At 65.7% G+C, this 43,382-nt stretch carries 36 protein-coding genes; 17 read left to right on the top strand and 19 right to left on the bottom strand.

Annotated elements, in window-relative coordinates:
• Positions 1 to 1,027 precede the first annotated feature (1,027 nt).
• The 4 genes from QZX93_RS23090 to QZX93_RS27505 all read left to right on the top strand — a co-directional run bounded on the left by QZX93_RS23090 (position 1,028) and on the right by QZX93_RS27505 (position 2,655).
• Positions 1,028 to 1,789, top strand: a complete 762-nt coding sequence (locus QZX93_RS23090) for a hypothetical protein (RefSeq protein ID WP_295389900.1) — start codon at positions 1,028 to 1,030, stop codon at positions 1,787 to 1,789.
• On the top strand, positions 1,790 to 1,993 hold the full coding sequence (locus QZX93_RS23085; RefSeq protein ID WP_295389898.1) for a hypothetical protein: 204 nt from the start codon (positions 1,790 to 1,792) through the stop codon (positions 1,991 to 1,993). It abuts the gene before it with no gap.
• Positions 1,994 to 2,375: 382 nt separating this feature from the next.
• Positions 2,376 to 2,603 (top strand): hypothetical protein, encoded by a 228-nt coding sequence (locus QZX93_RS23080; RefSeq protein WP_295389897.1) that lies wholly within the window; start codon positions 2,376 to 2,378, stop codon positions 2,601 to 2,603.
• Complete coding sequence (locus QZX93_RS27505) at positions 2,572 to 2,655, top strand: hypothetical protein (protein WP_366761061.1); 84 nt, start codon at positions 2,572 to 2,574, stop codon at positions 2,653 to 2,655. The genes QZX93_RS23080 and QZX93_RS27505 overlap by 32 nt, the downstream gene beginning before the upstream one ends.
• A 100-nt stretch (positions 2,656 to 2,755) precedes the next feature.
• On the opposite strand, the gene QZX93_RS23075 is transcribed toward QZX93_RS27505, so the two are convergent.
• The 8 genes from QZX93_RS23075 to ychF all read right to left on the bottom strand — a co-directional run bounded on the left by QZX93_RS23075 (position 2,756) and on the right by ychF (position 11,495).
• Positions 2,756 to 3,028 carry a hypothetical protein gene (locus QZX93_RS23075; protein WP_295389895.1) on the bottom strand — a complete coding sequence of 91 codons (273 nt, stop codon included), beginning with the start codon at positions 3,026 to 3,028 and terminating at the stop codon, positions 2,756 to 2,758.
• 120 nt (positions 3,029 to 3,148) lie between these two features.
• The gene (locus QZX93_RS23070) at positions 3,149 to 3,490 is read right to left on the bottom strand and encodes a hypothetical protein (RefSeq protein WP_295389893.1); all 342 of its coding nucleotides are present in this window, start codon (positions 3,488 to 3,490) and stop codon (positions 3,149 to 3,151) included.
• Between the two features lie 310 nt (positions 3,491 to 3,800).
• Positions 3,801 to 4,364: a hypothetical protein gene (locus QZX93_RS23065; RefSeq protein ID WP_295389892.1), complete on the bottom strand. Its 564-nt coding sequence runs from the start codon at positions 4,362 to 4,364 to the stop codon at positions 3,801 to 3,803.
• Positions 4,361 to 7,057 carry a hypothetical protein gene (locus tag QZX93_RS23060; RefSeq protein WP_295389890.1) on the bottom strand — a complete coding sequence of 899 codons (2,697 nt, stop codon included), beginning with the start codon at positions 7,055 to 7,057 and terminating at the stop codon, positions 4,361 to 4,363. The genes QZX93_RS23065 and QZX93_RS23060 overlap by 4 nt, the downstream gene beginning before the upstream one ends.
• A 580-nt stretch (positions 7,058 to 7,637) precedes the next feature.
• Positions 7,638 to 7,952: an AlpA family phage regulatory protein gene (locus QZX93_RS23055; protein WP_295389888.1), complete on the bottom strand. Its 315-nt coding sequence runs from the start codon at positions 7,950 to 7,952 to the stop codon at positions 7,638 to 7,640.
• A gap of 106 nt (positions 7,953 to 8,058) precedes the next feature.
• Positions 8,059 to 8,832, bottom strand: coding sequence for a hypothetical protein (locus tag QZX93_RS23050; protein ID WP_295389886.1), 774 nt, complete (start codon positions 8,830 to 8,832; stop codon positions 8,059 to 8,061).
• Between the two features lie 99 nt (positions 8,833 to 8,931).
• Positions 8,932 to 10,185: a tyrosine-type recombinase/integrase gene (locus tag QZX93_RS23045; RefSeq protein ID WP_295389884.1), complete on the bottom strand. Its 1,254-nt coding sequence runs from the start codon at positions 10,183 to 10,185 to the stop codon at positions 8,932 to 8,934.
• A gap of 218 nt (positions 10,186 to 10,403) precedes the next feature.
• Positions 10,404 to 11,495 carry a redox-regulated ATPase YchF gene (ychF, locus tag QZX93_RS23040; RefSeq protein WP_295389882.1) on the bottom strand — a complete coding sequence of 364 codons (1,092 nt, stop codon included), beginning with the start codon at positions 11,493 to 11,495 and terminating at the stop codon, positions 10,404 to 10,406.
• Positions 11,496 to 11,706: 211 nt separating this feature from the next.
• On the opposite strand from ychF, the gene QZX93_RS23035 reads away from it, so the two are divergent.
• Together QZX93_RS23035 and QZX93_RS23030 are read left to right on the top strand one after the other, a co-directional pair.
• On the top strand, positions 11,707 to 13,176 hold the full coding sequence (locus QZX93_RS23035) for a L,D-transpeptidase family protein (RefSeq protein WP_295389880.1): 1,470 nt from the start codon (positions 11,707 to 11,709) through the stop codon (positions 13,174 to 13,176).
• Between the two features lie 212 nt (positions 13,177 to 13,388).
• Positions 13,389 to 16,247 carry a valine--tRNA ligase gene (locus QZX93_RS23030; protein WP_366761053.1) on the top strand — a complete coding sequence of 953 codons (2,859 nt, stop codon included), beginning with the start codon at positions 13,389 to 13,391 and terminating at the stop codon, positions 16,245 to 16,247.
• Positions 16,248 to 16,471: 224 nt separating this feature from the next.
• Here QZX93_RS23030 and QZX93_RS23025 read toward each other — a convergent pair whose 3' ends face one another.
• The 4 genes from QZX93_RS23025 to QZX93_RS23010 form a co-directional block, all read right to left on the bottom strand.
• Positions 16,472 to 16,663 (bottom strand): hypothetical protein, encoded by a 192-nt coding sequence (locus QZX93_RS23025; RefSeq protein WP_295389878.1) that lies wholly within the window; start codon positions 16,661 to 16,663, stop codon positions 16,472 to 16,474.
• Between the two features lie 482 nt (positions 16,664 to 17,145).
• Positions 17,146 to 18,498, bottom strand: coding sequence for an alpha/beta hydrolase (locus QZX93_RS23020; RefSeq protein ID WP_295389876.1), 1,353 nt, complete (start codon positions 18,496 to 18,498; stop codon positions 17,146 to 17,148).
• Positions 18,495 to 19,133 (bottom strand): tetratricopeptide repeat protein, encoded by a 639-nt coding sequence (locus QZX93_RS23015; RefSeq protein WP_295389908.1) that lies wholly within the window; start codon positions 19,131 to 19,133, stop codon positions 18,495 to 18,497. Before QZX93_RS23015 ends, QZX93_RS23020 begins: the two co-directional genes overlap by 4 nt.
• Before the next feature lie 94 nt (positions 19,134 to 19,227).
• A complete protein-coding gene (locus QZX93_RS23010; protein ID WP_295389874.1) occupies positions 19,228 to 22,434 on the bottom strand; it encodes a CHAT domain-containing protein in 3,207 nt (1,068 codons plus the stop codon).
• A 320-nt stretch (positions 22,435 to 22,754) separates the two neighbouring features.
• Here QZX93_RS23010 and QZX93_RS23005 point away from each other — a divergent pair, with 320 nt between their 5' ends.
• The 4 genes from QZX93_RS23005 (at position 22,755) to QZX93_RS22990 (ending at position 25,797) form a co-directional block, all read left to right on the top strand.
• Positions 22,755 to 23,408 carry a CDP-alcohol phosphatidyltransferase family protein gene (locus QZX93_RS23005; RefSeq protein WP_295389872.1) on the top strand — a complete coding sequence of 218 codons (654 nt, stop codon included), beginning with the start codon at positions 22,755 to 22,757 and terminating at the stop codon, positions 23,406 to 23,408.
• A complete protein-coding gene (locus QZX93_RS23000; protein ID WP_295389870.1) occupies positions 23,405 to 24,025 on the top strand; it encodes a lysophospholipid acyltransferase family protein in 621 nt (206 codons plus the stop codon). The genes QZX93_RS23005 and QZX93_RS23000 overlap by 4 nt, the downstream gene beginning before the upstream one ends.
• A 166-nt stretch (positions 24,026 to 24,191) precedes the next feature.
• On the top strand, positions 24,192 to 25,139 hold the full coding sequence (locus QZX93_RS22995) for a phosphatidate cytidylyltransferase (protein ID WP_295389868.1): 948 nt from the start codon (positions 24,192 to 24,194) through the stop codon (positions 25,137 to 25,139).
• 232 nt (positions 25,140 to 25,371) lie between these two features.
• Positions 25,372 to 25,797: a hypothetical protein gene (locus QZX93_RS22990; protein ID WP_295389866.1), complete on the top strand. Its 426-nt coding sequence runs from the start codon at positions 25,372 to 25,374 to the stop codon at positions 25,795 to 25,797.
• 51 nt (positions 25,798 to 25,848) lie between these two features.
• Here QZX93_RS22990 and QZX93_RS22985 read toward each other — a convergent pair whose 3' ends face one another.
• A complete protein-coding gene (locus QZX93_RS22985; protein ID WP_366761049.1) occupies positions 25,849 to 26,328 on the bottom strand; it encodes a universal stress protein in 480 nt (159 codons plus the stop codon).
• Positions 26,329 to 26,515: 187 nt separating this feature from the next.
• On the opposite strand from QZX93_RS22985, the gene QZX93_RS22980 reads away from it, so the two are divergent.
• The 4 genes from QZX93_RS22980 to QZX93_RS22965 all read left to right on the top strand — a co-directional run bounded on the left by QZX93_RS22980 (position 26,516) and on the right by QZX93_RS22965 (position 34,296).
• Positions 26,516 to 27,934, top strand: a complete 1,419-nt coding sequence (locus tag QZX93_RS22980; protein ID WP_295389904.1) for an acetyl-CoA carboxylase biotin carboxylase subunit — start codon at positions 26,516 to 26,518, stop codon at positions 27,932 to 27,934.
• 194 nt (positions 27,935 to 28,128) lie between these two features.
• On the top strand, positions 28,129 to 29,952 hold the full coding sequence (gene oadA / locus QZX93_RS22975; protein WP_295389864.1) for a sodium-extruding oxaloacetate decarboxylase subunit alpha: 1,824 nt from the start codon (positions 28,129 to 28,131) through the stop codon (positions 29,950 to 29,952).
• A 16-nt stretch (positions 29,953 to 29,968) separates the two neighbouring features.
• Positions 29,969 to 33,388, top strand: coding sequence for a glycosyltransferase (locus tag QZX93_RS22970; protein WP_295389862.1), 3,420 nt, complete (start codon positions 29,969 to 29,971; stop codon positions 33,386 to 33,388).
• A complete protein-coding gene (locus QZX93_RS22965; protein ID WP_295389902.1) occupies positions 33,388 to 34,296 on the top strand; it encodes a TauD/TfdA family dioxygenase in 909 nt (302 codons plus the stop codon). Before QZX93_RS22970 ends, QZX93_RS22965 begins: the two co-directional genes overlap by 1 nt.
• A 189-nt stretch (positions 34,297 to 34,485) precedes the next feature.
• Here QZX93_RS22965 and gshA read toward each other — a convergent pair whose 3' ends face one another.
• The 4 genes from gshA to rluD all read right to left on the bottom strand — a co-directional run bounded on the left by gshA (position 34,486) and on the right by rluD (position 40,273).
• Entirely contained in the window at positions 34,486 to 36,090 is a 1,605-nt protein-coding gene (gshA, locus tag QZX93_RS22960; protein ID WP_295389860.1) for a glutamate--cysteine ligase, read from the bottom strand.
• Between the two features lie 154 nt (positions 36,091 to 36,244).
• Positions 36,245 to 38,344, bottom strand: a complete 2,100-nt coding sequence (locus QZX93_RS22955; RefSeq protein WP_295389858.1) for a carboxy terminal-processing peptidase — start codon at positions 38,342 to 38,344, stop codon at positions 36,245 to 36,247.
• Between the two features lie 191 nt (positions 38,345 to 38,535).
• Positions 38,536 to 39,312, bottom strand: coding sequence for a peptidoglycan editing factor PgeF (gene pgeF / locus QZX93_RS22950; RefSeq protein ID WP_295389857.1), 777 nt, complete (start codon positions 39,310 to 39,312; stop codon positions 38,536 to 38,538).
• Entirely contained in the window at positions 39,293 to 40,273 is a 981-nt protein-coding gene (rluD, locus tag QZX93_RS22945) for a 23S rRNA pseudouridine(1911/1915/1917) synthase RluD (protein WP_295389855.1), read from the bottom strand. The genes pgeF and rluD overlap by 20 nt, the downstream gene beginning before the upstream one ends.
• Positions 40,274 to 40,364: 91 nt before the next feature.
• Here rluD and QZX93_RS22940 point away from each other — a divergent pair, with 91 nt between their 5' ends.
• Positions 40,365 to 41,207, top strand: coding sequence for an outer membrane protein assembly factor BamD (locus tag QZX93_RS22940; RefSeq protein WP_295389853.1), 843 nt, complete (start codon positions 40,365 to 40,367; stop codon positions 41,205 to 41,207).
• Here QZX93_RS22940 and QZX93_RS22935 read toward each other — a convergent pair.
• Complete coding sequence (locus QZX93_RS22935) at positions 41,128 to 41,562, bottom strand: hypothetical protein (protein WP_295389851.1); 435 nt, start codon at positions 41,560 to 41,562, stop codon at positions 41,128 to 41,130. The two genes, QZX93_RS22940 and QZX93_RS22935, sit on opposite strands and share 80 nt — an antisense overlap.
• 42 nt (positions 41,563 to 41,604) lie before the next feature.
• Here QZX93_RS22935 and QZX93_RS22930 point away from each other — a divergent pair, with 42 nt between their 5' ends.
• Together QZX93_RS22930 and QZX93_RS22925 are read left to right on the top strand one after the other, a co-directional pair.
• Entirely contained in the window at positions 41,605 to 41,925 is a 321-nt protein-coding gene (locus tag QZX93_RS22930) for a nucleotidyltransferase domain-containing protein (protein WP_295389849.1), read from the top strand.
• Complete coding sequence (locus tag QZX93_RS22925; RefSeq protein WP_295389847.1) at positions 41,912 to 42,265, top strand: HEPN domain-containing protein; 354 nt, start codon at positions 41,912 to 41,914, stop codon at positions 42,263 to 42,265. Before QZX93_RS22930 ends, QZX93_RS22925 begins: the two co-directional genes overlap by 14 nt.
• Before the next feature lie 878 nt (positions 42,266 to 43,143).
• Here the strand turns inward: QZX93_RS22925 and QZX93_RS22920 are convergent.
• On the bottom strand, positions 43,144 to 43,382 hold a 239-nt coding region (locus tag QZX93_RS22920; RefSeq protein WP_295389846.1), incomplete at its 5' end, for a hypothetical protein.

Raw genomic sequence — 43,382 nt, 5'->3', positions numbered from 1 at the left:
GTGCTGGGGTGAATTTTCGCTTCTCGCCCGACGCTATGCGCGTAAGCCCTTGATCGTTTGTTCTGCGCTGGGGTAAACGAAAATGTTCCCTACTCAGGCGGTTTGTTACTTCAGAGACTTACCGACACCGCTACCGGCTCGTCGCCGTCAGCCTAAACATTAAACGCGTAGTCTCGCCTGTAAGCCTTGCCGTTGCTAGCTTCGCGTTTCGTGTGCGGCGTTTTGTGCCCGCTTTTGTACCCGCTTTTAGGATCGCTTGGGGCTTTTCGCACCCTGGGAGGGCTGCCCCCTGCCCCGCTCCCGGACCTCGATCCCGACCGCGCCGCCTGTTCCGCGCGGTGTCGCCCTCGCGCCAGCGACGCAGGCTCTTGCCGAAGTTCTGTCGGCTCGGGGCTTTGCCGCACGCTGCCATGATCGCGGCGCGGACGTCGGCGGGCTTGTCCCCACGGTCGGCCATGCCCAGGGCCATGCGCTGAACCGCAGCCGGGTAGCCTCTGGCTTCGCCCTTATTCGTTTCCGCAACGGTTAAGGGTTCAGGAATTACCGTTTCCGCAACGGACTCTATTTCCGTTGCTGCAACGGATAAGCGCCGAACCAGCTCACCCGCGATCCGCTCAACCTCGAACGGCAGGCGGGCGCGGTAGGCCGTGGCGATCCCTTCCAGCAGGACCGACGCGGCAACCTCACCGAGCGGCGTCGGGCTGCCCTCGAATACCTGGGTTCGCGCCCGTGCTCGCAGGTCTGCGGATCGCTGGGCCGGGGTGCGGGCGCGTCCCGTGGCTGGCCGTCCGCGCTTCGTGGTGGTGGTGTCTGTCATTGTCGTTTCCGCAACGGTTCAAGGTGTCCCGATTATCGTTGCTGAAACGGGAAATGCAAGGGGCCCGGCTCAGTTTTGAGCCGGGGGCGGGTGTGTATTTGGGGGGTGCCCAATTTTGGGCCGTGCGATTTCAGCGGCTTGCGGATGGGGCAACCCAATGTCGTGACAGTAGCCTAGGGGCAACCCTGCCGAAACCCCAGAGCAACCGCCATGACACCCACCCTACTCTCGAAAGCACGCGACCAAGTCCGCAACGCTCAACAAGCCCTCGACACGGCCCTTGCTGAAGGGGCCGATACCATCGCCACCCGTGGCCGCCTGGAGGCAGCCGTAGCCCGCCTGAACGAACTGGAAGCCGCCGCCAGCACGACGCCGGTAGACCTGGCCGCCGAAGCCCGGCTGAATGAACTGACCGCGGTCATGGCCCGCGACGCCGGTGACCGGATCGCGGCGGCCCTGGCAGGCTTCGCCCCCCGCGTACCCGTGGCGACCGCCCCGCCCGTGGGCTTGGCGCGCTCTGCGATCCTGGCCAGTCGAGCAGACGCGGCTACCTGGCAGGACATCGAGGCGCACGACGCCCGCGCCCTGGTCCTGCGTGAGCGCCTGGCAGCCGTTCAGGGCAAGCGTGACGTCCTGCTTGCCCGCAGGCTGGACGGTGGGGGTGGCGATGCCGCAGACGGCCCGGCGCTGGCCTTGCTGGGGGCTGACGAGGCTGGTCTGGCGCGGCTGCTGGCCGACCACGCGGCGGCCCGCCCGGCTGAACCGCATACCGAAGCGGCGGCCCTGGCCAACTGGACCGCCGCGGTTGAGGTGGCCGAGCTTTCAGCCCTGCACGACTTGGGGACGGCCTTGCAAGAGGCCCTGATTACCGTCGGTTTGCACCTGGCAGCCCGCGCCCGTGGTCGCACGCACCTGCGGGTCCGCGTCGATTCGCGGTTGATCCGTGCCGGCCAGGCGGGAGCTGTGATCTAAATGGCGCCCCGTGCCCAGTCCTTCGGTAGCCGCCCGGGTCGGCCCGCGAACCTGCCAGAGCTGGCGAGACGGGTTGTCCGTGCCCACGGTCCCGCGTTGCTTAAGACGCTCGAACAGGCCGCTCTGTTGGGCGACGTTCAGGCGGTGACCGCACTGATCGACCTGGCCAACCAAGGGAAGGCCCCGCCGCCGTCCGCGCAATGAGTTGAACCTCTGTCGGCCGAGACTCCGACCGACGCCGCGCGGGACCGACAACGCGGCACGGCGGGCACGGGGATTCGTCACCCCGGGTCGGCCACCTTTTCCGCTGGTTTACGCCCCACCTGCTTGGTTTACCGCGCACCCGCCCGGCTTACCGATGCCGGTGCCCAGAATGCCGACTGCGAGGCGCCTGGTGCAGATCCCTGGCCAGTCGATGCCTGCGTCTATTGCGGCGGTCAACTGCCAGGTAGGGCGCTGCTTTACAGTGCGCTCTGCGTGTCCTGCTTCAACCGGCTGAACGAGGTCGCCAATGGCAGGGATCGCCGCGGGCGGGTGCCCCGCCTGGCTGATCGGTTGCGCGTCTTTGTGTTGGAGGTGGCCGACGATGCTCATTCGGTTGGTGGCCGTGGACCTGGAGACCGCGCGCCGACTGGCGGCCCGCCTTGAGCCCGACACGGCCCTGACCGTGACCGATCGAGGACCAGCCAGTCAGGCGGACGTGTCGCGCTTCCTGGCCGAGCTGCGACCGAGGCGGCGCTGGGGCAGTCGTCCGCGCCGGATCGCAGAAAGCCCCCTGGCTGGTGCGCGTCACCGACCTGGCCGAGTTCCTTGACCGCGAGCGGGACCGGGCCAAGGCCGACTGGCGCAAGCGGCAAGTCGCCTGAACCCTGACAGATCCCAGGCCCACCGAGCCCGCCTTGTGCGGGCTTTTTGTTGGGCTGCACCTGTCCCCAAAACTGGGGACCGTCAATTCACCCGGCGGGGTTAGCCTCCCAGTCTGCTTGCCAGCAAGTTGAGTGCGACCTCGCGTTTGGCGATTTCGCTACTCGGGATCTTGCCGACCAAGCCGCGCAGCTCTTCGCGGGCCATCTCGACAGTGACTTGCTCGACGCAGCCGCGCGCACGGCCGGGCGGGATCGACTTCATCATCAGGTATTGAGATACCGCGGGCGTCGCCAGGTGGCGGCGGTGCGGCTCAAGGTTCCACAATAACGCCTCGCGGTAGCTGTTCAGGTCGTGACCGCCGGATTGGATCATTTGGGTTCTCTATGGGTGGGTGGTTCGGTTGATGATACCTTCACGCGAGTGTGCTGGGTGCAATTCCTGCACCCCATCGCCGACACGCCTTGTTGGGCCGCGTCCCTGCGGCGGTGGCGGTCAATGCAAGGTCGGTTCTCTCGCCATCGCCAGCCGAACAGACCAGACGGCCTGATCTATCAGGAACAAGACCTGTTCTTCCGTCTCGGGATCGACGTCCGCTGCCAGCCGGACAGACACACCAGCCGGGCCATTGGCGCACAGCTCGTCGACATAGGCCAAGAATCCGGCGTGAAACAGCGCGATATGCACGGAGATAGCGGCGCGGTTGGCGCGAAAGATCGGCTGCCATTCCGCTATCTTGTAGGCGACGCCACAGACTTCGCGCAGTCGGCCGGTGCGGTCGTGGCGCGTGCTGACAGGACACGCGCGCATTATGGTGCGGATGTCGGCGGGGTTCATGCTGCACCCCTTGGGGCCGGTCCTGCCCCATGCGGGCCGCGCGCTTTCGTCGGCTTGGTGGCGCGCTTCGCCTTGGGCCTGAACTTCCCGCAGAGGGGGCGCGGGCGCGGCGTGTCAATGCGTACCGCTTGCCCGCTGAGTACCGCGAACAAGGGGCCGGCGTGCTCGACTATGATGGCCTGCCAATGCGACCAATACCGCTGCTCTTGGCCAGGCGCTACAAATACATTCGCGCACTCGCGCGACTTCAATCGCAGTTCGATGCCTTCGGCTGCAAGGGTGTCGATCAATTCCCACGGGTCATTCAGGATCATTCCGTCACCCCTTGATGCTCACGACAGACGATCTCGCCCCGCGGCCAGCATGAGCCCGGCTTGAAGCTGGCGGGCGCACTGGCCAGGCACCGGCCAAGCCCTGACCCGTCGCCTACCTGATCGCGGCGCCAGTGGCCGCAGGTCCGGCAGGTCACCAGGGCGGGCGTCGGCGTCGGCACCGGCTCGAGGATGGCGGCCGCCTGCTCCAGGTGGTGCGGCGCGACGGGCGCGGGGCTGGGTTCGAGATCGACCAGGGCGCCGGGGTGCAGGGCCTCGACCTCTGCCCGGGTGGCTGGCGGGGTGCTGGACAGGGAGAACCGGCAGCCGTCCGCAGGGGAGATCAGCCAGCGCCAGTTGGTGGCGGGGTCGGCCGGTTCACCGGCGGGGGCCGGGCCGGTGCCGCTGAGAATCGCCAGCAGGGCGGGCTTGTGGGCGCGGACTTCCGGCAGCCAGCGAGCGACGGCGGCGTCAGTGCCACGGACCTTGAGCTTGCCGGCCGGGTCCAGGGCCAGCGTTACCCCATCGGCGCGGGCGCGGGCGAGTGTGGCGGCGGCGGTCATGCCTCCACCTCGATCACATCCGCGGCGGCGGTGGCGGGCAATTCGCCATGTTCCGAAACAAACCCACCTAAACCCACCAAACCCACCATAGGGCCAGACTGAGCGGCGGGCTTGTCGTGTGCCAGCAGCCAGGTTTGCGACCCCGCACTGAGCTTTCCCCGCGTCAGCCGGGCGCCCGCGTGCCGCCGCTCAAGGTGGCTCTCGATCCATCGCCCAAGACTGCGCCGGTTGATGTCCCCGCGCGGATTCCCGGCTATTTCCTCCACCGCGTCACGCAGCGCTTCAACGCGCTGTTCTTCGGCGATCAAAGAGGCGACAACCTCTTCGCGCTGCATGGCCTTTTGCTGCGAAATCTGTTGGCGCACCCGATCCCCGCTCATGGCCAGCGTGATGAGGTGCCCGGTCGTGGTCGCCATGGTGCCGACGGCGTCGCTCCAAGCCGACAGCAGCGCCGACAGCTTCGTTGTTTCGGGGTCGATCTCATAGGCGCGATCAGTGGCCTTGAGCGGATCGGCAAACCGCTGGTCTAGGGTGCCGACCCAGCAGACGGTTTGCCGCACAAGGTTGTCCCAGTCGCCAAAGGACGCGCTGCGCCCTGCCCCGTGGCGCGGGCGCCCGGCGGCGATCCATCCGCGCATGATGGTCAAGGCGGCTGTGACGAACTCCAAACGGCGGGCCAGGACAACCTGCAAAGGATCGAAGTCGAACATCCGCGCGTAAGGGCGCTCTATCCGCGCGTCCAGCCGCACCGGGAACAGGCGCCGGCAGGTGTCGCCCTTCAAGACTAGGTTATTGCCGGTGGCGAGGAACAGCGCCCGATTCGGCAGGGTCGCCGTGGAACTGGTCTGCAGGATGCGCCCGGAGAACGTGGGCGCGGTCAAGAACGCATCCAGCGTGCCGTTACCGAGCGGCTCGCGGATGTTGTCCCATATCAGCACGCGCTGCCCATCACGCAAGGCGGCGAACAGGAGCTTGCGGGTCTCCTCATCGTCCGAACTGATCGGCGAGAACACGGTGGGCGCGTACCCGAGCGACAGGGCGCCGATGACTTCGGCCAGCAGGGTTTTTCCGGTACCCGCCGTGGGCGCGTCCAAGGCGAACCCGGGCGCCGTCGGGATGCTCGCCCGCACAACCGCAGTCAGCAGCGCGGCGAGTATCACCCCGCGGTCAACCGAGTCCACCAAGGGGAACAGCGCGACAGGCGACCACAGCAGTTCCAGGGCGGCGCGGACCTGACTGATCGTCGGTGCGTCCGGGATATGCGGGATGTCCGGGGCATCGGCCAGCAAGAGGAGGCGCGACGCGGAGTCATATCCGGGCTCAGAGAGTACCGAGCCGTCCGCGCGCAAGGTCGGCGCGGAGATTACCGCGTCCAGCTTGGGCAGTCCCCGCTCGCCGTCTTTGGCGATGATTCGCATCGCAGCCCAAGCGGGTGCGTCGTGCGTCACTTGGATGATTTTTGCGGTTTTGTCTTCGTTTTGCCCGTCGACCTTTTCGGAATAGAACTGGGCCGTCCGGTCCAGATGGTCGGTCAGCCACTCGCGCGACGCTGGGAGGGCGCGCGCATCTTCGGTGATCCTGGCCAGAGCGGAGCCTTCGCCGTGATCGTAGAGCTCCGCGCGGGTCCGCAGCAGGTCAAGGAGGTTGTCCAGAACTCGGGCGCGTTCGCCGACAGCAAGACGGATGCGCGCGCTCGGACGCACCAGACGGAACTTTCGGCCGCCGTGGGCGTGACTGTGTAGGTAGGGCCGGCCGCCGCTGCGCAGGTTGGCCCAAGCAATGCGCGGGTCCTGCCCATAGTTGGGCTCCAGCGGATCGGCAAACCGCTTGCCGTGCCATTTCGCCGGGTTGTCTAACAGGTCGCCGACTGTCGTTGTGGTGCCGTCGGGGCACTGTAGGCGGAACTCGCCGGTCAGGTCGTGGACGTCACAGGCGCGGGCCAGCACGGCGCGGGCAACATCAAGGGGAATCCCGTGCTGCACCAGCACTGGGGCCTCAACGTCGATCCAGGCAGCTTGGGCGGCGGCGATTGCCGGGCGTGCTGCGGCTTTCGCGATCTTGCGCGCGGTGGCGGCCTGGGCCTTGATGGTGCCGTCAGCGGCATCGATCAGCCGCCGCAGGTCGCACAGTTCACCCTGCTCACCATCGATAAATGCGGCCTGAGGTTCGCGGCGAAGTCCAGGACCGAGCGACGGCGGCGCGGCGAAGTCCAGGCGCTCGGGCTGCCAGACGGACGCATCCACCAGGGTTCGTTCGAGGGCCTGCCCAGCGGCGCCGATCTCGATCCGACCGTAACCGGCCGCCCACAGGAGCGTGACCAGGGCCTTGCCGGCGTCCGGAATCAGGGCCGCATCAGCGACCGGGATGTAAATCCGCTGCCCTGCAAGCCCGGTCAACGGCTCGCCCGTGGTGGCGTGGACGATGCCCGACGATGCTGACGGGCGCCACAACATCGGCGCATCGGCCAGGCACGGGGCAACTGCTCGCAGGGTGGCGATCAGGTCGGCGGGACTTATCGACTCTGGCCCTATGGTGGGTTTGGTGGGTTTAGGTGGGTTTGTTTCCGAACATTCCGAAATCGGTTTGGGCGGGTCGTAGTCCAGGAACATGATCCCGGGCGCGCGGCGGAACTGAAAAAAGCGGCGCGTCCGGGTGATCGCGGTGCTGTCCTCGGTGTGTTTGGCGCTCGCCACGATGCGCGCGGACGGGTGTCCGGTGGCAATGCCATAGGTCAGGGCCGCGGATGGCGGCAGACTGTCCAGCAGCGCCAGGAACCCGGACAGGTCCGCAACGATGGCCTGGGCGGCGGTGCCCTCGGTCATCTGCGCGATGGATGTTTTCTTGAGCTCGCCAGTGCTGGCGAGCTCGAACCGCTTGGTCAGCAGCGCCGGGCGCGTGGAGCGCAAGACGGTGACGGTCAGGCCGGTGTCGATGGATGCGCCGGCAGGGCGCTTGGTGTTGGTGGCACTCATGATCTGGTCATCTCTCCGGTTGGATGATGACCGCGCGCAGGCGGGCAGCGGTGATGCAGGGCGGCACCCGGGCGGGGTACAATCGCATCCTCCGGTGCTTGAGCCGTTACGGCGGCCTAGGCTTTGCGCGGTGTCCCTTGCTGGGGATGCCGCGACGGTTCAAGGATAATCTCGATAGTGCCCCGCCCCAAGTCCGACCGGCTCGCCCCCGGTCGGGCTTTCTCGTTTCTGGGGGTGCTGGAGGTCCAGCGGGCCTTGCCCTTGTCCTGGCGGGCCGTGCGGCGTTCGACTGATCGGCGGCTCATGCTGCGCTGTCCAGGATTGCCACGGGCGCCGGCCGATACTGCGGGCGGGCCTTGGGCTTCGGCGTCGGCGCGACATCGGGACGGCTCTTTCTGACCTGCTCAGCAAGCCAGGCGTCAACCTCGCTTTCGACCCAGCCGACGGCCTTCTTGCTGATCGACACCGGGCGGGGGAATGTCGGATCGAACTCCGCCGGGCGCTTGGGGTTCTGGCGGAGCTTCCCATAGATGGTTGAGCGTGAAAGCCCGGTGCGATCCTCGACAGCCGGGCGGCGGATGATCTTCAGGGGGGCGGGGGCGGCTTGTTGGGCCATGTGCGCGTCTCGGTAGCCAGGGCCGGAACATACCGGCGTGGGGCAAACGGTAGCCGGGCGACGCTAGACCGGGCGGTATGGATCGCGCGAAAGTGCGCAGCGATCTTTACCGCTTGCGTGCGGGCGAGTTCCCTATGTCTTTGCGCTTAAAGGATTCTGGGTCAAACATGGCGCTCAACAGTCGTGCTATGTCGGTGTCTCCTAGGTTTGGTAGCTCGGCCGCGCGACGGTACGGGGGCGTTATTTCTCTAACATCGCGATGGAGCGCTATGCTCGAAAACAGGTGGGAGATAATTGCCTGTTTGGTTGACTTCTGTTGTGGCGCACTCAGGAGACGCGGGTAGTCGGCAGTAGCGCCACTGAGGGTGTCGAGTGCCGCCGCGTTCGTCAGCCAAGTAACCAGGGTGGGCAGCCGCCCATCGCGGGCAACCCGCTCAAGACCGCGTAAATCTTCGGCAAGCAGCTTGGCGCTTTCGGCTACCGCTTCACTCAGGCGCGTTATACGTTGTTCAGTCTCGCGCTGTTTGGCTTTAAAGGCCATGGCAACATTGACCAGGAACCGCAGTAGTTCGGTCAACTCATCCACGGATGCGCGTCGCAGGTTGCGCCACGTTTTGCCCAAGTCCACATCCGTGGCCAGACGATCAAGAATGGCGCGATGGGTTGCACAAGGCTGGAACAGTTCTACGCGTTGCGGGCCTCGCCCTTCAGGTATCCAGACAGACGGGGGAGCCCAATCGCGTGCAGGGTCGAATGGCGAGCGCACATTTAAAACCGCGACTCGGCCCTTTTCCGCTCTACTCCATTCGGCACGACAGGCATTGAATGCAGCCCATGCGTTTGCCGGGATATAGTCCGGGCAGCGTGTGTTGACACTCATGGTTGCGCACCTTCTAAGCGCAAGCCTTCAAGGAGGGTGGCCAGGTCAGGCGGTGAAGGTGCCGCCGTTCGGGAGCTACCCTAGACCCGGCCGAACTGGTTACGCGGTGCGCCGGAACTCCACCACGTTAGAGCCCGTCTTGATTCGATCCAAGTAATCCGCCCATGACTGCATCATCTTGGCGCGGTCGCTCAGATACTCGGCATGGTTGTAGGTGCGCCGCACGGCGTTGGGTTCGGCGTGGGCTAATTGCCGCTCTATCCAGTCGGACGTATAGCCCATTTCGTTTAGGCGGGTACTGCCCGTGGTGCGGGTCGCGTGCGGGCTGTAGCGCCCGGACCATCCGATAGTCATGAGTGCCTGACGAAAGGTCGCGCCGCTCATTGGCTTGGTGCGGTTGTCACGGCCAGGGAACAGGTGCGCTTGGTGCCCGGTAACGCCTTGGAGCGCGCGCAGTAGCGCAACGGCCTGGGTCGGTAGCGGTATGGTGTGCTCCTTGCGGAGCTTCATCCGCTCGGCAGGAATGCGCCAGATGGCTGCATCAAGGTCGAACTCTGCCCATTGGGCCTCGATTACCTCTGACGGCCTGGCCAGCGTGAACCACATCAGGCGGAATGCCGCCAAGGTTTCATGCCGCACCGGGTGCGCGGCCATGTCCCTCAGCAGTTGCCCGATTTCCTCAGCGGCCAAGGCGCGCTTGTGCTGGGTCTTGTTCTTGGGGAGTGCCTTGCGCACGGGGTGAACCGGATCGGTCGCGGCGCGCAGGGTGGACACGGCCAGGTCGAACACCCCAGACATTGCCCGGCGGGCCTCAACCGCGACTGCTGGCCCGTTGTCCTTGGCCGAAGTGTTCAGGACGTCCAGGACGTGCGCCGGTGTGACCTGACCCACGGGAAGCGCCCCGATCTTCGGGAACACCACACGCTTGAGCATATCCAGGCGCCGGGCCTTGGTGTCCTCGGTCCAGTCCTTCAGGGCCAGCCACTCACCGGCCACGGACTCAAAGGTAATGGCGTTCGCCTGTGCCTGTTTGGTGCGCTCCAGTTGCCGGGCCGCCGCGGGGTTGATCCCCTGCTTGACCAGTCCGCGGGCCTTGGCGCGTTCCTCGCGCGCTTCGGCCAGGGTGAAGGTCCCACCGTCGCGCCGGGCCTGTGCCGAGTCCTGGGTTTCGCCCGCGGGGGCCGCCCCATAGTTGCCGACAGCAAACGTGCTCTCGCGATCCGCCAGCTTGAAGCGGTAGCGCCACGCTTTCACCCCGTTGGGCTTCACCTCCAGATAGAGCCCCTGCCCGTCCGGGAGCTTGTAGGGCGTCGCCTGGGGCTTGGCGGTTCGGCATTTGGCGTCGGTCAGCATGGCGCGGTTATCCTCTTGGCCAGGTTCAGGTTATGGGCTTTCCGGCCGTACCCGCTTTTTCCTGGGAGGGTGCGGGGGGCGTACCCGCTTTTATACCCGCTTCCGTACCCGCTTGCAACGGAACAACCCGGAACACTGAGGACGTAAACCGCGCCTGTTTTCGATCCAGAACAGAGATTTATGCTTCCGGACAGTTCCGCAGAAAGCCGGCAAACGGTTTAAACATTAAAGCGGAAGTGGATGACGTCGCCATCCTTGACGACATACTCCTTGCCCTCGGAGCGCAGCTTGCCCGCCTCCTTGGCCCCCTGCTCGCCCTTACAGGCGACGAAATCGGCGTAGGCGATGACCTCCGCCCGGATGAAGCCACGCTCGAAGTCGGAGTGGATCACCCCGGCCGCCTGCGGCGCCCGCGAGCGCGCCGGGACGGTCCAGGCGCGGACCTCCTTGGGGCCGGACGTGAAATAGGTCTCCAGCCCCAGGAGTTGGTAGCCGGCCCGCACCACCCGGTTCAGGCCAGGTTCCTCCAGGCCCAGTTCCGCCAGGAACTCACCGCGCTCGTCATCGGCCAGCTCGACGATCTCGGCCTCGATGGCGGCGCAGACCGGAACCACCAGGGCACCCTCATCCGCGGCGTGCTTGAGCACGGCGTCCAGCAGCGGGTTGGCGGTGAAGCCGTCCTCAGCGACGTTGGCTATATACATGGTGGGCTTGTTGGTGAGCAGGAAGAGCTCGCGCAGCTCGGCGCGCTCATCGTCGCTGATATCCAAGGTGCGCACCGGCTTGGCCTGGTCGAGATGCACGCGCACCCGCTCCAGCAAGTCGCGGCGCACCATGGCCTTCTTATCCCCAACCTTGGCGGCACGGCTGGCCCGGTCCAGGGCCTTTTCGACCGATTCCAGGTCGGCCAGGGCCAACTCGGTGTCGATGATCTCGATGTCACGCAGGGGGTCGACGCCGCCGGAGACGTGGATCACGTCGTCGTTTTCAAAGCAGCGCACCACATGCGCGATGGCGTCGGTCTCGCGGATGTTGGCCAGGAACTTGTTGCCCAGCCCCTCGCCCTTGGAGGCACCGGCCACCAGCCCGGCGATATCCACAAACTGCATGGCGGTGGGCAGGACCGCCTGGGGCTTGGTGATGGCGGCGATGACATCGAGTCGCGGGTCGGGCAGCAGGACGACACCCACATTGGGGTCGATGGTGCAGAAGGGGTAGTTCTCGGCCGCGATGGCGGCGCGGGTCAACGCATTGAATAGCGTAGACTTACCCACGTTGGGCAGGCCCACGATTCCACATTTGAAGCCCATAATTTCAGTCCCGTAGAGGGTTTCGCCCGGTTTCCGTGCGAAAAGCCGCCCATCTTACAGCAGGGACGCCCCGCCGGACCAGTTGCGATTCGGCCCACGGGCCCTCTCAAAGGCATCGACAGGTGCCGCAACGGCGCCGGTCGGTTATGCTATGCGCCATTGAAAATCAACATGGAACCGGACCGACAACGGCACCGGCAGAAACCACACCATGGCCTTTGAAAAGACCCCCGACCCCGTTTGCCACCGACTGACCCCGCACCTGGGCCTGGCGCGCGTCGCCCTGGCCGTGCCGCTGCTCCTGACACTGAGCGCCTGCGCCGAACTATCTGGCTTGCAGGGCCTGGAGGGCTTGCAAGGCTGGATCGCCCGGCCCGAGCCGCGGCCCGCCGCGGAAGCACAACCCAAGGTCGCGGCCCAGGCGGCGGCACCCACCGAGGTCGCACCGGGTCCCATCCCGGCGCCCCAGGAGAAGCCCAAACCGGGCAAGCTCTATGAGTGGGACGCGAAGGATCGGAAACTCACGCGGATCATAGTCAATACCGACGAACAGAAGGCGCGCTTCTATGTCGGCGATGAGCAGGTGGGCTGGACCACGGTGGCCTCCGGGCTGAAGTCGCACCCGACCCCGGTGGGGCATTTCGAGGTCCTGGAGAAGTCCGCCAACAAGCGCTCCAATCTCTATGGCAAGGTGTTGGGCAAGGGCGGCCGGGTGTTGAGCACCAATGCCAAGTCGGGCCAGGGACAGTTCCCGTCGGGGGCGCGCTTCGAGGGCGCCAGCATGCCCTATTACCTGCGCATCACCTATGATGGCGTGGGCCTGCACGCGGGTCCGATCCCGCACCCTGGCCACCCCGCATCCCATGGCTGCATCCGCCTGCCGGCCAAGCTGGCACCCGTCCTGTTCGAGCATGTGGGTGTCGGCACCCAGGTGAGCATCGTCGGCAACGGTCCGGATTATGGCAACTACGCGGCCAAGCAACGCGCCTATGCCGCCGAACAGCGCGCCTTGGCGCAGCAGCGCCGCGACGCCGCGGCACGCGCCCAGACCGTCGCCCAAGCAGGCGCCGCGGGCGCCACCCCCGCTGCGACTGCGACCGCACCGGCCGCGACCGAACCCAAGGCGAGCGGCGCCCAGATTGCGATGGCCGAGCCCGCCGCCGAGCCTGTCGTTGCGCGCAGCGTGCCCGCGGCCCGGGCCCCGCGCGAGCGCGCACCGGCACCGCGCCGCACCGCCGTGGCGCGCGTCGCCCGGCCCAAGGCGACCATCCCCACCGCCAACCCTGCGGAAGCCACCCCGGCCGCGAGCCCCGAACCGAGCACGGTCGCCCAGGCCGCCCCGGCGACCCTGACCGGGGCGCCTGCCGCCGCCCCCGCAAACCCCACCGTCGCCCATACGCCGGCCACCCCGGAACCGAGTGCGCCGGCAGCCCCGGCGCAACCGGCGCCCAGCCCAGCGCCCGCGCCGGTCGCCGCCGCCGCTGTGCCTAGTCCTCAGCCAGCCCCGGCGCCCGCACCGGCACCGGCGGCCGCACCAGCCCCGACGCCCGCACCAGCGGCCGCTGCACCCATCGTCAAGGCGCCCCAGGTGGCGGCCGAGGCACCGGCTGCACCGGCACCCGCCGCAGCGCCGGCACCGGCACCGGCCCAGCCGGCAGGAGAGAAGCCAGCCGGGGGCTGATTCGCCGCCCACTGAGGGGGTGGGAGCCTGACGGCTAGCCGCCCCCTCGATCATCGCCCCAACCCGGCGGGCGGCCCACTCACCCGGCGCCCGCCGGGTCCGCTGTGCGGACCAACGACCTCACCCTGACCGGCGGGCCGGGTCAAAGATCAACGTATACTTGCCCCCTTTCCCCATCCACCCTCGCCCACCCCGCGGATCGACGCAACGCCATGCTGGACAAGAACTACGACCCCCAAACCCTGGAAAAAACCTGGTACAGCCACTGGGAGGACAAGGGTTGGTTTGCCCCCGGGCCGAGTGCCGACGGCGCCCAGCAGAGCGCCGGGGCCGGGACCTATTGCATCATGATCCCGCCGCCGAACGTGACCGGCAGCCTGCACATGGGCCACGGGTTCAACAACACGGTGATGGATACACTGATCCGCTACCGCCGAATGTGCGGCGACCGCACCCTGTGGCAGCCGGGCACCGATCATGCCGGCATCGCGACCCAGATGGTCGTGGAACGCCAACTGGAACAGCAGGGCAAGAAGCGCCACGACCTGGGCCGGGAGGCCTTCATCGAGCGGGTCTGGGAGTGGAAGGCGGAGTCGGGCGGCACCATCACCCGTCAGTTACGCCGGCTGGGCTCCTCACTCGACTGGGAAAACGAGCGCTTCACCATGGACGCTGGCCTGTCTGAGGCCGTGCGCGAGGTCTTCGTGCGCCTGCACCAGGAGGGCCTGATCTACCGGCGCAAGCGTCTGGTGAACTGGGACCCGGTGCTGCACACCGCGGTCTCGGACCTGGAGGTCCTGTCGGAAGAAGAATCCGGGAATATGTGGGATATGCGCTATCCCCTCACCAACGGGACCGGACACCTGGTGGTCTCCACCACCCGCCCCGAGACCCTGCTGGGCGACTGCGCGGTGGCGGTGAACCCCAACGACGAGCGCTATCAGCACCTGATCGGCGAGTTCGTCGAGCTGCCGCTCACCGGCCGGCGCATCCCCATCGTCGCCGACGACTACGCCGACCCGGCCTTCGGCACCGGCTGTGTGAAGATCACCCCGGCCCACGATTTCAACGACTATGCGGTCTGGGAGCGTCACCGCGACGAGCTCGGCATCGCCGATCAGCCCCACGGCGGCCTGATCAACATCTTCACCATCGACGCGGCGATACGCGCCAACCTGCCCGAGGAAGGCGACCTGCTCCCCGCCGCCTATATCGGCCTGGACCGCTATGATGCACGCAAGCGGGTGGTGGCAGACCTGGAGGCCTTAGGACTTCTCGCCCTGGTCAAAGACCACCGGTTGCAGCAGCCACGCGGCGACCGTTCCGGCGCGCTAATCGAGCCCTATCTCACCGATCAATGGTATGTGCGCGTCGCCCCGCTGGCCGAGCCCGCCATCGCCGCGGTGGAGGACGGGCGCATCCGCTTCGTCCCGGACAACTGGAAGAACACCTATTTCGAGTGGATGCGCAACATCCAGGACTGGTGCATCAGCCGCCAGATCTGGTGGGGCCACCGCATCCCCGCCTGGTATGACGCCGAGGGCAACGTCTATGTCGGGCGCAACGAGCAGGAGGTGCGCGAGACCCACGGTCTGGGCGCGGAGCTAGCCCTGGAGCAGGACCAGGACGTGCTCGACACCTGGTTCAGTTCCGCACTCTGGCCCTTCAGCACCCTGGGCTGGCCGGAGGACACGCAGCGCCTGCGCGACTATTACCCCACCTCGGTCCTGATCACCGGCTTCGACATCATCTTTTTCTGGGTCGCCCGGATGATCATGATGGGGCTCAAGTTCATGGGCGACGTGCCGTTCCGGGACGTCTACATCCACGGCCTGGTGCGCGACGCCCACGGCGACAAGATGTCCAAGTCCAAGGGCAATGTGCTCGACCCCATCGACCTGATCGACGGCATCGAGTTGGAGGCCCTGGTCGAGAAGCGTACCAAGGGCATGATGCAGCCGCACCTGGCCGAGAAGATCGCCAAACAGACCCGCGCCGACTTCCCCGGCGGCATCCCCGGCTTCGGCACCGATGCGCTGCGCTTCACCTTTGCAGCACTCGCCACCACTGGGCGGGACGTGAAATTCGACCTGGGCCGCATCGAGGGCTACCGCAACTTCTGCAACAAGATCTGGAACGCGTCGCGCTATGTGTTGATGAACACGGAGGAGCAGGATTGCGGGCTCGGCTCAGACCCGATCGAACTCTCCCCCGCCGACCGCTGGATCGCCGCGCGGCTGGCGGCCACCACCAACACGGTGCGCGAGTCCATGGACGGCTACCGCTTCGACCTGGCCGCCCAGGCGATCTATGACTTTACCTGGAATGCGTTCTGCGACTGGTACCTGGAGCTCTGCAAGCCGGTCCTGACCGGCGCCGATGCCTCAGAGGCCGCCCGCCGCGGCACCCGTCGCACCCTGGTCACGACGCTGGAGACCCTGCTGCGTCTGGCCCACCCCATCATGCCCTTCATCACGGAAGAGATCTGGCAGAAGGTGGCGCCCCTGGCAGGCGTGGCGGGCGAGACCATCATGCTGGCCCCCTACCCCACCGCGCCGGCCGTGTCAGCCGATCCGGAGGGCGACCGGGAGGTGGTGGCCGAGATCGACTGGGTGCGCCAGTTCATCCTCGGCGTACGCCGGATCAAGGGCGAGATGAACATCCCGCCGGGCAAGCCGCTGCCGGTGCTGATCGCCAACGCCTCCGACCAGGACCGCCGATGGCTCCAGGCCGCCCGCCCCTATCTCGACTTCCTGGCGCGCACCGAGTCCATCACGGTGCTCGACGACGAGTCACTGGCCCCTGAGTCCGCCATCGCCCTGGTCGGCGAGATGAAGATCCTCATCCCCATGGCCGGGCTGATCGACAAGGATGCGGAGTTGAAGCGCCTGGACAAGGAGATCGGGCGTCTCTCCGACGACGTGGCGCGCACCGAGACCAAGCTCACCAACCCCGCCTTCGTCGACAAGGCCCCAGCGGCGGTGGTGCAGAAAGAGCGCGACAAGCTGGCCGAGCACGCCACGGCCATCGGTAACCTCAAGACGCAACGGGAGCGGATTGCGGCGCTCTAGCAGCCTGTCGGACTTGATGGCGTAACCGATTGATTAAACAGGAAAACGACTTTTTGGCGCAAAAGAGGAAACTCTTTGCATTCAATCGGTTGCATCACTAAGTCCGACAGCCTGCTAGGGAAAACCTCGCGTGCTCTCGTGACACCGCTGCGGCGGTGTCACGCATGTGTCGGGCGCTCCGCGCCCGGAGTCCATCAGGAAACCGCGGTTGCCCACCCTGTGACTCAGGTCGAAGCCGTTGATGAACAAAGTTGGCTGGACGGCTTCGCTTGGTCACGGCGATCGACCAGTTTGCAGCCCGGCCGTCCCTGTCTGGCCCGCAGATCGGACACCATCTCGGCGAGGCTGTAATGGTGCTGGGCGGCGTAGGCATCCCGATTGCGCCAGACTTCCGCTATGATTTCATCTTGGTACATCGTCGTCACCCTCCGTCAGCAGTTCCAACGGCGTGCATATCTCCGGGCAGGAATAACCGAGGCTGTTGCAAATGGCCCGAATGATCGGCTTTTTGGTTGCATTGTCTATGTGTCGGCAGTTCCATGTGAGCACTTGCTGGCCGACCCCAACGGGGTCGAACATACCAGCCCAGGGCAACGCCCTGGGTGTGAGGCATATGAGGGAGTTTAGCCCTGAAAGGGCGTGACATAACGGCGCAGGGCCGTATGTCACGCCCTTTCAGGGCTAGGCTGAACACGATGCAATCCCAGGGCGTTGCCCTAGCAGCCTGTCGGACTTGATGGCGTAACCGATTGATTAAACAGGAAAACGACTTTTTGGCGCAAAAGAGGAAACTCTTTGCATTCAATCGGTTGCATCACTAAGTCCGACAGCCTGCTAGGCTGGTATGTCACGCCCCTTCGGGGCTTGGGCTGGGCGCAAGACAAGGTGAAACGCCCGACTACGACTGGACATCGATCACGAAATGGCCTTGCTCTGCCCGTGGACCCCGACGCTCCGCGGCGGGGCGGCGGCTCTCGATGGCCTCGCGAAGGTCCAGGATCACCGGCTCGGCGGCGGCAAAGTAGCCATGGCCCAGGTCCAGCAGGCCGAAGCCGGTGACCGCGATGGTCTCGATGCCCTCGTACGGATACAGCGGCGGGACGATACCCACGCGGTCGTGCTGGTGCTGCCAGCGCGACAGGGCCACCGCCTTGTCCTGCGGTGAGACCAGCAGGGTGCGGTTCTCGCACGCCTGGGGGAAGAGCCGGGTCTTGTCCGCGAAGGTGCGCACGTCCTCGTCCGGGGCGCAGAAGAAGACCTGGCCCAGGCGCAGCGGCGGGTGCTGCCGCGCCGCCAGCCGCTCCAGTGCGCTCAGGAAACCGCGATTGCCCATGCTGTGGACAAAGAGGTGTACGCGCTCGGCCCCGGAGCGCGCGCACAGATCCTCAAGAAACTGGGCGAGCGGGCCGACGCTGGCGGTGATGGTCGACTCGTCGGCCGCGTAGTCCAGGACCCCGCCGCGCGAGGGCCAACTGTAGAAGGCCATCTCACCCGGCAGCTTGAGGTCGTAGCCGATCTGGGCGGCACGGATCGCCGCCTCCTCGAAGCTCACGTTGAAGCCGTGGATGAGCACGAAGGCGTTGCGCTCGCCGGATCGCCAGTCGGTGGCGAGCGCCTGGGCAAATCGACCCCAGAAGACGGGCTCGGGCAGGGGCACGGTGGCGCGCAGCTTGAGGGTGTCGTCCGATTCCAGTCGGATCAGCCGCCGCCACCAGGGGGTGCCGGTGGAGCCGGGCTTGTGGCTCTTGGGGATGAAGACACTGCAGCGACCGTAGATCAACCCCTCGTTGGATTTCTCATCGCTGAAGAGCCGCACCGGGTCGCCAGTCGGCTCACGCTTGCGGTTGGTGGCAAACCAGACCCGCACCAGGCGGCGGTCCGGGTCGGCCCAGGCGTGAACACCGGGGGCGCGCTTGAGAGTGGTCGGGGTGGTGCGCGACGCCCGCCAGAGGAAGGGATAGATGGCCGCGCACAGCCCCGCGAGACCGTCCGGCCCCAGCAGGTCGCGCAGGGGCAGCAGGTCGTCCGTGTCCGCGAGGGCAGCGGCGCTGGCAACCAGGCCGGCGCCGATCTCGGCCAGCAGCGGAGCGAGGTCGATCGTGAAGTAGTCTGGCAGCACCGCCAGCGCGGCCTGCGGTCCATAAGCCAAGGTCAGCGTGCCCTCGGGGCGCAGAGCGGACTGGCCGAACCATTGGCAGTTGACCCGGGTGCCGTCCAGGGTGGGTTGGATCAGGAGGTGCAAGGGTTTCATTCGGCGGTCTCCGGAGCGGACAGAAGGGAGTCCAGGGTGCTGGGGTCGGCGAGGGCTTCGAGGATGGTTTCGACCACCGGGGAGAACTGATACGAGAGGCCCTGACAGAGGGGGTCCCGGTCCCGTTCACCGGCGAGGATCCGTTGGATAACGCGGGCAAACTCGGCGGCCTCCCCGCCGGCCTGGTTAGCTTGGCGTATGTGCTCGTCCGTCGTAGAATTGGCCTTCGTATCGTCGTGTACGGCTTGCACCACAGCGACTATCACCGGCGCGAAACGTCTCAGCTCTTGGGCCGTTCCGGGGAATTGGCGTTTCGCCTCTCGGGCCAGGCGGCGGTACTCGGCTGCCTCGCCGGGTCGTGACTGCTGATCAGCGATCTCTGCGAGGAGGCCATGAGTTGCCCAGATGTTTACCGTGCCAGCGTCCAGGGTCTGTTTGATCGCCAAGGCCTCGTCGGCGAACTGGCGCGCTTCAGACAGGCGGCCGGGCTGGTATTGCAGGAGGGCCGCAAGGTTATGAAGGGCGCCCGCAGTGATCAAGGTATTGCCAGTCGCCTTACCGACTTGGATGACCTTGCGAAACCAAGTTTCGGCCACCTCCGGTCTACCGGAGTCCGCACAGACGTTGGCTAGCAGCCTGTCGGACTTGATGGCGTAACCGATTGATTAAACAGGAAAACGACTTTTTGGCGCAAAAGAGGAAACTCTTTGCATTCAATCGGTTGCATCACTAAGTCCGACAGCCTGCTAGGTTGTTCCAAGTCTTAGCGGCCCCCGCAAGGTCGCCGACTCGTTCCCTTAGGTCAGCTGAATTCCTTAAGTGCCGCTCGGCCTGATTCCAGTCTCGCATCTGCCGGAAGGCTACTCCAAGCAAGTTCTCAAACACTGCCTCCGAAGCTGGCTCCTTGAGCTGCTTGAACAGCGCGAGGCCGTCTTGGTAACGCCGCACTGCATCAACCAGGTTGCCCACATGCATCGCCACGCTGCCGAGTTGCCCCAGGACCACCGCTTCGCTTCGGATATCTTTGATCTCACGGACTATTCCGAGGCTGATCGCGTAGACCGTTCGGGCCTCACTGAACCTGCCTTGAGCCGTCAACACATCGCCAAGATCTGTCTGCAATAGTCCATTCTGTCGTTTGACGATCTCTTGCTGTTCCAACGATTCCGTGACCTTGATCCCCCGACGGTAATGGGCCTCAGCGATGTCGTGGCGGCCGCCGTCTGCGTAGCAGCGGCCCAGGCGACTGAGCGTCATGGCAAGCTGATAGGTGGGTGCCTCACCCAAGGTCCGCAGTATGACTTCGAAACACTCGGCGGCCTTGGTCGCCTGCCCCGCCCCGAGCAGTTGCTCGCCTCGGTTGGACTGCGCCAGGTACCAGGCATCTGAACCCACCGCACTGCCGGCCTGCTCCGCACGGCGGCCGAGTGCCGCGGCCTCGCGGGTCCGGCCGAAAAAGTTGAGAAATAGGTTGACCGAATTTACGAACTCCACCGCGCTCTCGTCCCCCGCCGCGAGTGCCTGGTCTACCGCGTACAGCAAGTTGGGCAGCTCGCGCCACGCGATGGCCCGAACCTGGTCGGGACTTGTGTGATCATTGAGGTAGAGATGGTTAGCAAGGGCTTGATAGCACCGCTGATGAGCCAAGGTGAGGCGGGCCTGCTCCTCACCGCCAAGCCCGGCCCAGAGCAAGGGGGTCAGTGTGGGGTGGAAGCGCAGGAAGAGCTGATCAACGCTGGGAATGCGCTCTACCTCACTCAGGGCGGCGGTCTCCAGTTGGCGGCGCAACCCAGGCCAAGTGCCTTCGCTGTTCGACGGGCCACCGTCCTGTCGCCACTCGACCAGGCCAGTGATCGCAAGCAGGTTGTCTTCCATGGCCCCACCCTGAAGAACCCCCAGCCGGCCCAGGATCTGGCGCTGGGTATCGCTCAGCCGATCCAGTGAGAGCCGCACCGAGGCGATCAGGCTGGGCGGAGTGCCGGGGCTCGCGATCCCGGAGTCGGCCTGGTCGTCCAGCAGCGCAGTCAGGCGCTCGCCGACCTCACTGGCGGTGCGGGTACGCAACTGCTGGGCAAGGACGGCGATGGAGAGCGGGTGGAAAGCGACCCGGTCGAACAGCTCGATCAGCTCCTCGCGCTTAGGAGGTTTGACCGCCAGATCCTCGTCCGCCCCCGGCAGGCGGGATAGTGCGGCGAACCAGTCCAGTGCGTCCTCCGGGTAGGCAGCCGAGCCCAGCCCCTCCAAGGCGATGCGGCGGTGCACGCGGGTCATCTTGATGCGGTAGGCGGGATGATCGAGGTCGGGGATGCGGCTGGTGAGCAGCAGCCGGGTCTGGCCCTGTTCAGACCAGTCGGAGGCTGCGTCCAGCAAATCCCTTAGACCTTGGGGGACGAGGGCCTCCAGGTTGTCGAGGATGACCAGGGTCGGTGCAATCTCAAGTGCTCGACCGGCTTCAACCGCATCGGCAAGGGTTTTGTCCAGAACGATCCCGATGGTGCTGACGGCCACGGCCAGCGGGTCGTCGCAGCGGACCTGACTGAAGTCGACGAAGACGGCGCGCTCGAACAGGCCGGTGCGCAGTAGCCAACGCCCGGCCTCTTGGGCCAGTTCGGTCTTGCCCTGACCGCCAAAACCGGTGATGGAGAGGCGCCGGGTCTCGGCGGCGAACCAACGCTCTATCTGCCACAGCTCCCGGCGCCGACCGAAGAAGCCGGCCTCGTGAGCGGGGCGCAGGTTGTGGGTGAGCGGCGGGGCGGCGGCGGGCGCGGCCTCACCGGTCAGGAGCGGGGCGTCCGCGCCGGCATGGAACAGGGCGGGCAGGAACCAGTCCTGGAGTTCGAGCATGCGGGGGCCATCGTCCCGCCGCACCTCGAACTTCTCCGGGTTGTTGGCAAGCCAGGCGCGGGCGTCGTCCAGTGCGCTGGCGATGCCCCGCCCCTTGGCCAGGCTCTTGTAGAAGTTGCCGAAGAGGGCCGTGGTGGTGGCTACCAGCACCGAGTGAGTCATGGCGAGTATCGCCGGGATGCCGGTGGCGGTGAGCCGCCCGGCGACCGATGCCATGGGGTCGCCCTCCTGGTCCAGAGCGGCGGTCTGGCAGGCGGAGAGCACCACCAAGCCCACTTTAGCGCCAAACAAATTGTCTCCGAGGTCCTGGGCGGAGACGAGGTGGCTCTTGCCATCGTCCCGCTCGAACAGCAGGTAGCCGATGCCGCGCACCACGTCCTGCTCCGAAACACGGTGGAAGGCGCCGTGGCCGTCGAAGTGTAGGATGTCGAGGGAAGGTCTGGTGTCGTCGTTCAACCGATCGTGCAGAGCGTTGAGGGTGGCAGGGCGCAGGAACTCCCAGGTGACCCGGCCAGGGGCATGGGTCTCCAGCGCATCGAGCACGGCGCGGGGGTCGGTGCGGGGGTCGATGAAGCCGGCGTCCGCGGGTCGGCTGATTACGAAGAGCAGGTGCAGTTGGCGCTTGGGCTGGAGCGCAAAGGGGCTGCGCCCGCCGGTGGCCCCGGAGATGCGCCGCCGCACGCTGATGTGAGGACGCTCACGGAACAGGTAGACGCCGGTGGGGTCGTGCAGCAGTTCCCAGGGTAACGAGAGGATGGCGGCGCTCTCGGTGTCGATGGTGAGTACACGGTGCTCCCCATCGGCGTCCTGATAGCGGTTGAACAATCGCCCGGCGGCGCGGTTGTCGGAAAAGACGGGGTTGAACAACGCCTTGCCGATCTCCGGCAGCCGCGCCTGGATGCGCCGCGCCTCATCGTCATCCGGGTCGGCCAGCGACTGGGCGCCGTAGGTCTCCACATACCAGCGGATGTCGTTGCGGTCCTTGTCGGTGACCGGGTTGGTGAATGCGAACTGGCCGGAGTCGTTGCCGCCGTAGGCAACACTGACCTGGGCGGGGCCGGGGAAGCGCAATACGAGTTCGGGGGCGGCCATGGCGATTCGGTCCTTGGTTTGGCTTAAGGGGACAGAGGTCGATCCGGGCAGGGCGATTAAAGCACGATGAAAGCGGGAGGGGAATCGCTACATCCGTTGCGGACGGCCGCCAGGCGTTACCCATTGGAACGCGAGTACCCCGTGGGAGCGGCCTCCGGCCGCGACGGAAGCTCGCCGGTTGCCGCAGTGATCGCGGCGTCGCATCGCGGCCGGATGCCGCTCCCACGGGGACCTTCATTTTCCGAGGTGACTGGTATTGTTTGTAAGGTCGCGCGTGCCTATGTGTGCTGAACCGCGCCTCGCCCACCGAGACCCCGCCGATGTCAGCCACCCCACCCGCCCGCCGGCCACTCAAGACCCGCGACACCGCTTGGGCGCGGGGGCTCGCCCATTGGCTCGTGGCGCGGCGGGTGGCACCCAACCATATCTCACTTGCGAGCCTGGGCTTTGCCGCGCTGGGGGCCATCGCCATGCTCGCGTCGCCGGCCGCGCCCCCGGGGGTACGCTTCTGGCTCTATCTGGCCGCCGCCGTCTGCATCCAATTGCGGCTGCTGTGCAACCTGCTCGACGGCATGGTCGCGGTGGAAGGGGGACTGGGCTCGCGTTCCGGGGATGTCTTCAACGAGGTCCCGGACCGGCTCGCCGATCCGCTGCTGATCGTCCCGGCCGGCTATGCCTGCGGTCTCGCCTGGGGGCCGGAACTGGCCTGGACGGCGGGACTGCTGGCCCTGCTCACGGCCTATATCCGGGCGCTCGGCGGTACGCTCGGCCTGCCCCAGAGTTTCGCGGGGCCGATGGCCAAGCCGCACCGGATGGCGGCGATGACCATCGCGCTCATCACCGCCGCACTCCTCGCCCCCTGGGGGCTGGACGGGGTGGTGCTGATGCTGGCGCTCATCATGATCGTCATCGGCGCCAGCGTGACCGCCGTGCGCCGCACCCGGGCGATCCTGGCCGCGCTGGAGGCACGATGACCGCGGCGCCGGTCGCGGCCAGGCTACTCGCCTTTCTGACCCGGCTGATCACCGGGGTGCGGGCACGCTGGGTCGGCTCGGCCCCGACCAGCGCGCAGCGGGTCTATTACGCCAATCACAGCAGCCACCTGGACACCCTGGTAATCTGGGCCGCCCTGCCCGCCCCGCTGCGCGCCCGCACCCGCCCCGTGGCCGCCGCGGACTATTGGGACCGACCGGGGCTGCGCCGCTGGCTCGCCTGCGAGGTCCTGAACGCCCTGCTGGTGGACCGCTCCACGGGCAGCGGCAGCCGCGAGGCGCTGCACCGGATCGACCAGGCGCTCGCGGCGGGCGACTCATTGATCATCTTCCCCGAGGGCACCCGGGGCGACGGCACCAGCATCGGCGACTTGAAGCCGGGGCTCTATTTCATCGCCCATCAAAGGCCCGGGGTCGAACTGGTGCCGGTGTATCTCCAGGATCTGAGCCGCATCCTGCCCAAGGGCGAGGTGCTGCCGGTGCCGCTGCTGGGCAGTGCCACCTTCGGCGCACCGCTCACCCTGGCCGCGGGCGAGGATCGCCACGCCTTCCTGCAACGCGCCCGGGCGGCCTTGATCGCCCTGGGAGAACCCACATGACGCGGGAAAAGACCGTTCTCACGCCAAGGCGCCAAGCTCGCCAACGAATTTCAATGCGCTATCCGCGGCGGACAGCGCACGCAGCGGGTGACGGGGAGTGTACGAACACCCTCGATCTGTGCTTGGCGTCTTGGCGCCTTGGCGTGAGCAATGACCGGAGCCTGGGATGAACTTACTCACTGACCCGCAGATGCTCCTCCTGCTCGGCGGCATCGGCGGCCTGCTGGCACTGAGCAGCGCCATCGGCTGGGTGCTGGCCCGGCGCGTGCGGGATGAGCAGGCGCGCCTGGTGGTCGCGAACCTCAATGCCCGCATCCGCTCCTGGTGGGTGATGACGGCGGTGTTCGTGGCGGCGCTCGCCACCGGCGGCCTGGGGTCGGTGATCCTGTTTGCCCTGACGTCCTTTTTTGCCCTGCGGGAATTCATCACCCTCACCCCCACCCACCGGGCCGATCACCGCACCCTGTTCTGGGCCTTCTTCATCTTCGCACCGGCGCAATACCTGCTGGTGGGCATCCAGTGGTATGGGCTCTTCGTCATCTTCATCCCGGTCTATGCCTTTCTGTTCATCCCGGTGCGCAGCGCGCTGGCCGGCGACACCGAGGACTTCCTGGCCCGCACCGCCACCATACAGTGGGGGCTGATGATCGCCGTCTACTGCGTGAGCCACGCCCCGGCGCTCCTGATGCTCCAGATCCCGGGCTACCAGGGTCAGGGGGCCAAGCTCCTGCTCTATCTGATCGTCGTGGTGCAACTGAGCGACGTGCTCCAGTATGTCTTCGGCAAAACCTTGGGGAAACATCGCATCGTCCCCAAGTTGAGCCCCAACAAAACCTGGGAGGGCACTGTCGGCGGCATCGCCACCGCCAGCCTGATCGGGGCCGCGCTCTGGTGGGTGACGCCATTCAGCCCGGCGGCGGCGGGCGGCATCGCCCTGTTGGTCTGCGTGGTCGGTTTCGCCGGGGGGCTCGTCATGTCGGCGATCAAGCGCGACCGCGGGGTGAAGGACTTCGGCACCCTGATCGAGGGGCACGGCGGGGTGCTGGACCGGATCGATTCATTGTGTTTTGCCGCCCCGGTGTTCTTTCATACGGTGCGTTATTTCTATACCTGAGGGCAACATCGGTGGCGGCGATGTCGCGAAATGTCAGGCACGGATCGCAGACTCGGGCGAAGATCGTGGCGAGGGCTGTGCAGCCCCGAAACGAACACCAGATTGAACTTTTTGCGTTCCGCGCACGCGATTTCTGCTGATCGTCAAGGACCCGAGGACCGCTCGAGGCCCGCGTCGATCGGCGTTATGACGGGCCCACGGCCCTGCTACATCAACCCTGGAGAAACACCGCATGTCAATGAAGCAACTCATCCTGACCTCCGCTGCCGCGGCCGCCATCGCACTCTCCGCCGCCGTGTGCGCGGAAACCGCCAGCCCCGCGGACAAGGCAGCCGCCGCCGACAAGGCCACCGAAAAGGCCGATGTGCGCGCCGTTGCGGCAGACCAGAAGGCCGTGACTGCGGCCGACGAGGCGAAGGACGCGGCGATGAAGGCGGCGGCGGACGCGGATGCCAAGTCGGTGGCCCACCCGGCGAACAAGGCTGACCGCAAGGCGGCCATCAAGGCGGACGAGAAGGCCGTCGAGGCAGCAGAGAAGGCCGAGGCGGTCGATAAGGCAGCGGCGGCCGAGGCCGGCAAGGAGGGCGCCGACCTCCAGAAGGCCGAAGGTGCGGACACTGATGCGGTGCTGAAGGACAGCGCGCCGATGATCAAATAAGCGGGCATCAACCACCCTCGGCGTCGCCGAGGGTGGGCGCTCCCGCGGCATTTAGACGTCGCTCGCCTCAGCCAGCTTCACGCATAGCACATCGCATTTGAGACTACGCAACACGGCCTTGGCGGTGGAACCGAACAGCCCGAGGAAGCCATGCTGACCATGGCTGCCGACGATCACCAGGTCGGCCCCGACCTCGGCGGCGACCGCATCGATGGTATGGCCGGGCGGACCGACCCGCACCAGCCGATCCCCGGCCGCGACCCCCAAGGCATCTCCCACGACGTCCAACTGGTGCTGGGCGATGTCCAGCAGCTCCTGCTCCAAACCCAAGTCGTCCGGGACTGGCAGGTCCCCGCCAAAGCCCAGCGGCAGGTATTCCTGGGCCGCGCTCACATGCTCCAGCACGTGCAGCAAGGTGAGTCGCGCCCCGAACAGGGTGCGCAACTGCCCGGCGCGCGCGATCACGGGCGCACCGCTCGGATCGAAATCCACCGCCAGTAACAGGTGAGTGTAGTGTCCGCTGTCCATCATGCACCTTCAGTTTCAGTTGCCGGTCAAGCGGCAATTATCCTGGAAAGCGCCGTTCGCCGTCAGCTTTCCGCGAAGGCTTGCAGATTCCACCGGGTCCGGTATATTGCTGCATAGCAACAAAATTGGGCAGGCCACCCGACGCCCGGTCTGCTGCGCCGCCCCTTGATAGCCCCGAGAATCCCCCATGATGCTGCGAAAGATCCTGATCGCCAACCGCGGCGAGATTGCGGTGCGCGTGATCCGCGCCTGTGCCGAGATGGGCATCCGCTCGGCCGCCATCTATTCCGAGGCCGACCGTTTCTCGCTGCACGTCAAGAAGGCCGACGAGGCCTACAGCCTGGGCAGCGACCCGCTGGCCGGCTATCTCAACGTACACAATATCGTCAACCTCGCCCTGTCCACCGGTTGCGATGCCATCCATCCCGGCTATGGTTTCCTCTCGGAGAACCCGGAACTCGCCCTCGCCTGCGCGCGGCGCGGCATCGTCTTCATCGGTCCCAGCGCGGAGGTGATCGCGCGCATGGGCGATAAGACCCAGGCGCGCTTCGCCATGCAGAAGGCGGGGGTGCCGATCACCCCGGGCAGCGTCGGCAACCTGGAGAACCTGGACGAGGCCCTGCGGGTGGCCGGGCAGATTGGCTACCCGGTCATGCTCAAGGCCACCTCCGGCGGCGGCGGGCGGGGCATCCGCCGCTGCGACGACGGTGAGGCCCTGCGCCACAATTTTGAACGGGTCATCTCGGAGGCGACCAAGGCCTTCGGGCGGGCTGAGGTCTTCCTGGAAAAATGTGTGCTGAACCCGCGCCACATCGAGGTCCAGGTCCTGGGCGACCATCACGGCAACTGCATCCACCTCTTTGAGCGTGACTGCTCGATCCAGCGCCGCAACCAGAAACTGATCGAGATCGCCCCCTCCCCCCAGATCGACGAGGCCGAGCGCCAGTATGTGGGCGGACTTGCCGTGCTGGCGGCGCGCTCGGTCGGCTATACCAATGCCGGCACGGTGGAATTCTTGCAGGACACCGACGGCCGCTTTTATTTCATGGAGATGAACACCCGCATCCAGGTGGAGCACACCATCACCGAGACCATCACCGGGGTCGACCTGGTGGAGGAGCAAATCCGCGTGGCCGCCGGGTTGCCATTGCGTTTCAAGCAGCACGAGGTGAGCCGCCGCGGCTTTGCCATGCAGTTCCGCGTCAATGCGGAGGACCCCAAGAACAACTTCCTGCCGAGCTTCGGCCGCATCTCTCGCTATTATGCCCCGGGCGGGCCTGGGGTCCGCACCGACACCTGTATCTATACCGGCTATACGATCCCGCCCTATTACGACTCGATGCTCGCCAAGGTGGTCGTCTGGACCCTGTCCTGGGACGACTTACTCAACCGCGGCGCCCGCGCGCTGAAGGATATGGGCGTGTTCGGAATCAAGACCACGATCCCCTTCTACCAGGAAATCCTGCGCCATCCCGAGTTCCGCTCCGGACGCTTCAACACCGGTTTTCTGGACGCCCACCCGGAGCTCCTGACCTATTCGGACAAGCGCCGCAGAGAGGACATCGCCGCCGCCCTGGCCGCCGCCATCGCGGCCCATGCTGGGCTGTAGCCCACTGTCGCGGGTCGCAACAAAGATTATTGTCCGCAAATGAACGCCAATGAACGCAAATTTGGAAGAATGAAGATCGGGAGGCTGGATTACGGCGTGCCATCATGCAAGCTCCACCCAGCGCCAAGAGTTTCTTTCCCATTGGCGTTCATTTGCGTTCATTTGCGGACTGATACGAATTAGAGGTTCACACCATGCCGAAGATCAATATCACCGAGGTCGTCCTGCGTGACGCCCATCAGTCGCTGTTTGCCACCCGCCTGCGCCTGGAGGACATGCTGCCGATCTGTCCGCAACTCGACGCCATCGGCTATTGGTCGCTGGAGTGCTGGGGCGGGGCGACCTTCGACGCCTGCGTGCGGTTCCTGAAGGAAGACCCCTGGGAGCGCCTGGCGAAGCTGCGCGAGGCCCTGCCCAAGACCCGGCTGCAGATGCTCCTGCGGGGGCAGAACCTGTTGGGCTATCGCCATTATTCAGATGACGTAGTGCGCGCCTTTGTCACCCGCGCCGCGGCCAACGGTATGGATGTCTTTCGCATCTTCGATGCACTCAATGACCCGCGCAACCTGAAGACCTCTATCGATGCCACCAAGGCCGCGGGTAAGCACGCCCAAGGCACGATCTGCTATACCCAAAGCCGGGTCCATGACATTGCCGCCTTCGTCGGCTTGGCCAAGGAATTGGCGCAGATGGGCTGCGACTCGCTGGCCCTCAAGGATATGGCTGGACTCCTCACACCCTATGTCACCGCCGAACTGGTCAAGGCCTTGAAGGACGCGGTGGACCTGCCGCTGCACCTGCACTCGCACGCCACCTCCGGGCTGGCGGATATGTGTCACCTCAAGGCCATCGAAAACGGCTGCGATACGATTGATACCGCCATCTCGTCCATGGCCGGCGGGACCTCTCACCCGCCGACCGAGAGCATGGTGGCGGCCCTGCGCGGCACCGCCTACGACACGGGGCTCGATCTAGAGGCGATCCAACAGATCGGTATCTATTTCTATCAAGTGCGCAAGCGCTATCACCAGTTCGAGAGCGATTTTACCGGTGTCGACACCCGGGTCCAGGTCAATCAGGTGCCGGGCGGCATGATCTCCAACCTGGCCAACCAATTAAAAGAGCAGAACGCACTGGAGCGGATGTCCGCCGTGCTGGAGGAGATCCCACGGGTACGCAAGGACCTGGGCTTTCCCCCGCTGGTGACCCCGACCTCCCAGATCGTCGGCACCCAGGCGGTCATCAATGTACTCACCGACAAGCGCTACCAGACCATCACCAACGAGGTGAAACTCTATCTCCAGGGCCGCTATGGCCGCGCCCCGGGGCCGGTCAATCCGACCCTGCAACAACAGGCGATCGGCAACGAGGAGGTGGTCGAGTGCCGACCCGCGGACCTGCTGAAACCCGAGTTGGAGCGTCTCACCCATGACATCGGGCCGCTGGCACACTCGGAAGAGGACGTGCTCACCTTTGCCATGTTCCCGGATGTCGGGCGCGCCTTCCTGGAACACCGGGCGGCCGGCACTCTGCAACCGGAGACGCTGGTCCCGCCTGCCGGCGCCGGGACAACCGGCACCGCACCCACCGAGTTCAACGTGGCGGTCCATGGCGAGACCTACCACATCAAGGTCACCGGCGTCGGCCCCAAGGGCCAGGCGGACCGGCATTTCTATCTGGAGATCGACAGCGTGCCCGAGGAGGTCGTGGTCGAAACCCTGGATGAACTGGTACTGACCGGCGGGGTGGAGGGGGCGGTGAAGAAGGCGATCGTCGGCCGGCGACCGAAGCCCAGCGCACCTGGCCATGTCACGACCTCCATGCCGGGGAACATCGTCGATGTGCTGGTGAAGGAGGGCGACAGCGTCGCGGCCGGTCAGCCGGTCCTGGTGGCCGAGGCGATGAAGATGGAGACCGAAATCCAGGCCCCCATCGCCGGCACCGTGAGCGCGGTCTTCGTCATCAAGGGGGACGCGGTAAACCCGGACGAGGTCCTGTTGGAGATCACACCGGCCTGAATGACGGACCATTAAGATGAGCGAGCAGCCGACCCATCCCGTTTTTTTCGACCCCGAGCGCAAGCGCTGGCCGCGCCTGCGCTTCGGGATGCTGTTCCTGTGGCTGGTCCTGTCGGTCCTGCTCGGCGCCTTGGTGGTCAGCATCCTGCTCAGCCCGGCGCTGCCGACGCTGGCACTGCCGGGGGTGAGTTTCCTCCCCCACGGTGCCCACGCCCTGCCGACGATCGCCGCGCCCGCCGCCACCCACCCGGAGACCCGGCAGGAACATGCCCTGAGCGAGGCCAAGACCAAGCTCTTAAAGGAGCGCGAGCGCGGCCTGCAACTGACCCTCGCCCGGCCCCGAGCGCGTAGCGCGGCGGCCGGGCATCCGCTGGCCATCGGCTTCTTCGTCAATTGGGACGACACCAGCACACTCTCGCTCAAGGAAAACCTGAGCAACCTGGATATGGTCATCGGCGAGTGGCTGCACCTCAAGGAGGCCGATGGGACCCTGCGCGAGAACGACCCGGAACGCACCGCGGCAGCCACCGCCTATATCCGCGCACACCGCCCCGAGGTGGCCATCGTGCCGTTGATCAATAATTGGAGCGGGACCGAATGGGAGGGGACCAAGCTCGGGCGGATGCTGGGCGATCCCAAGGCGCGCGCCCGGGTGGTCGCGCAGGTGTTGTCATTCGTGCAGGGCCACGGCTACGCCGGGATCAGCGTCGACTTCGAGAACCTCCCGGCCAAGTCCCACGCGGGCTATTACAGTCTGCTGGCCGAATTCTCTTCCGCCTTTAAGCCGCAAGGCCTGACGGTATCGGTCAATGTCCCCGCCAGCGACGCGTCCTTCGATTACAAGAAGATCGCCGCCAGCGTCGACTTGGTCATCCTCATGGCCTACGACGAGCACTGGTCCACCGGCGCCCCGGGCCCCATCGCCAGCCTGTCCTGGTTCGCCAAGGTGCTTCGCGAGCACGCCCGCGACCTGCCGGCGGACAAGACCATCGTCGGCATCGGCGGCTATGCCTACGACTGGCCCAAGGGACAACCGGCGGAGGAGCGCACCTTCGAGGAGGCGGTACTCACCGCCCGCGAGTCCGAGGGCAACATCCGCCTGGACCCGGCCTCGCTGAATCCGACCTTCGACTATGCCGACGATGAGAATCGCATCCACCACGTCTGGATGCTGGACGCAGTCACCGCCTTCGACCAACTCCAGGTGGTCCGCGCATTAGGGGCCCGCGGTTACGCACTGTGGCGGCTGGGCAGCGAGGACCCGACCCTGTGGAAGTTCTTCGGCAAGGACGCACCACTGGATGCCGACATGGCGTCCCAACTCAGAGACATGCGCTTCGGTTACGACCTGGACTATGAAGGCAAGGGGGAGATCCTGCAGATCACCGCTCAACCCCAGCCCGGAGAGCGCGAACTCACCTTCGACCCCAAGCGCAAGCTCATCAGCAAGGAGCACTACACCACCTTCCCCTCGCCCTATGTCATCACCCGCCACGGCGCCGTGGACCACCAGGTGTCGCTCACCTTCGACGACGGCCCGGACCCGGTGTGGACGCCGCGGATCCTGGATATACTGGCGAAGGAGCAAGTCCCTGGCACCTTTTTCATCATCGGCACCAATGGCGAGATGCACCCCGACCTGCTGCGGCGCGAGGTGCGGGAGGGCCACGAGATTGGCATCCATACCTTCACCCATCCCAATATCGCGGCCATTTCGCCCACCCAATTCCAGATGGAACTGACCGCCACCCAGCGCCTGCTGGCGAGCGCGGTGGGTCGCCAATCGCTTCTGTTCCGCCCGCCCTATGCGGTCGACGCGGAACCTGAGACCCCGGACCAGGTCCGACCCATCGAACTGGCGAGTAAGTTGGGCTATGTGACGGTGGGGATGCAGATCGACCCCGACGACTGGCAGCGCCCGGGGGTGGATGAGATCGTGCGCCGGAGCGTGGCGGCGGCCGAGTCCGGGGAGGGCAATATCGTCCTGCTGCACGACGCGGGCGGCGACCGCACCCAGACCATTGCCGCCCTGCCCAAGCTGATCGCGGCGCTGCGCGAACGGGGCTTCACCTTCGTCTCGGTGGCCCAACTGCTGGGGCAGACCCGCGACCAGATCATGCCGGTGGTGCCGGCGGAGAGCCGTTGGCAGACCTGGACCGACTGGGCCGCCTTCGGCTTCATCAACCTCGCGGCGACGGCCATCCAGTGGCTGTTCATGCTCGGCATCGGTTTGGGGGTCGCACGCCTGCTGTTCATCGGCGTGCTGGCGGTCTACCAGCGCTACCGGCGCCGCGGCCAGGCGTTCGATCCGGACTATGCGCCGATGGTCGCGGTGGTGGTGCCGGCCTTCAACGAGGAGAAGGTGATAGTGCAGACCATCACCTCGCTGCTGGCCAGCGACCACCCCAGCCGCTTTGAGATCATCGTGGTCGACGACGGCTCCCCCGACGCCACCTTTAGGGTGGCCCGCGACACCTTCGCCGACGACCCGCGCGTGCGGGTCTTCACCGAGCCCAATGCCGGCAAGCCGGCGGCGCTCAACTTCGGCATCGCCCAGACCCAGGCCGAGATCATCGTGGCGATGGACGCCGACACCGTCTTTGCCCGCGACACCATCAGCAAGCTGGTCCGCCACCTCGCCGACCCACGGGTGGGCGCCGTGGCGGGCAACGCCAAGGTCGGCAATCGCACCAATCTGATGACGCGCTGGCAGGCCCTGGAGTACATCACCAGTCAGAACCTCGACCGGCGGGCCTTCGACGTGCTCAATTGTGTCAGTGTGGTCCCCGGCGCGGTGGGGGCCTGGCGGCGCGACCTGATCCTCACGGCCGGCGGTTTCAACCACGAGACCCTGGCGGAGGACACCGACCTCACCCTGAGCATCCGCCGTCTGGGCTATGCGATCGTCTATGAGGACGAGGCGGTGGCGCTCACCGAGGCCCCGGACACCGTGCGCGGATTCATCCGCCAGCGCTACCGCTGGATGTTTGGCACCATGCAGGCGAGCTGGAAGCATCGCGATGTCTTATTCCGTCGGCGCTATGGGGCCTTGGGCTTCGTCGCATTACCCAATGTGCTCGTCTTCCAGGTCCTGTTTCCCTTGGTCTCCCCGATCATGGATTTCGTGCTGATCGGCTCGTTGCTGCTGGCCGCCTTCGACCACGCCCAGCACCCGGACCAGTATTCGCCGGACGCACTGTGGCGGGTCGCCTTCTATTATGCCCTGTTCCTGGCGGTGGACTTCCTCGCCGCCGCGCTCGCCTTCGCCCTGGAGCCCAAGGAGAACAAGTGGCTGCTGGTCTGGCTGGTGTGGCAACGCTTCTTTTACCGCCAATTGATGTATTACGTGGCCATCAAGGCGACGCTCGCCTCACTGCGCGGCGTGGTGGTCGGTTGGGCCAAATTGGAACGCAAGGCGACGGTGGTACAGCCATGATGAAACCTCAGTCAAGTCCCGCCGGCACGGCGCCGGGCAATCCATTCGATCTCACTGACATCGACGCCTACCAACGCTGGCGCGACGCCCGCCTGACCGGCGCCCCGACCCGCGTGGATGAGTTGATCGTCGAGGTCGGGGACCCGCACCGCCTGACCGCCGCCGAATACCAGGCCCTACTGGACCGCTGCCGCCGCGCCAACATGGCGATCTATGTCGGCGCCAGCGGCGACGACCCGGACAAGTCGATCCCGGCCGCACTCGGTGCCCGCTTCGGACTGCACCGCCTGGACCACAATCGCGGCGCGGATGCCGATGCCATCACCTCACTCAAGGTCCAGACGGACGCGGGCCATGCCGGCTATATCCCCTACACCAATCGCCCCATCGCCTGGCACACCGACGGCTATTACAACACGCCCGAGCGGCAGGTCCGGGGCCTGCTGCTGCACTGCGTCCACCCGGCCGCCGCGGGCGGCGCCAACGCCTTGCTGGACCATGAAGTCGCCTATTGCCTGGTTCGCGACCAGGCCCCGGCGTTCATTACCGCACTGATGCACCCCCACTGCATGACCATCCCCGCCAACCCGGGCGATGGCGGCGGCGAACTGCGCCCGGAGCAAACGGGCCCGGTCTTCTCGGTGAGTGCGCACGGACACCTGCATATGCGCTACACCAACCGCGCCCGCCATTGCCACTGGCGGGACGACCCGCTGACCCAAGCGGCGGTGGACTGCCTCAAGAACGTTCTGAATACACCCAGCCCCTGGCACCTCGAAGGCCGCCTGGAGTCCGGCTGGGGACTGATCTGCAACAACGTCCTGCACACCCGCACCGCCTTCACCGATGGCCCGGCGCCACGGCTCATCTACCGGGCGCGCTATTACGACCGGATCGCCGAGGCTTGATCCTGCGGGTATTCATTGTACGCAAATGAACGCAAATGAACGCAAATAGGTTCAAGAAGTTGTATGTCGATCGCTTAAGCAGGCAGCCCACCCGACGGGCGAGTCGAGCCGGCTCGGCGAAACGTAAGTAACCCACTCTTTTATTTTGCGTTTTTTGCGTTGATTTGAGGCTTAACTGCGCTCTTCAGGTTAATCGACGGCACGCCCCTGGGCGAAGTAGCGTGCCAGGAAGGTGTCGAAATCCAGATCGTCGGCGGCCTCGATCGCCGCGCGGCGGCGGTTGGAGTCGGCCGCAAGCTCGTCAAACAGGACCTCGCGCTCGGGGGACAGGGTGCGGGTGCGCAGGCGCTCCCGATGGGCGCTGGAGTAGCGCTCGGCCAGTGCGAAAAACGACTCGCCGGTGGCACGTAATTCGGCCAACATAAGAGCGGAGGGCGTGCAGTCCGGGTCGACCGCCTTATTGCGCTGGCGCCGCAGGCTTTGGGTGCGGGGACCGTCCGCGGCACCATCCAGCAATTCCGCCACCGGGGCCATAGCCTCCAGGGTCTGCGTCGCCCAGCGGCGCAGCTCAAGCGGCGCCCCGTCGCGGTTGAGTGTGAGCCCGGGTTCGCGCCCGCGGTGGGCGGTGCGAACCTGATTGTCGTCGATGGCACGTCGCTCCGCCGGGCTGATACGCGGGCTGTCGCTGAGCAGACAATAGAGCATCAGGGTCTCCAGGAACAGCAGTTGCTCCGTGCCCACCCCGAGGGACTCGAAGAGATTGATATCGACCGAGCGCAATTCGACATAGCGGATACCGCGGCGACGCAGGGCCAGGCTCGGCTTCTCCAGCCAGTCGATGATCTGCTTGGGCCTCACCGTGCTGTAGTATTCGTTCTCGATCTGCAAGACCGAGGCATTGAGCTGCTCATAGCGGTTACCCACCTTGACCCCAATCCGTTCGTATTGCGGACAGGCGGTCTCGATCGCCCAGGTGAGACTGCGAATATAGGCATCCAAGCTGTCATAATTGGCCTTGAGGCCGGTGCCCTGCTCTTGCTGGTTCTGATAACCGATGTCACCCATGCGTAGCGAGGTGGCATAGGGGTAATACAGCGTATTGGCATCGAGTGGGGCCAGATCGGTGTCGCGTCCCTGGACAAAGCTGCGACACACCGTCGGCGAGGCGCCGAAAAGATAAGGGACCAACCAGCCGAGCCGCAACAGGTTGCGGATCATGGCCATATAAGACTCGGAGCGGAATGAACCAAGGTCGCCGCGATCGCCTTCCTGGTCCCGATACAGGCGCCAAAAGCGGTCGCCGAAGGAGAAATTAAAATGGATCCCCGCAATCAACTGCATGGTGCGCCCATAGCGGTTACCCAGGCCGCGGCGGTACACCGTTTTCATGGTCGCCGCGTTGGAGGTTCCGTAGCGCGCCAGCGGGATAGTGCGCGCGCCGTCCAATACACAGGGCATGCTCGTGCCCCAGAGTAGGTCGTCACCCAGGTGGCGATAGACCAGGGTGTGGATGTCGGCAAGAAAGTCGAGCACCGCCGCGCAGTCTCCCAGGGCCGGGGTCACCAGCTCGATGAGTGCCTCGGAGAAATCTGTGGTGATGTGTGGGTGGGTCAGGGGCGAGCCCAGCCCCGCCGGGTGCGGGGTGGTGGCGAGTCGCCCGGTCGGGGAGACCCGCAGCGATTCCTTTTCGAGCCCGATGCGGCTGTCCTTGAGGGCCTGCGCCAAGTCATTAGAAGGCGCGGCACGCTCCAGCGCGCGCAGCCGCCGAAGCAGAGTAGCAGAGGAAGCATTCAAGGTGCGGTCCTTGTTTTGGTGGCCACGGGTGAGCGACCGGGGCCTTGATCATCGCTGCGACGCGCAGAGCGCCCGACCCATGCGTGACACCGCGCAGCGGTGTCACGAGCGCCCTATCTTACACAAACTGAATTTTGGCCCAGCGGGCCAAAATTCAGTTGCGCATGGCGGCCTTGGGTCGGCTGGCACTCTCCAGTTGGATGCCGTCGGCGAGCACCCGCGCGGCCTCTTCCACCTGGATGCGGGCGATCGCATCGCGCTGCGCGTCAAGTGCATCCTCGTCGACCTGATCGGCGTCCTCCTTCACCGGGGTGATACCGCGGGCACGCAGGAAGCGGTCCTTCTCGTCCTCGAACAGGGTCCGCCGATGCTTGTCCTCGGCGCGGCGGTCGGCCTCGCGTAGCGAGACCCGGGTCTCGTCCTTGATCTCGCGCAGCACCTGGTTGCGCCGCTCAAGCATCTGGAAGCCCGGGTCTTGGCCGATCCGCTGGGCCGACTGCCGGGTGAGCGCGGCCGCGTCCGGGACCTGGGCGTGCCGATAGCCGGCCGCGTCGATACGCGCCCAGGGCAGCGGATTGTGCAGCGAGCGCTCGCCGTGCTCACCGGAATCGTCGGTCGCCGGAAAGGCCACGTCCGGCTCTACGCCCTTCAGCTGGGTGCTGCCCCCGCTGATACGGAAGAACGCGGCCATGGTGAGACGCAAGCGACCCAAATCGGTCTGGTCCCCGGGCACATAGCGGTTCAGATCCACCAGGGTCTGCACCGTACCCTTGCCGAAGGTCGTCTCACCGATCACCAGTCCCCGGCCATAGTCCTGGATGGCGCCGGCGAAGATCTCGGAAGCGGAGGCACTGTCGCGGTCCACCAGTACCGCCAGGGGCCCGGAGTAGGCCACACCAGGGTCGGTATCGCGCTCCACTTCGACCTTGCCGAAGCTGTCCTTGACCTGGACCACCGGCCCGGTGTCGATGAAGAGCCCGGTAAGCGAGGTGGCCTCGGCCAAGGAGCCGCCGCCGTTGCCGCGCAGATCGATGACGACGCCGTCGACCCCCTGCGCGACCAGCTTATTGAGCAGTTGCCGCACGTCACGGGTGGTGCTCTTGAAGTCGCGTTTACCCTTGGTCTCGGCGTCGAAGTCACGGTAGAACACCGGCAGTTCGATGACCCCGATCTTGAGCCCAGGGGCGTTGGGCAGGTCCGTGATGATGGACTCCTTGGCGGCCTGGTCCTCCAACTTGATCTCGTTGCGCACCAGCGACACCTCGCGGGCGGCGCCCTCATGACTCGCCGTCTGGGGCAGCAGTTGCAGGCGCACCACGGAGCCCTTGGGACCGCGGATCTTGTCGACCACGTCCTGCAGCCGCCAGCCGACCACATCCTCGAACTTCCCGTCCAGGCCCTGGGCCACGCCGATGATACGATCGCCGGAGGCGATCTGCCCGGAGTCCCGCGCCGGTCCGCCGGGAATCGTGCGCTGGATGACCGTGTATTCGTTGTCGGAGCGCAGCACCGCGCCGATCCCCTCCAGCGACAACTTCATGCTGATGTCGAAGTTCTCGGAGGTGGCCGGCGACATATAGCTGGTGTGCGGCTCCAGGGTCTCGGTGTAGGCACTCATGAAGGTCTGGAAGACGTCTTCACCGGTGAACTGCTGGATCCGTCGGGCCAGGCTCTCGTAGCGCTGACGCAACCGCTCACGGATGTCGTCGTCGCCCTTGCCGGCGATGCGCAGGCTCAGGAAGTCATTCTTCACCCGCTGGCGCCAGATCTCATCGAGTTCCGCATCGGTCTTGGCCCAGGGCGCCTTGGAGCGGTCGAAGGCGTAGCTTTCATCGACGGTGAAATCGAACTTGCCCCCGACCAGACCCAGGGCGTACTTGACCCGCTCGTCTACCCGCATCCGGTAAACGCGGAAGATATCGAATGCACTGTCCAACTCACCGCGCCGCAGGTTGTCGTTGAGCCGGCGGGCGCCGCCCTGAAAGCGGTCCACATCCCGCGCCAGGAAAAAGGATCGGTTGGGGTCCAGGGCCTCCAGATAATTGTCGATTACCGACCGGGCAAAGGCATCGTCGAAGGTGACCTTGCGATAGTGGTAACGCTCCAGGACCTTGTTGATGACGATCGCGGTCTTGGCCTGCGACTGGGAGGGAAACAGCTCGGAGAGCGATACCTGGCGCGGCGAGGCACCTGCCACCCAGGCGCTGAAACAGAGTGCCACGGCGGTCAGGAACAGGGGTAGGCGGGGTCTCATTAGATGCTCGATAAAAATGACTGAATAGGGCCGGCGACATCACGGATAAAGCAGCCTGTGATCGGGTGCTTAACGGGTCGGCCACCGGCCGCCAGTGCGGCGCTGGACCACCCGAATCGCTCGGCGCCCTGACGCGGGCGCCAGGCAAACGGCGAGCGATTATCGCACGGTAGAGGTTGGAAAGGTGGATTTCAAGGAGTTAGATTGGTCCGTGAGGCAAAAAAATCGCTCCCCGTGGAGTCCCCCAACCAGATCAGGCTCGCCATCCGCCCGGTCACACCGTCGCGACGGAAGGAGAAAAAACGTTCGGGGTCCGAGTAGGTACAGTCGCCGCCACCATAAACCCGCGTCACCCCGGCCTGGGCAAGCCGGGCGCGGGCCAGCGCGAAGAGGTCCGCCAACCAGCGGTCGCCAGCGGCGGGTTGAAAGGCGCCGATCGCGGCCGGGTCAGCCGCGAGGAAGGCGGCGCGCACCTCGGGCCCCACCACGAAGGCAGCCGGACCGATCGCCGGACCGAGCCACACCAAGAGGTCCGCGGGGGACTCGCCCAGGGCCTTGAGCGTACCCTCGATGACCCCCGCGGCCAAGCCGCGCCAGCCCGCATGGACGGCCGCCACCCGACGACCGCGTCGGTCGCAGATCAGCAGCGGCAGGCAATCGGCGGTCAGCACCGCGCACACCGCCCCAGGGCGGCAGGCGACGGCGGCATCCGCCGTGCAGCCGGGGACCGCCGTTGCGCTCTGCGCCACCGTACACCCGTGGACCTGATTGAGCCACAGCGGGTCGGCCGGCAGGTTCAGGGCGGTGCGCAGGGCCGCGCGGTTGCGGGCGACATGCCGCGGCTCATCCCCCACATGGTCCCCCAGGTTGAGACCGGCCCAGACCCCGGTGCTCACGCCCCCCGACCGGGTGGTACAACAGGCCTGGACCCAGGGGGGGGCCGGCCAGTCAGGTCGGATCAGTTGCACATGCGCGCTCCAGTCGAAAGAGCCCGAGCAGCGACTCGAGATCGGCGGCCATGGGGACCTCCCAGACCATCGGCCGCCCGCTGTGCGGGTGCTCGAGTCCGAGGCGGATGGCGTGCAGGGCCTGACGCCCAAACCCCTGAATGGCCGCGGTCAAGGCCGGGGTACACCCCTTGGGCGGCCGCGGACGCACCCCGTAGACCGGGTCGCCCACCAGCGGGTGGCGCACATGGGCCATATGGACACGGATCTGGTGAGTGCGCCCGGTATCCAATTCCACCCCGAGTAAACAGTGGCCCGGATAGCGCTCGAGCACCCGGTAACGGGTGAGCGCCGCGCGCCCCCCGGCGACCACGGCCATGCGGGTGCGCTGGGTCGGGTGCCGGCCGATGGGCGCCGCCACCGTCCCGCCGGCCACCAGTTCCCCGACCACCAGTGCTCGATATTCCCGGTGGACGCTACGCGCTTTGAGTTGTTCCACCAGTGAGCAATGGGCGGCAAGGGTCTTGGCCACGACCAGCAGACCGCTGGTGTCCTTGTCCAGCCGATGCACGATCCCTGCCCGCGGCAGGGCGGCGAGCCCGGGGGCGTGGTGCAGCAGGGCGTTGAGCAGGGTACCGTCCGGATTGCCGGCGGCGGGATGGACCACCAGCCCGGCGGGTTTGTCGATCACCAGGATCGCGTCGTCCTCATACACCACCCTGAGCGCGATCGCCTGGGGTGCGTCCCGGCCATCCCCGCGCAGTTCGACGTCGAGTGAGACCGCCTCACCGCCCCACACCCGGTCGCGACAGCGGCGCACCGCCCCATCCACCAGGACCTGCCCTGCCTCGATCCACTGCTGGACGCGACCGCGGGAGAACTCCGGCCAGGCCAGCGCCAGGGCCTGATCCAGGCGTAGACCGGCCGCCCCACCGTCGAGACGCAACGCACGCTGTACGCGGACCACCGGTGCGGCATTCATGGGCACCCCGGCAACTATCGGCACGGCGCCGGGACCCGCCCCCGTGCCATCGGGTATACTCGCCCTGTTTAAATTTTGGTAACTTGCCGACATGAGCCGCACCCTAACACGACTGGCCACCTTACTGCTGATTACGTTCTCGATCGGGACCCTCAGCGGCTGCTCCATGTTCAAAGGCAAGGAGTACGACAACACCGAGGGCTGGAGCGCCTCCAAACTCTACGCCGAGGCCGCCTCCGAGATGGACTCGGGCAGCTACAAAAGGGCCATCGAACTCTACGAGAAACTCGAGTCCCGCTACCCCTTCGGCCGCTACGCCATGCAGGCGCAACTCGACGTTGCCTACGCCAACTATCGGGCGGAGGAGCCGGAGGCCGCCCTCGCCGCGGCCGACCGCTTCATCAAGCTGTACCCCCAGAACCCGTACGTTGACTACGCCTACTATATGAAGGGCATCATCAACTATAACCGCAGCGTCGGCTATATGGACCGCTACGTCCCCACCGACGCCGCGCAGCGCGACCCCGGTTCCGCCTTGGACGCCTTCGCGGACTTCTCCGAACTGGTCAAGCGCTTTCCGGATAGCAAGTATGCCGTCGATGCCCGCCAGCGCATGGTCTATCTGCGCAACAACCTGGCTCACAACGAGGTCAACGTGGCCCGTTACTACATGAAGCGTGGGGCCTATGTGGCGGCGGCCAACCGCTCTAACTATGTGATCGAACACTTCCAGCGCACCAGCGCGGTCAAGGAGGCATTGGAGGTCCTGGTGGAGGCTTACCAGGCACTGGGTGAGCAGAAACTGGCTGCGGATGCCCAGCGGGTCTTGGACGTCAACCGCAAGGCCGGGCGCTTCATCTCGGACGAACCGGCCCCCGGCGAGGTGAGCCTCGGGCGCAAGTTCTGGGATTATCTGGAGCTCGATCGGAACTAGCCACCGGCACTTGGGCGCCTCGCGGCGTGGGCCGCCGCGCCCCGGCGCGGCGGATGCGGATCATGCGCATGGCCTGTACTACCGCCTGATTCAATAGCCAGGCGTTGACGGCGATAGCCCCCGCGGTCAGCACCAGGAACAGGACCTGCTCAACCACCCCACCGAGGGCCGAACGGGGCGGCGCCAGGAAATCGAGCAACAGGAGCGACCAGGGCAGCGCCGCGCCGGCGAGGAAGAAGGCCTCGCGGTCGTACCCGGGCGGCAGGACATGCAGGACCTGCCCGAGGACCATTCCGGCGAGGAAATACCAGAGCACGAGCACCAGAATGAGTTCGACTAGGCGTTTGCTGTTCATGTGGCCGGCATTGTACCCGGTCGCCGTCAAGGGAGCCCCCGCATGTTGACTGAACCCGCTATCCGCGAGGCCGCTCAGCGCGTTGCCGCTGCGGCCCATGCGCCCATCAAGGTCATCCTCTTCGGCTCCTATGCCCGCGGGGATGCGGATGACGGGTCGGACCTGGACCTGCTGTTGGTGGAGCAGGAGATACCCGATTACCCACAGGAGTATCTGCGCGTACATAAGACCCTAGACCATCTGAGGATCGGCGTCGATCTACTGCTGTTTACCGAGGCCGAGTTCGAGCAACAGCGGGACTGGTGGACGACACCCGTCTATTGGGCCGCCCGCGAGGGAAAAGTATTGTATGAGCGCCAATAGCAAGCAGGCACAGTCACTGCTCGCCGCGGGCCTGCGTGATCGCCTCACACTATGTCTGTTGCGTGACGCCGGTGAGGCACCGCAAGAGGTCATGGGCTTTCATGCCCAGCAGGCGTGCGAGAAATTCATTAAGGCGGTCCTTGTAGTGCATGGTGTCGTATTTGAACCCACGCATGACCTTGCCGTCCTCGTCGCGCTGTGCGCAGACCATCAGATCCAGGTTCCGAGCGAGACAGATGCACTGCGCATTCTGAACAACTTGGCCTCGATCATCGTTCCGGCCAGTGGCCATCGTGTGGAGTCCAAGGCTTCAGCCTTGGTCCTGTCCATCCAAGGCTGAAGCCTTGTACTCCGGTCCCGGGGTGGCCGGAGCGACGATCAAGGCCAACAACTTCGCCGTGCGGTTCCGCTACGAGGCCTTGGACCCTACCGATTTTCCGTGAGGTCGAGACAGCGGTCGTGGTAGAACAGATCAAGCAGTCGACGGAAGATGAATTAGCGCGCATGCGATAAGTTTGACTTCGGACATTTCAGGCTGTCGGAGCCAATTGATCGAGTAAACGTTCCCAACCCTGGCGCAAAATAACGAGGAATCCAGGTCCGACATTGAGAACATAAAAGCATCGTTCCCCTAACAACCTGGAACAGTCCAGAACAATTACATAAGAAGCAAATATCATGAAAGGCCTTGATCGTCATTCCGGCCACTTGGGCTCGCCGGATGCGTAGTCAGGCCATCTTGGCCTGACACCGTCAGGGCTGGAAGCCCTGACTACGCACGCCGCTGGCCGGGATTATGATCAAGGCCGCCTATGGCACCACTTGGTCCGTTTGCGGTCGCGGCGCGTGATCTTGCGTTAGCGTGATACTAGGCCTAGGCAAAACTTAGGGGCCTGGTTGGAATGGCACTGACTTAAGCCGCAAGCATCGCAGAAACAATCGGTTGCGATGCGGCGAAGCGAGCGAAAAACGGTTGCGGACTAGGCGGGCGCCAGGAAACACCCCGGAAAATTCCGCTTTCCCTCAAACGACTGCTTGGCGATTCGTCTCCAAGCCGCTGATTTGTCAACGCCGCAGATTAAGTCAGTGCCATTCGGGCCTGGTTGCGAGTACCAGGCAATGGGACGGCACCGGAATCAAGAGCCAATGAACGTCTATTTTATCAGGAACTGGGCATCGCGTCGCATCAGGCTAACGGCCACCCACGGCAAATCCGTTCTAGCCCGCCGTGGCTGGCCATCCCCGCCGCCGACGGGAATTTTCGGTCATGCCCAGGTAATCGAACACCAGGCGGACGTTGCGTGCCAGGCGCTGGATGATGGCCAGTGCCTCGTCGTTGGCGTGCTGGGTGTTCCAGCGTTGCAAGGCGCCGCTGAGCGCATCCGGGTCGACGCGGGTGAGCACCTCGCGCAGGACGGTCCGGCTGGGCACCTGGTAGCGACGGTCGCGATAGCGGC

The organism is uncultured Thiodictyon sp. (assembly GCF_903946935.1).
In the GTDB taxonomy this organism is placed as follows: domain Bacteria; phylum Pseudomonadota; class Gammaproteobacteria; order Chromatiales; family Chromatiaceae; genus Thiodictyon.
This window is presented reverse-complemented; position numbering and strand designations above follow the sequence as displayed.

Bases quoted from the DNA above. Each gene is read 5' to 3' on its own strand.
- QZX93_RS23090 (WP_295389900.1), top strand. From the start codon at position 1,028: ATGACACCCACCCTACTCTCGAAAGCACGCGACCAAGTCCGCAACGCT.
- QZX93_RS23085 (WP_295389898.1), top strand. From the start codon at position 1,790: ATGGCGCCCCGTGCCCAGTCCTTCGGTAGCCGCCCGGGTCGGCCCGCG.
- QZX93_RS23080 (WP_295389897.1), top strand. From the start codon at position 2,376: ATGCTCATTCGGTTGGTGGCCGTGGACCTGGAGACCGCGCGCCGACTG.
- QZX93_RS23075 (WP_295389895.1), bottom strand. From the start codon at position 3,028: ATGATCCAATCCGGCGGTCACGACCTGAACAGCTACCGCGAGGCGTTA.
- QZX93_RS23070 (WP_295389893.1), bottom strand. From the start codon at position 3,490: ATGAACCCCGCCGACATCCGCACCATAATGCGCGCGTGTCCTGTCAGC.
- QZX93_RS23065 (WP_295389892.1), bottom strand. From the start codon at position 4,364: ATGACCGCCGCCGCCACACTCGCCCGCGCCCGCGCCGATGGGGTAACG.
- QZX93_RS23055 (WP_295389888.1), bottom strand. From the start codon at position 7,952: ATGGCCCAACAAGCCGCCCCCGCCCCCCTGAAGATCATCCGCCGCCCG.
- QZX93_RS23050 (WP_295389886.1), bottom strand. From the start codon at position 8,832: ATGAGTGTCAACACACGCTGCCCGGACTATATCCCGGCAAACGCATGG.
- QZX93_RS23045 (WP_295389884.1), bottom strand. From the start codon at position 10,185: ATGCTGACCGACGCCAAATGCCGAACCGCCAAGCCCCAGGCGACGCCC.
- ychF (WP_295389882.1), bottom strand. From the start codon at position 11,495: ATGGGCTTCAAATGTGGAATCGTGGGCCTGCCCAACGTGGGTAAGTCT.
- QZX93_RS23035 (WP_295389880.1), top strand. From the start codon at position 11,707: ATGGCCTTTGAAAAGACCCCCGACCCCGTTTGCCACCGACTGACCCCG.
- QZX93_RS23030 (WP_366761053.1), top strand. From the start codon at position 13,389: ATGCTGGACAAGAACTACGACCCCCAAACCCTGGAAAAAACCTGGTAC.
- QZX93_RS23025 (WP_295389878.1), bottom strand. From the start codon at position 16,663: ATGTACCAAGATGAAATCATAGCGGAAGTCTGGCGCAATCGGGATGCC.
- QZX93_RS23020 (WP_295389876.1), bottom strand. From the start codon at position 18,498: ATGAAACCCTTGCACCTCCTGATCCAACCCACCCTGGACGGCACCCGG.
- QZX93_RS23010 (WP_295389874.1), bottom strand. From the start codon at position 22,434: ATGGCCGCCCCCGAACTCGTATTGCGCTTCCCCGGCCCCGCCCAGGTC.
- QZX93_RS23005 (WP_295389872.1), top strand. From the start codon at position 22,755: ATGTCAGCCACCCCACCCGCCCGCCGGCCACTCAAGACCCGCGACACC.
- QZX93_RS23000 (WP_295389870.1), top strand. From the start codon at position 23,405: ATGACCGCGGCGCCGGTCGCGGCCAGGCTACTCGCCTTTCTGACCCGG.
- QZX93_RS22995 (WP_295389868.1), top strand. From the start codon at position 24,192: ATGAACTTACTCACTGACCCGCAGATGCTCCTCCTGCTCGGCGGCATC.
- QZX93_RS22990 (WP_295389866.1), top strand. From the start codon at position 25,372: ATGTCAATGAAGCAACTCATCCTGACCTCCGCTGCCGCGGCCGCCATC.
- QZX93_RS22985 (WP_366761049.1), bottom strand. From the start codon at position 26,328: ATGATGGACAGCGGACACTACACTCACCTGTTACTGGCGGTGGATTTC.
- QZX93_RS22980 (WP_295389904.1), top strand. From the start codon at position 26,516: ATGCTGCGAAAGATCCTGATCGCCAACCGCGGCGAGATTGCGGTGCGC.
- oadA (WP_295389864.1), top strand. From the start codon at position 28,129: ATGCCGAAGATCAATATCACCGAGGTCGTCCTGCGTGACGCCCATCAG.
- QZX93_RS22970 (WP_295389862.1), top strand. From the start codon at position 29,969: ATGAGCGAGCAGCCGACCCATCCCGTTTTTTTCGACCCCGAGCGCAAG.
- QZX93_RS22965 (WP_295389902.1), top strand. From the start codon at position 33,388: ATGAAACCTCAGTCAAGTCCCGCCGGCACGGCGCCGGGCAATCCATTC.
- QZX93_RS22955 (WP_295389858.1), bottom strand. From the start codon at position 38,344: ATGAGACCCCGCCTACCCCTGTTCCTGACCGCCGTGGCACTCTGTTTC.
- rluD (WP_295389855.1), bottom strand. From the start codon at position 40,273: ATGAATGCCGCACCGGTGGTCCGCGTACAGCGTGCGTTGCGTCTCGAC.
- QZX93_RS22940 (WP_295389853.1), top strand. From the start codon at position 40,365: ATGAGCCGCACCCTAACACGACTGGCCACCTTACTGCTGATTACGTTC.
- QZX93_RS22935 (WP_295389851.1), bottom strand. From the start codon at position 41,562: ATGAACAGCAAACGCCTAGTCGAACTCATTCTGGTGCTCGTGCTCTGG.
- QZX93_RS22930 (WP_295389849.1), top strand. From the start codon at position 41,605: ATGTTGACTGAACCCGCTATCCGCGAGGCCGCTCAGCGCGTTGCCGCT.
- QZX93_RS22925 (WP_295389847.1), top strand. From the start codon at position 41,912: ATGAGCGCCAATAGCAAGCAGGCACAGTCACTGCTCGCCGCGGGCCTG.